55 protein-coding genes and 2 riboswitches (1 of these 57 running past the window's edge) are annotated in these 55,917 nt (G+C 72.5%); of the genes, 35 read left to right on the top strand and 20 right to left on the bottom strand.

Annotated elements, in window-relative coordinates; all coding sequences use genetic code 11:
• The 6 genes from C3492_RS28335 to C3492_RS28310 all read left to right on the top strand — a co-directional run.
• Positions 1-522: the 3' portion of a c-type cytochrome gene (locus C3492_RS28335; RefSeq protein ID WP_103815350.1), read on the top strand. Its footprint begins 291 nt before the window's first position; only the last 522 of its 813 coding nucleotides appear in the window; its start codon lies off the left edge, out of view; its stop codon occupies positions 520-522.
• The gene (locus C3492_RS28330) at positions 519-1,577 is read left to right on the top strand and encodes a ubiquinol-cytochrome c reductase iron-sulfur subunit (protein ID WP_103815348.1); all 1,059 of its coding nucleotides are present in this window, start codon (positions 519-521) and stop codon (positions 1,575-1,577) included. The genes C3492_RS28335 and C3492_RS28330 overlap by 4 nt, the downstream gene beginning before the upstream one ends.
• Positions 1,574-3,211, top strand: coding sequence for a cytochrome bc complex cytochrome b subunit (locus C3492_RS28325; RefSeq protein ID WP_103815346.1), 1,638 nt, complete (start codon positions 1,574-1,576; stop codon positions 3,209-3,211). The genes C3492_RS28330 and C3492_RS28325 overlap by 4 nt, the downstream gene beginning before the upstream one ends.
• Before the next feature lie 121 nt (positions 3,212-3,332).
• Entirely contained in the window at positions 3,333-4,397 is a 1,065-nt protein-coding gene (gene trpD, locus C3492_RS28320; protein ID WP_103815344.1) for an anthranilate phosphoribosyltransferase, read from the top strand.
• Between the two features lie 73 nt (positions 4,398-4,470).
• Positions 4,471-4,588: riboswitch (SAM riboswitch) on the top strand.
• 142 nt (positions 4,589-4,730) lie between these two features.
• Positions 4,731-6,092 (top strand): aminotransferase class V-fold PLP-dependent enzyme, encoded by a 1,362-nt coding sequence (locus C3492_RS28315; protein WP_103815342.1) that lies wholly within the window; start codon positions 4,731-4,733, stop codon positions 6,090-6,092.
• 50 nt (positions 6,093-6,142) lie between these two features.
• A complete protein-coding gene (locus C3492_RS28310; protein ID WP_103815340.1) occupies positions 6,143-8,533 on the top strand; it encodes a serine/threonine-protein kinase in 2,391 nt (796 codons plus the stop codon).
• Positions 8,534-8,548: 15 nt separating this feature from the next.
• On the opposite strand, the gene C3492_RS28305 is transcribed toward C3492_RS28310, so the two are convergent.
• Positions 8,549-8,830, bottom strand: a complete 282-nt coding sequence (locus C3492_RS28305; protein WP_014672228.1) for an Lrp/AsnC family transcriptional regulator — start codon at positions 8,828-8,830, stop codon at positions 8,549-8,551.
• Positions 8,827-9,570 carry a rhomboid family intramembrane serine protease gene (locus tag C3492_RS28300; RefSeq protein ID WP_181140591.1) on the bottom strand — a complete coding sequence of 248 codons (744 nt, stop codon included), beginning with the start codon at positions 9,568-9,570 and terminating at the stop codon, positions 8,827-8,829. Before C3492_RS28300 ends, C3492_RS28305 begins: the two co-directional genes overlap by 4 nt.
• A gap of 152 nt (positions 9,571-9,722) precedes the next feature.
• Here C3492_RS28300 and C3492_RS28295 point away from each other — a divergent pair, with 152 nt between their 5' ends.
• The 5 genes from C3492_RS28295 (at position 9,723) to C3492_RS28275 (ending at position 15,065) form a co-directional block, all read left to right on the top strand.
• The gene (locus C3492_RS28295; protein ID WP_014672226.1) at positions 9,723-9,962 is read left to right on the top strand and encodes a hypothetical protein; all 240 of its coding nucleotides are present in this window, start codon (positions 9,723-9,725) and stop codon (positions 9,960-9,962) included.
• Positions 9,963-10,009: 47 nt separating this feature from the next.
• Positions 10,010-11,353 carry an NYN domain-containing protein gene (locus C3492_RS28290; protein WP_103815338.1) on the top strand — a complete coding sequence of 448 codons (1,344 nt, stop codon included), beginning with the start codon at positions 10,010-10,012 and terminating at the stop codon, positions 11,351-11,353.
• 211 nt (positions 11,354-11,564) lie between these two features.
• Complete coding sequence (locus tag C3492_RS28285) at positions 11,565-12,605, top strand: C40 family peptidase (RefSeq protein ID WP_103815336.1); 1,041 nt, start codon at positions 11,565-11,567, stop codon at positions 12,603-12,605.
• A 237-nt stretch (positions 12,606-12,842) separates the two neighbouring features.
• On the top strand, positions 12,843-13,850 hold the full coding sequence (locus C3492_RS28280) for an NlpC/P60 family protein (protein WP_181140590.1): 1,008 nt from the start codon (positions 12,843-12,845) through the stop codon (positions 13,848-13,850).
• Between the two features lie 27 nt (positions 13,851-13,877).
• Positions 13,878-15,065: a hypothetical protein gene (locus tag C3492_RS28275; protein ID WP_181140589.1), complete on the top strand. Its 1,188-nt coding sequence runs from the start codon at positions 13,878-13,880 to the stop codon at positions 15,063-15,065.
• Positions 15,066-15,155: 90 nt separating this feature from the next.
• Here the strand turns inward: C3492_RS28275 and C3492_RS28270 are convergent, their stop codons facing one another.
• Positions 15,156-16,391 carry a glycosyltransferase family 87 protein gene (locus C3492_RS28270; protein ID WP_103815330.1) on the bottom strand — a complete coding sequence of 412 codons (1,236 nt, stop codon included), beginning with the start codon at positions 16,389-16,391 and terminating at the stop codon, positions 15,156-15,158.
• 145 nt (positions 16,392-16,536) lie between these two features.
• On the opposite strand from C3492_RS28270, the gene C3492_RS28265 reads away from it, so the two are divergent.
• Positions 16,537-17,679, top strand: a complete 1,143-nt coding sequence (locus C3492_RS28265; protein WP_103815328.1) for a glycosyltransferase family 4 protein — start codon at positions 16,537-16,539, stop codon at positions 17,677-17,679.
• Between the two features lie 3 nt (positions 17,680-17,682).
• The gene (locus C3492_RS44805) at positions 17,683-17,889 is read left to right on the top strand and encodes a hypothetical protein (RefSeq protein ID WP_181140588.1); all 207 of its coding nucleotides are present in this window, start codon (positions 17,683-17,685) and stop codon (positions 17,887-17,889) included.
• A gap of 37 nt (positions 17,890-17,926) precedes the next feature.
• Here the strand turns inward: C3492_RS44805 and C3492_RS28255 are convergent, their stop codons facing one another.
• Entirely contained in the window at positions 17,927-19,723 is a 1,797-nt protein-coding gene (locus C3492_RS28255) for a long-chain fatty acid--CoA ligase (RefSeq protein ID WP_103815326.1), read from the bottom strand.
• A 307-nt stretch (positions 19,724-20,030) separates the two neighbouring features.
• Here C3492_RS28255 and C3492_RS28250 point away from each other — a divergent pair, with 307 nt between their 5' ends.
• The 6 genes from C3492_RS28250 (at position 20,031) to C3492_RS28225 (ending at position 25,021) form a co-directional block, all read left to right on the top strand.
• Complete coding sequence (locus C3492_RS28250; protein ID WP_103815324.1) at positions 20,031-20,828, top strand: metallophosphoesterase; 798 nt, start codon at positions 20,031-20,033, stop codon at positions 20,826-20,828.
• 123 nt (positions 20,829-20,951) lie between these two features.
• Positions 20,952-21,395 carry an SRPBCC family protein gene (locus C3492_RS28245; protein ID WP_103815322.1) on the top strand — a complete coding sequence of 148 codons (444 nt, stop codon included), beginning with the start codon at positions 20,952-20,954 and terminating at the stop codon, positions 21,393-21,395.
• Positions 21,396-21,440: 45 nt separating this feature from the next.
• On the top strand, positions 21,441-22,613 hold the full coding sequence (locus C3492_RS28240; RefSeq protein ID WP_103815320.1) for an ArsA family ATPase: 1,173 nt from the start codon (positions 21,441-21,443) through the stop codon (positions 22,611-22,613).
• 55 nt (positions 22,614-22,668) lie between these two features.
• Entirely contained in the window at positions 22,669-23,157 is a 489-nt protein-coding gene (locus C3492_RS28235) for a DUF5304 domain-containing protein (RefSeq protein WP_103815318.1), read from the top strand.
• 67 nt (positions 23,158-23,224) lie between these two features.
• Positions 23,225-24,178, top strand: coding sequence for an ROK family glucokinase (locus tag C3492_RS28230; RefSeq protein WP_103815316.1), 954 nt, complete (start codon positions 23,225-23,227; stop codon positions 24,176-24,178).
• Between the two features lie 99 nt (positions 24,179-24,277).
• Positions 24,278-25,021 carry an endonuclease/exonuclease/phosphatase family protein gene (locus C3492_RS28225; protein WP_103815314.1) on the top strand — a complete coding sequence of 248 codons (744 nt, stop codon included), beginning with the start codon at positions 24,278-24,280 and terminating at the stop codon, positions 25,019-25,021.
• Positions 25,022-25,225: 204 nt separating this feature from the next.
• Here the strand turns inward: C3492_RS28225 and C3492_RS28220 are convergent, their stop codons facing one another.
• Together C3492_RS28220 and C3492_RS28215 are read right to left on the bottom strand one after the other, a co-directional pair.
• A complete protein-coding gene (locus C3492_RS28220; protein WP_103815312.1) occupies positions 25,226-25,846 on the bottom strand; it encodes a hypothetical protein in 621 nt (206 codons plus the stop codon).
• Positions 25,839-26,618 carry a carboxylesterase gene (locus tag C3492_RS28215; RefSeq protein WP_103815310.1) on the bottom strand — a complete coding sequence of 260 codons (780 nt, stop codon included), beginning with the start codon at positions 26,616-26,618 and terminating at the stop codon, positions 25,839-25,841. Before C3492_RS28215 ends, C3492_RS28220 begins: the two co-directional genes overlap by 8 nt.
• A 105-nt stretch (positions 26,619-26,723) precedes the next feature.
• Between C3492_RS28215 and C3492_RS28210 the strand changes: the two genes are divergently transcribed.
• The 4 genes from C3492_RS28210 (at position 26,724) to C3492_RS28195 (ending at position 30,567) form a co-directional block, all read left to right on the top strand.
• Entirely contained in the window at positions 26,724-27,476 is a 753-nt protein-coding gene (locus tag C3492_RS28210; protein ID WP_103815364.1) for a 1-acyl-sn-glycerol-3-phosphate acyltransferase, read from the top strand.
• Positions 27,477-27,512: 36 nt separating this feature from the next.
• Complete coding sequence (gene macS, locus C3492_RS28205; protein ID WP_103815308.1) at positions 27,513-28,748, top strand: MacS family sensor histidine kinase; 1,236 nt, start codon at positions 27,513-27,515, stop codon at positions 28,746-28,748.
• Positions 28,745-29,419 carry a response regulator transcription factor gene (locus C3492_RS28200; protein ID WP_014672207.1) on the top strand — a complete coding sequence of 225 codons (675 nt, stop codon included), beginning with the start codon at positions 28,745-28,747 and terminating at the stop codon, positions 29,417-29,419. Before macS ends, C3492_RS28200 begins: the two co-directional genes overlap by 4 nt.
• Positions 29,420-29,538: 119 nt before the next feature.
• Positions 29,539-30,567 carry a 6-phosphofructokinase gene (locus C3492_RS28195; RefSeq protein ID WP_103815306.1) on the top strand — a complete coding sequence of 343 codons (1,029 nt, stop codon included), beginning with the start codon at positions 29,539-29,541 and terminating at the stop codon, positions 30,565-30,567.
• Between the two features lie 16 nt (positions 30,568-30,583).
• Here C3492_RS28195 and C3492_RS28190 read toward each other — a convergent pair whose 3' ends face one another.
• Both C3492_RS28190 and C3492_RS46970 read right to left on the bottom strand, forming a co-directional pair.
• Positions 30,584-32,440, bottom strand: a complete 1,857-nt coding sequence (locus C3492_RS28190; RefSeq protein WP_103815304.1) for an anthranilate synthase family protein — start codon at positions 32,438-32,440, stop codon at positions 30,584-30,586.
• Positions 32,441-32,541: 101 nt separating this feature from the next.
• Positions 32,542-32,598 (bottom strand): trp operon leader peptide, encoded by a 57-nt coding sequence (locus tag C3492_RS46970; RefSeq protein ID WP_078912442.1) that lies wholly within the window; start codon positions 32,596-32,598, stop codon positions 32,542-32,544.
• 96 nt (positions 32,599-32,694) lie between these two features.
• Between C3492_RS46970 and C3492_RS28180 the strand changes: the two genes are divergently transcribed.
• A complete protein-coding gene (locus C3492_RS28180) occupies positions 32,695-34,047 on the top strand; it encodes a class II 3-deoxy-7-phosphoheptulonate synthase (RefSeq protein ID WP_103815362.1) in 1,353 nt (450 codons plus the stop codon).
• A 167-nt stretch (positions 34,048-34,214) separates the two neighbouring features.
• A complete protein-coding gene (locus tag C3492_RS28175; RefSeq protein ID WP_030641969.1) occupies positions 34,215-34,439 on the top strand; it encodes a bacterioferritin-associated ferredoxin in 225 nt (74 codons plus the stop codon).
• A 19-nt stretch (positions 34,440-34,458) separates the two neighbouring features.
• Here the strand turns inward: C3492_RS28175 and bfr are convergent, their stop codons facing one another.
• Positions 34,459-34,977, bottom strand: a complete 519-nt coding sequence (bfr, locus tag C3492_RS28170) for a bacterioferritin (RefSeq protein WP_103815301.1) — start codon at positions 34,975-34,977, stop codon at positions 34,459-34,461.
• A gap of 171 nt (positions 34,978-35,148) precedes the next feature.
• Here bfr and C3492_RS28165 point away from each other — a divergent pair, with 171 nt between their 5' ends.
• Entirely contained in the window at positions 35,149-35,781 is a 633-nt protein-coding gene (locus tag C3492_RS28165) for a sulfite oxidase-like oxidoreductase (RefSeq protein WP_103815299.1), read from the top strand.
• A 12-nt stretch (positions 35,782-35,793) separates the two neighbouring features.
• Here the strand turns inward: C3492_RS28165 and C3492_RS28160 are convergent, their stop codons facing one another.
• From C3492_RS28160 to thiO, 6 genes are all read right to left on the bottom strand, one after another.
• Entirely contained in the window at positions 35,794-36,312 is a 519-nt protein-coding gene (locus C3492_RS28160; RefSeq protein WP_103815297.1) for a DUF4396 domain-containing protein, read from the bottom strand.
• Positions 36,313-36,385: 73 nt separating this feature from the next.
• Positions 36,386-37,264, bottom strand: a complete 879-nt coding sequence (locus C3492_RS28155; RefSeq protein WP_103815296.1) for a deoxyribonuclease IV — start codon at positions 37,262-37,264, stop codon at positions 36,386-36,388.
• A 57-nt stretch (positions 37,265-37,321) separates the two neighbouring features.
• On the bottom strand, positions 37,322-39,289 hold the full coding sequence (pknB, locus tag C3492_RS28150) for a Stk1 family PASTA domain-containing Ser/Thr kinase (RefSeq protein ID WP_103815294.1): 1,968 nt from the start codon (positions 39,287-39,289) through the stop codon (positions 37,322-37,324).
• 117 nt (positions 39,290-39,406) lie between these two features.
• Complete coding sequence (locus tag C3492_RS28145) at positions 39,407-40,201, bottom strand: thiazole synthase (RefSeq protein ID WP_103815292.1); 795 nt, start codon at positions 40,199-40,201, stop codon at positions 39,407-39,409.
• A 3-nt stretch (positions 40,202-40,204) separates the two neighbouring features.
• On the bottom strand, positions 40,205-40,417 hold the full coding sequence (gene thiS / locus C3492_RS28140) for a sulfur carrier protein ThiS (protein WP_103815290.1): 213 nt from the start codon (positions 40,415-40,417) through the stop codon (positions 40,205-40,207).
• On the bottom strand, positions 40,414-41,610 hold the full coding sequence (gene thiO / locus C3492_RS28135; RefSeq protein ID WP_103815288.1) for a glycine oxidase ThiO: 1,197 nt from the start codon (positions 41,608-41,610) through the stop codon (positions 40,414-40,416). The genes thiS and thiO overlap by 4 nt, the downstream gene beginning before the upstream one ends.
• Positions 41,608-41,719: riboswitch (TPP riboswitch) on the bottom strand. Its footprint overlaps the gene before it by 3 nt.
• 53 nt (positions 41,720-41,772) lie before the next feature.
• Here thiO and C3492_RS28130 point away from each other — a divergent pair.
• From C3492_RS28130 to C3492_RS28105, 6 genes are all read left to right on the top strand, one after another.
• Positions 41,773-42,123, top strand: a complete 351-nt coding sequence (locus C3492_RS28130; protein ID WP_103815286.1) for a hypothetical protein — start codon at positions 41,773-41,775, stop codon at positions 42,121-42,123.
• Between the two features lie 40 nt (positions 42,124-42,163).
• Positions 42,164-43,396 (top strand): NAD(P)/FAD-dependent oxidoreductase, encoded by a 1,233-nt coding sequence (locus C3492_RS28125; RefSeq protein WP_103815284.1) that lies wholly within the window; start codon positions 42,164-42,166, stop codon positions 43,394-43,396.
• A 111-nt stretch (positions 43,397-43,507) separates the two neighbouring features.
• The gene (locus C3492_RS28120) at positions 43,508-43,873 is read left to right on the top strand and encodes an Rv2175c family DNA-binding protein (RefSeq protein WP_058080226.1); all 366 of its coding nucleotides are present in this window, start codon (positions 43,508-43,510) and stop codon (positions 43,871-43,873) included.
• Positions 43,874-43,966: 93 nt separating this feature from the next.
• A complete protein-coding gene (gene thiE / locus C3492_RS28115; protein ID WP_103815282.1) occupies positions 43,967-44,617 on the top strand; it encodes a thiamine phosphate synthase in 651 nt (216 codons plus the stop codon).
• 96 nt (positions 44,618-44,713) lie between these two features.
• Complete coding sequence (gene metF, locus C3492_RS28110) at positions 44,714-45,637, top strand: methylenetetrahydrofolate reductase [NAD(P)H] (RefSeq protein WP_103815280.1); 924 nt, start codon at positions 44,714-44,716, stop codon at positions 45,635-45,637.
• Positions 45,638-45,693: 56 nt separating this feature from the next.
• On the top strand, positions 45,694-46,632 hold the full coding sequence (locus C3492_RS28105) for a hypothetical protein (RefSeq protein ID WP_103815278.1): 939 nt from the start codon (positions 45,694-45,696) through the stop codon (positions 46,630-46,632).
• Between the two features lie 107 nt (positions 46,633-46,739).
• On the opposite strand, the gene C3492_RS28100 is transcribed toward C3492_RS28105, so the two are convergent.
• The 5 genes from C3492_RS28100 to C3492_RS28080 form a co-directional block, all read right to left on the bottom strand.
• Positions 46,740-48,275 (bottom strand): NAD(P)/FAD-dependent oxidoreductase, encoded by a 1,536-nt coding sequence (locus C3492_RS28100; RefSeq protein ID WP_181140587.1) that lies wholly within the window; start codon positions 48,273-48,275, stop codon positions 46,740-46,742.
• 58 nt (positions 48,276-48,333) lie between these two features.
• A complete protein-coding gene (locus C3492_RS28095; protein WP_103815360.1) occupies positions 48,334-48,936 on the bottom strand; it encodes a DUF4126 domain-containing protein in 603 nt (200 codons plus the stop codon).
• Positions 48,937-49,418: 482 nt separating this feature from the next.
• A complete protein-coding gene (locus C3492_RS28090; protein WP_103815274.1) occupies positions 49,419-50,048 on the bottom strand; it encodes a TetR/AcrR family transcriptional regulator in 630 nt (209 codons plus the stop codon).
• Positions 50,049-50,095: 47 nt separating this feature from the next.
• Positions 50,096-52,180 carry a YhgE/Pip domain-containing protein gene (locus C3492_RS28085; protein WP_103815272.1) on the bottom strand — a complete coding sequence of 695 codons (2,085 nt, stop codon included), beginning with the start codon at positions 52,178-52,180 and terminating at the stop codon, positions 50,096-50,098.
• Complete coding sequence (locus C3492_RS28080) at positions 52,152-53,135, bottom strand: ATP-binding cassette domain-containing protein (RefSeq protein WP_103815270.1); 984 nt, start codon at positions 53,133-53,135, stop codon at positions 52,152-52,154. Before C3492_RS28080 ends, C3492_RS28085 begins: the two co-directional genes overlap by 29 nt.
• A 168-nt stretch (positions 53,136-53,303) precedes the next feature.
• On the opposite strand from C3492_RS28080, the gene C3492_RS28075 reads away from it, so the two are divergent.
• From C3492_RS28075 to C3492_RS28065, 3 genes are all read left to right on the top strand, one after another.
• A complete protein-coding gene (locus C3492_RS28075) occupies positions 53,304-53,933 on the top strand; it encodes an SAV_6107 family HEPN domain-containing protein (RefSeq protein WP_103815268.1) in 630 nt (209 codons plus the stop codon).
• Between the two features lie 120 nt (positions 53,934-54,053).
• The gene (locus C3492_RS28070) at positions 54,054-54,881 is read left to right on the top strand and encodes a bifunctional 2-polyprenyl-6-hydroxyphenol methylase/3-demethylubiquinol 3-O-methyltransferase UbiG (protein ID WP_181140586.1); all 828 of its coding nucleotides are present in this window, start codon (positions 54,054-54,056) and stop codon (positions 54,879-54,881) included.
• Positions 54,882-55,196: 315 nt separating this feature from the next.
• On the top strand, positions 55,197-55,580 hold the full coding sequence (locus tag C3492_RS28065) for a DUF3040 domain-containing protein (protein ID WP_103815266.1): 384 nt from the start codon (positions 55,197-55,199) through the stop codon (positions 55,578-55,580).
• Positions 55,581-55,917 lie beyond the last annotated feature (337 nt).

The raw sequence follows: 55,917 nt of genomic DNA, 5'->3' as shown, positions 1-55,917 counted from the left end.
ACCTCGCAGGGCGCCCAGATCCCGCGCAAGAAGAACATCTACTCGCAGGCCCAGATCGACCAGCTCGCCGCGTACGTCGCGTCGCTGGGCGCCGGCCCGACCGTGCCCACGAAGGAGCAGTACGGTCCCGCGGGCGCGGACATCGCCAAGGGTGGCGAGCTGTTCCGCACCAACTGCGCGCAGTGCCACAACTTCACCGGCAAGGGCGGCGCCCTGACCAAGGGCAAGTTCGCGCCGAGCCTGGAGGGTGTCGCTCCGAAGCACATCTACGAGGCCATGCAGACGGGCCCGCAGAACATGCCGTCCTTCCCCGACACCACGCTGTCGGAGAAGAACAAGAAGGACATCATCGCGTACCTCAACGCGGTCAACGGCGACAAGACCGAGAACCCGGGTGGTCTGGAGCTGGGCGGCCTGGGGCCGGTCAGTGAGGGTCTGTTCGGCTGGATCTTCGGCCTCGGCACGCTCATCGTGGTCGCCGTCTGGGTCGCCGCTCGGACCGCAAAGGCCAAGAAGTCATGAGTAGCCAAGACATTCCAGAAGAGAACCTGCCCGCTGAGCAGGACCACGCGCACGGCGCGGTAGGGATCGCGGACGAGGAGAACCCGTTCGCGGACCCGGGGCTGCCGCCGCACGAGCACCGGATCCAGGACATCGACGAGCGGGCCGCCAAGCGGTCCGAGCGCGTGGTGGCCCTGCTGTTCACGGTGTCGATGCTGGCCACCATCGGCTTCATCGTCGCGTACCTGGCCATCCCGACCGACAAGCAGATCTTCGTCTTCCCGATCGGGCACATCAGCGCGATGAACTTCGCGCTCGGTCTGACCCTCGGTGTGGCGCTGTTCTGCATCGGCGTGGGCGCGGTCCACTGGGCCCGCACCCTGATGTCCGACGTGGAGATCGCCGACGACCGTCACCCGATCGAGGCTCCCTCCGACGTCCGGGCGAAGGTCCACGACGACTTCCGCCAGGGCGCCAAGGAGTCGGCGATCGGACGCCGCAAGCTGATCCGCAACACGATGTTCGGCGCGCTGGCCCTGGTGCCGCTCTCCGGTGTCATGCTGCTCGGCGGTCTCGGCCCGGCGCCGGGGACCAAGCTCCGCCACACCATGTGGGCCAAGGGCAAGCGCCTGGTCAACATGAACACGAACCAGCCGCTGCGTCCCGAGGACGTCTCCGTGGGCTCGCTCACCTTCGCCAAGCCGGACGGCCTGGAGGAGCACTCCGAGGAGTTCCAGACGGAGATCGCCAAGGCCGCGCTGATGATCGTCCGGCTCCAGCCGGGCAACATCAAGGACAAGCGCGAGCTGGAGTGGTCGCACGAGGGCATCGTCGCGTACTCGAAGATCTGCACCCACGTCGGCTGCCCGATCTCCCTGTACGAGCAGCAGACGCACCACGTGCTGTGCCCGTGCCACCAGTCCACCTTCGACCTCTCCGACGGTGCCCGAGTGATCTTCGGCCCCGCCGGCCACGCCCTGCCGCAGCTGCGCATCGGTGTGGACAGTGAGGGTTACCTCCAGGCGCTCGGCGACTTCGAGGAGCCCGTCGGTCCTGCATTCTGGGAGCGCGGATGAGTACTTCAGCGAACGAGACCTCCCGCCCCCGCGGGAAGGCACCGGCCGGCGAGCGTCTCGCCGACTGGGCCGACGGCCGGCTCGGGATCTACTCCCTCGCCAAGGCCAACATGCGCAAGATCTTCCCCGACCACTGGTCGTTCATGTTGGGTGAGGTCTGCCTCTACAGCTTCATCATCATCATCCTGACGGGTGTCTACCTGACGCTGTTCTTCCACCCGTCGATGAACGAGGTGGAGTACCACGGCTCGTACGTCCCGCTCCAGGGACAGCTGATGTCCGAGGCGTTCAGCTCGACCCTGCACATCTCCTTCGACGTGCGCGGTGGTCTGCTCATCCGGCAGATCCACCACTGGGGCGCGGTCGTCTTCATCGCCGGCATGTTCGTGCACATGATGCGCGTGTTCTTCACCGGCGCGTTCCGCAAGCCGCGTGAGGTCAACTGGCTGTTCGGCTTCCTGCTGCTCGTCCTGGGCATGTTCACCGGTTTCACCGGTTACTCGCTCCCGGACGACCTGCTCTCCGGCACCGGTGTCCGCTTCATGGAGGGCGCGATCCTGTCCGTGCCGATCGTCGGCACGTACATCTCGTTCTTCCTCTTCGGCGGGGAGTTCCCGGGCGGCGACTTCGTGGCCCGCTTCTACTCGATCCACATCCTGCTGCTGCCGGGCATCATGCTGGGCCTGGTGGTGGGCCACCTGATCCTGGTCTTCTACCACAAGCACACGCAGTTCACGGGTCCCGGCAAGACGAACAAGAACGTCGTCGGCATGCCGCTGCTGCCGGTGTACATGGCGAAGGCAGGCGGCTTCTTCTTCCTGGTCTTCGGTGTGCTCGCGGCCCTCGCGGCCATCGCGCAGATCAACCCGATCTGGGCCATCGGCCCCTACCGTCCGGACCAGGTGTCCACCGGCGCCCAGCCGGACTGGTACATGGGTATGGCCGAGGGTCTGATCCGCGCCATGCCGGGCTGGGAGATCAACTTCTGGGGCCACACGCTGGTCCTGGGCGTGTTCATCCCGCTGGTGCTGTTCGGCGTGATCCTCGGCGCGATCGCGGTGTACCCGTTCATCGAGGCCTGGGTCACCGGCGACAAGCGCGAGCACCACATCCTGGACCGCCCGCGCAACGCCCCGACCCGTACGGCGTTCGGTGTCGCCTGGCTGACCGTGTACTTCGTGATGCTGATCGGTGGTGGCAACGACATCTTCGCCACCCACTTCCACCTGTCGATCAACGCGGTCACCTGGTTCGTCCGGATCGCCTACTTCGTCGCTCCGGTCATCGCGTTCATCGTCACCAAGCGGATCTGCCTGGGCCTCCAGCGCCGCGACCGCGACAAGGTGCTGCACGGCCGCGAGACCGGCATCATCAAGCGGCTGCCGCACGGTGAGTTCATCGAGGTGCACGAGCCGCTCAGCCAGGAGCAGCTGCACACGCTCACCTCGCACGAGCAGTACCAGCCGGCCGAGATCGGTCCGGCGGTCGACGAGAACGGGGTCGAGCGCAAGATCCCGGCCTCGGAGAAGCTGCGGGCGAAGCTGTCCAACGCCTACTTCGGCGAGGACAACCAGATCCCGAAGCCGACCGTCGAGGAGTACAAGGAGATCACGAGCGGCCACGGCCACCACTGATCCCCGCGTCGCCACGCCACGCCGAAGGGCCCCGTCCGGGTTACGGACGGGGCCCTTCGCCGTGCCGCCCGGCTGGATAGGGTGGTGTCGACGTAGCAGGAATCTGTTCAAGGAGCGGCTGATGAGCGCTGTGACCCCCGCTGGAGGCGACACCGCGGCGGGCCGCTCCTGGCCCGCCCTGCTGAACGGTCTGCTGGACGGCCGGGACCTGAGCGCCGACGACACCGCCTGGGCGATGGACCTGATCATGCGCGGGGAGGCGACCGACGCGCAGATCGCGGGCTTCATGGTGGCGCTGCGGGCCAAGGGCGAGACGGTCCAGGAGATCACCGGACTGGTCCGGACGATGTACGCGCACGCGAACGTCATCGAGGTGCCCGGCCCGGCCGTCGACATCGTCGGCACCGGCGGCGACGGTGCCAAGACGGTGAACATCTCCACCATGTCCTCGATCGTCGTCGCGGGCGCGGGGGCGAAGGTCGTCAAGCACGGCAACCGCGCCGCGTCCTCCGCCTCCGGCTCCTCCGACGTCCTGGAGAAGCTGGGCATCAACCTCAACCTGACCCCGCAGCGGGTGGCCGAGGTGGCCGAGGAGGCCGGCATCACCATCTGCTTCGCGGTGCGGTTCCACCCGTCCCTGCGTCATGTCGCCCCCGCGCGCGGCCAGTTGGGCATCCGGACCACCTTCAACGTGCTGGGCCCGCTGACCAACCCCGCGCAGGTGCGGTCGCAGGCCGTCGGTGTCGCGGATCCCCGCATGGCGCCGATCGTCGCCGGTGTCCTCGCCGAGCGCGGCAACTCCGCGCTGGTCTTCCGGGGCGACGACGGCCTGGACGAGCTGACCGTCACCGCCACCTCCCGCGTGTGGGTGGTCCGGGACGGCAAGGTCACGGAGGAGGTCTTCGACCCGCGGGAGGTGGGCATCGAGCTCGTCCCCGTGGACGCCCTGCGCGGTGCCGACGCCTCCTACAACGCCGAGGTCGCCCGCCGGCTGCTGGACGGCGAGAGGGGGGCCGTACGGGACGCCGTCCTGCTGAACTCGGCGGCGGCGCTGGTGGCCCTGGAGCCGACGGACGCGCCGCTCACCGAGCAGATCCGCGCGGGCATGGCGCGGGCCGCGGAGTCGATCGACTCGGGCGCGGCCAAGCGCACCCTGGACCGCTGGGTGGCCGTCAGCAACGCCTGACGCGCCCGGGAGTCGTCCCGCGATCCGGACACGGGTTGCGGGACGACGATCACTTCAGTACGTTCCTGTACCAGGTCATGAGTGACAGTCATGAGGCCCCGGCCGACTGTCCGGCAACCCTCCGTCCGTGGCGGGGTGCCCCGGGTGAAGACCAGGTCGTACGGCAGCAAGGCCTACGGCAAGCGCGGACCCCTCGCATACCAGGGGTCCTGGTCGTCCGAGGGAGTCTTCCGTGAGCAAGCGAATGCGTTAGGGCCGCAGAGCCCCGCCTCCGCACACCCCTGCGCAGTCCTGTTCTGCGTTTCTCCGCATTCCTGTCACGGGAGTTCCGTCATGTCTGTCTCCACCGCTGCCGCCGACCACTCTGTTTGCACCCCTCTGCCCGTTCTGGGGCGAGATGTCACCGTCCCGCTGGTCACCGGCGGCGAAGTCAGCTACGCCGCCCTGGACTACGCGGCCAGCGCCCCCGCCCTCCAGCGCGTCTGGGACGACGTCGCCGCGTACGCCCCGTACTACGGCAGTGTGCACCGCGGCGCCGGCTACCTCTCCCAGCTCTCCACCGACCTGTTCGAGAACGCCCGCAGGACGGTCGCCGACTTCCTCGGCTGCCGCCCGGCCGACCAGGTGGTCTTCACCCGTTCGACCACCGACTCCCTCAACCTGCTGGCCCGGGCGATCCCGGCCGACTGCCAGGTCTACGTCTTCGAGACCGAGCACCACGCCTCGCTGCTGCCCTGGCAGGACGCGCGAGTCACCTACCTCGACGCCCCGCGCACCCCGCGGCAGGCCGTGGAGACCCTGGAGCGGGCCCTGGCCGACCGGGACCCCTACGGCCCGGCCCTGGTCTGCGTCACCGGCGCCTCCAACGTCACCGGCGAGCTGTGGCCGGTGCGCGAACTGGCCGCCGCCGCGCACGCCCACGGCGCCCGCATCGTCCTGGACGCCGCCCAGCTCGCTCCGCACCACCCGGTGGACCTCCGTGACCTGGACGTGGACTGGGTCGCCTTCTCCGGCCACAAGCTGTACGCCCCCTTCGGCTCCGGCGTCCTGGCCGGCCGCGCCGACTGGCTCCAGCAGGCCGAGCCGTACCTCGCGGGCGGCGGCGCCAGCCGCAAGGTCACCCGGCGCCAGGACGGCGGCGTGGCCGTCGAGTGGCACGAGACCGCGGCCCGGCACGAGGCCGGCTCCCCGAACGTCATCGGCGCCTACGCCATCGCCTCCGCCTGCAAGGCCCTCACCGAGGCCGGCTGGGACACTCTCGTCGCCCGCGAACAGCACCTGATCGCCAAGGTCCGCGAGGGCCTGGCCGAGGTGCCCGAGGTGCGCGTGCTGTCCCTCTTCGGCGACGACGCCCCGAGGGTCGGCGTCATCTCCTTCGTCGTCGAGGGCTGGAACAGCTCGCACTTCGCCGCCGCGCTCTCCGCCGAGTACGGCATCGGCGTCCGCGACGGCCTCTTCTGCGCCCACCCCCTGGTGCGCACCCTGCTCGGCAGCGACCCGCAGACCCAGGGCGAGTGCGGCGCCCCCGAGGCGGCCCCGGGCGAGAAGTCCCTCAACGCCATCCGCGTCAGCTTCGGCGCGGGCACGCCGGACGAGCACGTGGAGCGCTTCGTCAACGCCGTCAGTGAACTGGTGGCGCAGGGCGCGAAGTGGCAGTACCGCACGGAGGACGGCCGCTGCGTGCCGGCGGTCTGACGGCGCTATAACCTCCCCTTGACACCACGTCGGACAGGGGGAGCCCGTCAGTGCAGCCGTTGCGCGCCACAGACCCGCGCCACATCGGCCCGTACGCCGCCACGCACAGGCTGGGCGCGGGCGGCATGGGCGAGGTCTACCTCGCCGAGTCCCGCACCGGACTGCGGCTCGCGGTGAAGGTCGTACGGGCCGAGCACGCCGAGGACCGCACCTTCCGCGCCCGCTTCCGCCACGAGGTCCGCGCCGCCCAGACCGTCGGCGGCGCGGACACGTACACCGCGCGGGTCGTGGACGCCGACACCGAGGCCGAACGGCCCTGGATGGCGACGGAGTTCGTGTCCGGACCGAACCTGCGGGACGCCGTGCTCGACCACGGAGCGCTGCCGCGCCCCGCGGTCCGGATCCTCGCGGCCGCGCTCGGCGAGGCGCTCACGGCCATCCACGCCAGGGGGCTGGTCCACCGGGACCTGAAGCCGTCGAACATCCTGCTGGGTCCGGACGGGCCCCGGGTCATCGACTTCGGGATCGTCCGGGCGCTGGAGGCCACCTCGCTGACCCGCACCGGCGCGGTGGTCGGCTCGGTCGGCTACGTCTCGCCGGAGCAGATCCGCAACGGCGGCCAGGTCGGCCCGCCCAGCGACGTCTTCTCGCTCGGCGCGGTCCTCGCGTACGCGGCGGCCGGCCGGGAGCCGTTCGGCGAGGGCCAGGACTCGGTGGTCCTGCTGCGCATCCTCACCCGCGACTTCGACCTGTCCGGCGTGCCGGAGGACATCCGCCCGCTGGTGACGGCCTGTCTGCGCGAGGACCCGCTGGAGCGTCCGGAGCCGGCGGAGGTGGTGGCGAGCGCCGGGTTCGCCCCGGACACCCTGCGCGCCGCCGTCCGCCCGGGCTGGTACGGCCCCGCGACCCGGCCCCGCCCCACCCAGGACGACCGCCCCAGCGGCGTGGAGTACCTGACCCCGCACCCCACCACCACCGACTCGGCCGGCCGTGCCACCCCGCTCGGCTCGGTGCCTCCCGCGGCCCCGGAGGACTCCGCCATCCCTGGCACCCGCGGCGACTCAGCAGCGGAAGCCGCCCCGCAGGGCTCGCCGACCGCTGCGGCCGGGAACGGCTCCGCCGGCCCTGCCACTCACGGCGACGCGGTCCGGACGGCCGCTCCCACCGGCTCGGCGGCGGGGTCCCTCACCGACTCGACCGGACCGGCCACCCCCACCGACTCGACCAGGACGGCCACCCCCACCGGCTCGGACACCGTCATCGGCTCCAGCGCCCCCAGCCGTCGCTCGGGTGCCGTGGCTCCCGGGCGGCGGCGGCTTCTGCAGGTTCTCGCCGGGGGAGCCGTCGCCGTGGCCGGGCTGGGGGTCGGCGGCCGGCTGTGGGGGTACGGCTTCGGTACCGAGAGCAGTGGCGGCAGCGACCGCTCACCAACCCCGTCCGCCGACCGCACGAACGGGGCGCCGGCGGTGCTGCGCTGGCAGTACGACCTCGGCGGCATCGGCGGCCTGGACGGGGCCTGCTGCGCGCTCTCCCCGGACGGTTCCGTCGTCTACGCGGGCACCTCCGGAGGCGTGCTGCACGCCATCTCCCGGGACGGCTCCAAGCGCTGGAAGGTCCGGCTCGGCGACGACGTCTCCACGCCCGTGGCCACCCGGGACGCCGTGTACTGCGTGGTGGGCCTGCACTCCGAGGACTCGCGCCGGCTGGCCGCGGTGAGTCCGTCCGGCAGCACGCTGTGGACCCGCACCCTCGGTGACCAGCGGTACGACGTCCCCGTCCTGACCGGCCAGGACGTCCTCGTCTGCGTCGGCGGCACGAGCACGGGCGGGCTGCGCTGCTACGCCTCCGACGGCAGCGAGAAGTGGACCGCCAAGACCCTGGCCGGCCCCACCGGCACCCCGCTCGTCTCGGGCGGGACCGTCTTCACGGGCAGCTACGGCGACGTCCTGCTGGCGCTGGACGCGCGGGACGGCTCGCGGAAGTGGCAGGTGTCCGGGGGTACCGACGCCACCGCGCTCGTTCTCGCGGGCACCACGCTGTTCACGGACTCCGCCGCCGAGCTCCAGGGCTTCCGCGTCACGGACGGCCGGCGGCTGTGGCGCAAGGAGGACGACGGAGGCGTCCTGACCGGGGGCAGCCGTACGCTGGCCGTCGGCACCGAACAGGGGGGCGTGTACGCCGTCCGGGCGGCCGACGGCTCCCGTGCCTGGACGTACGGCTTCGAGGGCGGCTCGGCCCATCCCCGCGCGGTGGTGGCCGGCGACACCGTGTACGCGCATGCGGGCGAGAAGGTCTGCGCGCTGGACCTCAACGGGCAGAAGCGCTGGAACGCGGTCCTGGGCCGGGACGCGGGCGACGACCAGCACACCCCGGTCGCGCGCGGCGGCCGGCTCTACGTGCCCTCGGGCAGCGGGATCGCCGCGGTGGACGTGAGCGCGTAGCCTCCCCGGTCGTCCCTAGTTGTCGAGGCCGATCGCGAACGCGGCTTCCAGGTCGTGCTGGGAGTAGGTGCGGAACGCGACGTGCGTGTCCGTGGCCTCCACCCCGGGGATCTTGCTGATCCGCCCCGGAATGATCTCGGCGAGATCCTCGTGCTCCCGCACCCGGACCATCGCGATCAGGTCGTACGTACCGGTGACGGAGAACACCTCGCTCACCGAATCCAGCGAAGCGATCCGCTCCGCGATCTCGGGGATCCGGTCCACGCTGGTCTTGATCAGGACGATCGCGGTGATCACGGCTGTCTCTCTCCCTCGGTGACCGGAGCTGGGGCGGCTTTCACTCTAGTCCCACGGCCGTAACGCACCCACGCGTAGCCGAAGCCCAGCCCGAACCCCACCAGGTGCGCCAGGTACGCCACCCCGGGACCGTCGGAGGCCTGCCCCGCCGCCAGCCATTGCAGGGCCGCCCAGGACGGCAGCACCACCCAGGCCGGGAAGCGCAGCGGCAGGAAGAACAGGAACGGCAGGAGACTGGTCACACGGGCGCGGGGGAAAAGGTAGAGGAACGCTCCGAGGACCGCCGAGACCGCCCCGGAGGCGCCGACCAGCGACTGCTCGGAGGCCGCGTTGGCCGCCGCGTACCCCAGCAGGGCGAGGTAGCCGCAGCCGACGTAGAACAGGGTGAACTCCACCCGGCCCATCCGTTCCTCGGTCATCGCCCCGAAGACGAAGAGGAAGAGCATGTTGCCGAGCAGATGCACCCAGCTGCCGTGCACGAACAGCGCGGTGGCCGGGGTGAGCGCGGCCCCGGCCGGGCCGTCGAACAGCTCGGCCGGGACCACGCCCCAGTGCCGGAAGTACGCCCGCTGCGCGGCGAGCAGCGCGTCCCCGGAGCCGTACCCGGGGACCAGCCCGGAGGCCGGGCCGAGGGCGAAGATCAGACCGCACAGGACGATGAGGCCGTACGTCATCGGTGCCGAGGTGCCCCGGACCGCTCTGAGTGCCCTGCCGACCGCCGTGCTCCAGGTGCTGATCATGACTACAGAGCATGACGTAACGGGACGCTTGCTGACAGACCGCCTCGCCGCCGTGGACGGACGGGCGGCGGGCGCCCGCCAGGCCGTAGGGTTACGGCCACACGCGTCGGGGGACGGCGCGGACCGACACGAGAAGGAAGAGAACAGTCACGATGACGGTTCCCCTGCCGACGGCCACGACACGATGGCGCTGCACCCTGTGCGGCAACCTGACGCGCTTCGACGTGACCCGCTCGTCCAAGGTCGTCGAGTACGTCCACCTCGACCTGGCGGGCGAGCCCACGGTGGAGGAGCGCGAGGTGGTCAGTGAGACCATCGAATCGGTGCGCTGCCGCTGGTGCAACGCGGTGGACCAGGTGGAACTCGTGGACAGGCCGGGCGCCGGCTCCTGAGCGGAGCGGCCCCCGGAGAGGCTTATTCCGGTATTGGGGTGTGACGGATGGTGGAGACCGCAGGCGGGGGGCCGGGCGACGGCACCGCTGAGGTGCTTGACCGTCCGCTGCCCGACGGCGTGCGCAAGCGGGTCGTACAGATCGTGTCGGACGGCTTCGGCGGGCTGACCGTGGCGGAACTACCCGCCCAGCTCAGGCAGTACGCCCGGTTCGCCCCCAATCGCCGGGCGAAGTTCGCCGGGAACGCGATGGCGGCGGCGCTGGAGACCGATGCCCTGTTCCGGCAGCGGATCGGGGAACGGTTCAGAGAGGCGCAGCCGGAACTCGCCGGTGCCCTCGACGCCGGCTCCCCGCCCCCGGCCGCGGACCCGCTCGACGTGGCGGCCGCGGCCTATGTGCTGCGCCCGGCGGGCTGGGTGAAGCTGGTCACCGCGGCCGGCGAGGAGGCCCAGCGCGCGCACGCCGAGCGTGCCGACGAGGAGAACCGGGCCGAGCTGGAGCGGCTGCGCGCGGAGCTGGCGCAGGCCCGCGACCACACCCGCGCGGAGACCGAACGGCTGCGCACGGAGCTCGACTCGGCGAAGAAGGAAGCGGAATCGCTTCACCGCAAGCTGCGCGCCGCCCTCAGTGACGTCAAGCGGGGCGAGGCCGCCCTGCGCAAGGCGCAGGGCGAGATGGACGCCGTACGCGCCGAGGCGCAGGCGCAGGTGTCGGCCGCGGAGAGCGAGTCCCGGCGGCTCAAGGCCCGCCTGGGCGAGGCCGAGGCCGCGCTGGAGGCCACCCGCCGGGCGGCCCGGGAGGGCCGCAGCGTGGAGGACATGCGGGTACGGCTGCTGCTCGACACCCTGCTGGAGGCGACCCAGGGGCTGCGGCGCGAACTGGCCCTGCCGCCGGTGTCCGTGCGCCCGGCCGAGACGGTGGACGCGGTCGAACCGGGCCGGATGACGCCGAAGGACATCGCGGCGCGCGCCCTGTCGGAGAACGATCCGGCCATTCTCGATCAACTGCTCGCCCTGCCGCAGGCGCATCTGGTCGTCGACGGCTACAACGTGACCAAGACCGGCTATCCGCAGATGCCGCTGGAGAAGCAGCGGTTGCGGCTGCTGGGGCAGCTCTCCGCGCTCGCCGCGCAGACCGGGGCCGAGGTGACGTGTGTCTTCGACGGCGCGGAACTGGCCGCGCCGGTGCTGCTCGCGCCGCCGCGCGGGGTGCGGGTGCTGTTCTCCAAGCCGGGCGTCACGGCGGACGAGCTGATCCGCCAGCTGGTGCGCGCGGAGCCGCCGGGCCGTCCGGTGATCGTCGCCTCCACCGACCGCGAGGTGGCCGACGGGGTCGCGAAGGCGGGTGCCCGACCGGTGGCCTCTGCGGTGCTTCTGAAGCGACTGTCCTGAAGGTCCAACGGGCGTAGCGGATGCCCGAATTGGTCGTATCGTCACGCAACGTAGGGTCAACCCGCTCTCACTGCACGTGAGTTGTGTGCAAAGAATGCACTGTGTGACGAGATTTTTTGCTGTGGGATTTGAACTGATCACAACGAGGTCACTAGGGTCTGGGCTCGAACCTCCGAACGGGTGATCACTCACAAGAAGGAGTTCGTCCTCCGTGGCGTCCCACCGTCGACCCAAGCAGCCGAGTCGCACTCGTGTGACCGTGCTGACCACCGCAGCCGCCGCTGCCGTCGCGCTGAGCGCGAACGCCGCCAACGCCGCCCCCAGCGAGAAGCTGAGCAAGGACGAGGTGAAGGCGAAGGTCGACAAGCTCTACGAGCAGGCCGAGCAGGCGACCGAGAAGTACAACGGCGCCAAGGAGAAGCAGCAGAAGCTGCAGAAGGAAATCTCCACCATCCAGGACAACGTCGCCCGTGGCCAGGAGGAGCTCAACAAGCTCCGCGACGGCCTGGGTTCGCTGGCCACCGCCCAGTACCGCTCCGGCGGCATCGACGCCTCGGTCCAGCTCTTCCTGTCGTCCAACCCGGACGACTACCTCGACAAGGCGTCCACGCTCGACCAGTTGAGCAGCCAGCAGGTCGACGCGCTGAAGAAGATCCAGGACAAACAGCGCGAACTCGCCCAGGAGCGGGCGGAGGCCACCGAGAAGCTCAAGGACCTCTCCGCCACCCGCACCGAGCTGGGCAACAAGAAGAAGGAAGTCCAGAGCAAGCTCGCCGAGGCGCAGAAGCTCCTGAACTCCCTGACCGCCAAGGAGAAGGCGCAGCTCGCCGAGGAGCAGCAGCGCGCCAACCGCTCCTCCACCGAGCGCGTGGACCTCGGTGACGCCCCGCCCGCCTCCGGTCGCGCCCAGGCGGCCTTCTCCGCCGCCCAGACCCGGCTCGGCTCGCCCTACGTCTACGGCGCCACCGGCCCCTCCTCCTTCGACTGCTCGGGCCTGACCTCCTGGGCCTACGCCCAGGCCGGCGTCTCCATCCCGCGCACCTCCGAGGCGCAGGCGCAGATCGGCACGAGGATCTACAACCAGAGCGACCTCAAGGTCGGCGACCTGGTCTTCTTCTTCAACGACCTGCACCACGTCGGCCTCTACGCGGGCAACGGCCAGATCCTGCACGCCCCGCGCACCGGCACGGTCGTCCGGTACGAGTCCATGACGACCATCGGTGGCCCGTTCATGTTCGGCGTCCGGGTCTGACACCGGCGACACACGGACACGGTGGCGCCCGAACGGGCGAATCACCGGAACGCGAACTGACTCCACGCCCCGCCGTTGACCTGCGTCAGCGGCGGGGCGTCAGTCTGTGTTGACTCCGAGGTCTTTGGTCCGGGCCCGTCCGCACGGCTACTGTCTGCCGCGTTTCCCCGGCGCCGGGGCCTCCCCGTCCCCAGGCGCCGGGGAAACGGTCTGTGTCCGCCAGCAGTTAGGACTGCCGTGGGGTCCCACCGTCGCCTTGCCCCGTCCGGATTCGACCGGGGTGCCGTCGCCCTGTGCGTGCTGTCGGCCGCCGCCGCGCTGGGCGCCGTACCGGCGCAGGGGGCACCGGGTGCCGGCACCCGGGCCGAGGTGGACCGCCTGTACGAGGAGGCCGAGAAGGCGACCCAGGCCTTCGACAAGGCCGACGAGCACGCCGGCCGGCTGCGCCGGGAGGTCCGGGACGCCCAGGACCACATCGCCCGGCAGCAGCAGCGCGTCAACGACCTGCGGGAGCAGCTCGGTTCGCTGGCCGGCGCCCAGTACCGCTCCGGTGGCATCGACCCGACGGTCGCCCTGCTCTTCTCCGCCGACCCCGACGACTACCTGGACAAGGCGTCCACGCTCGACCGCATCGGCGCCCGGCAGGCCCGCCGGCTGGGGGAGTTGCAGTCGGCGCTGCGCGACCTCGCCCAGGAGCGCGCGGAGGCGGCCGGGAAGCTCGCCGAGCTGGAGAAGAGCCGCAAGGCCGTGGCCGCGCACAAGCGGACCGTGGAGCGGAAGCTGGCCCGGGCCCGGCGGCTGATCAACGCCCTGCCCGCCGCCGACCGCGCGGCCTACGACCGGGCCTCCCGTGACGGCCGCGCCGACCTGCCCGACCTGAGCGGCGTCCCGGCCCCGGACGGCCGCGCCGCGGCGGCCCTGGCCGCCGCCCGCTCCGCCCTCGGCCGGCCCTATGTGTGGGGCGCCAACGGCCCCTCCGGCTTCGACTGTTCCGGCCTGATGCAGTGGGCGTACGGGCACGCCGGGGTCCATCTGCCGCGCACCTCGCAGGAGCAGCGGTTCGCCGGCCGGCAGGTGCCGCTCTCCCAGGCCCGCCCCGGTGACCTGGTCGTCTACCGCTCCGACGCCAGCCATGTGGCGATGTACGCCGGCAACGGCCAGGTCATCCACGCCCCCTATCCCGGTGCTCCGGTGCGCTACGACCCGGTCGGGATGATGCCGGTCTCCTCGGTCACCCGGCCCTGACCGCCCTCCTCGCCGTACGATCGGGAAATGGCTGGTCGCAGGCGGGCGTGGGAGATCGGGGCCGTGGGGCTCGCCCTGCTGCTGCCGCTGACCGGGTGCGGCGGGCGCACGGTGACCGACTCCGCGCGGGCCGAGGTGCAGCGGGTGCTCGACCGGCGCGCGGCGGCCCTGCTCGGCCACGACGAGACGGCGTACGGCGCGACCGGCACCCGCACCGAGTACACCCGGCTGCGCGCCCTCCCGCTGTCCTCCTGGAGCTACCGGGTCACCGCCGTGCGCCGCACCCCCTCGGGCGCCACCGCCGACGCCGACCTGCGCTACCGCGTCGCCGGCTACGACAAGGCCCCGGTCGACGCCCGCCGCACCCTCACCCTGGGCCGCGCCGCCGACGGCCACTGGTACGTCACCGCCGACAAGCCCGCCCGGAAGGCCGGGCAGCAGTTGTGGGACCAGGGCACGGTGACCGCCGTCAGGGGCGCGCACAGTCTGGTGCTCGGCGCCGGGGGGTCCGCCGCCGGCCTGAGGCCGTACGCGCGGCTGGCCGACCGGGCGGTCCCGGCCGTCTCCGGGGCGTGGGGCCGGGACTGGAGCCGCCGGATCGTCGTCCTCGTACCCCCGTCCCTGGAGGGCATGGCGGCGCTGCTCGGCTCGCCCGCCGCCGACTACCGGGGCATCGCGGCCGTCACCACGGGCGAGACGGGCGGCTCCGGCCCGTCGCCGGCGGACCGGGTGCTGGTCAACCCGGAGGCGTACGCCGTGCTCGGGGACGCCGGCAAGCAGGTCGTCCTGACCCACGAGACGACCCATGTCGCCACCCGGGCGGACACCACCGCCGCCACCCCGCTGTGGCTCTCCGAGGGCTACGCCGACTGGATCGGCTATCTGGGCACCGGCCGCACCCCGGCCGAGATCGCGCCGGAGCTGACCCGGGCCGTCCAGGACGGTCAGGTGCCCGACGCGCTGCCCGGCGACGGGGACTTCGCCTTCACCCGCGAGCCGACCCGGCTCGCGCAGGCCTACGAGGGCGGCTGGCTGGCCTGCCGGATGATCGCCGAGCGGTGGGGCGCGGACCGGCTCAGCGCCTTCTACCGGGCCGTCGGCGCCCACGGGAAGCGGGCGGGCGCGGTGGAGGAGGCACTTCGGAAGGTGCTCGGGACGACCCCGGAAGAGTTCACCGCGCGCTGGCGCGACTACGTCACGAACCGGCTCGGCTGAGCACGGCGGCCTGCCCGGCGCGGCCCGCTCGATCAGGGACGGCACCCGGCGGCGGACGGCGGCCCTCCGACTGCCCTTGGGCGCCCGGCGTCAGGAGGACACCGGGGCCCCCGTGGGGCGGGTGGTCTGAGGCGGGAAGGGGGCGGTGGCGCGGGGCGGGGCGGTCGCGCGCCACAGCCGGCGGGCCGCCGTGACCGTGGCCGCGACCAGCAGGCCGTTGCGGACCACCAGGAGCGTGACGCCGTACCAGTCGCTCGTCACCACGTGCGAGAAGCCCAGCGGGAACTCCAGGACCGTCACGAGGGACGCGAGGAGACAGAGCAGCGCGGGCGGTCCCATGCGGCTGGCCCGGTACGACAGGCACACGGCGGCCAGGCCGATCAGCCACACCAGGTACTGCGGGCTGATCACCCGGCTGGTCACCGTGAACAGCAGCACCGCCGTCAGGGCCGCGTCGGCGAGGGTGTGCGGCGCGAACCGGGTCGCGCGCAGCCGCCACAGCAGCAGCCAGCCGAACGCGGCCCCGGTCAGCGCCAGCGCGGCCGTGCTGACCTGGTCGACGTGCGGGCCCAGGAACTCGATCGAGCCGTAGTTCAGCAGCACCTCGCCCCGCCAGCCGAAGTGCCGGGCCACGTGGAAGACCAGGGCGCCCAGCGACTCCACCTCGGTGCCCCGGTCCCGCTGGAAGGTCAGGAACGCGAAGGCGCCCGGCATCGACACCGTGAACAGCAGCGCCAGACCCGCCGCGGTCACCACCGCCGACGCCCACGCCCGCCGCCGTACGGCACCGACCAGCAGCAGCGCCGGCCACACCTTCAGCAGGGCGCCGAAGGCCGTCAGGGCGCCCATCACCCGCGGGTGCCGGGTGCCGGCCAGCAGCGCCGCCACGGCCACCGCGGTCACCATCACGTCGTAGCGGGCGTACACCGTCGGCCCGAGCAGCGGCACGCCCGCCACCCACGCCCAGGCCCCGCGCGGCGACCGGTCCGGCCGTCCGCCCGCGTACCGCAGCAGGGCCAGCACGACGGCGTCGGCGAGGCAGGCCAGCACGAAGAAGGCGTGCGCGTACGACAGGAAGGGCAGGACGCCGGGGGAGAGCACGGGGAGGGCCGCGGCGGGCGGGTACTGCCAGGTCACGTCGTCCAGCGGAAACGTTCCTTGACGCAGGACCTCGTACCAGCCGCGGTAGATCACCGACACGTCCGAGGTGACGTCCGGGCCCGGGAAGGCGAACACCCGGAACACGAACAGCAGCAGCACCGCACGGGTGACGACCCAGGTCGCGAGCAGCCATGCCAGGGACCGCCCGGCACCCTTCGTCTCCACCTGATCCCCCTGCCGTCCGGTTCCGCGTCGACCGCCGTGCCGTTCGCATCGCTGCGAGCGTCCATGATGTCGTGCACACCTGTGCGCATGCCACAGGCTCGGCCGCGCCCGACCGGGAACGCCCCGTTCGGTAGGGTCGGCGGCGATGCACAAGACCCTGATCGTCACCAACGACTTCCCGCCCCGGCCGGGCGGCATCCAGGCCTTCCTGCACAACATGGCCCTGCGCCTGGACCCCGGCCGGCTGGTCGTCTACGCCTCCACCTGGAAGCGCGGCCGGGAGGGCGCCGAGGCCACCGCCGCCTTCGACGCCGAGCAGCCCTTCACCGTCGTACGCGATCGTACGACCATGCTGCTGCCCACACCGGGGGCCACCCGACGGGCGGTCGGGCTGCTCCGCGAGCACGGGTGCGCCTCCGTGTGGTTCGGCGCGGCGGCACCGCTGGGCCTGATGGCGCCGGCGCTGCGGAAGGCCGGCGCCGAACGGCTGGTGGCCACCACCCACGGGCACGAGGCCGGCTGGGCCCAGCTCCCCGCCGCCCGGCAACTGCTGCGCCGGATCGGCGAGTCCACGGACACGATCACCTACCTCGGCGAGTACACCCGCTCCCGGATAGCGACCGCCCTCACGCCCCAGGCGGCCTCGCGGATGGCGCAGCTGCCGCCCGGCGTCGACGAGAAGACCTTCCACCCCGGGTCCGGCGGTGACGAGGTGCGCGCCCGGCTCGGGCTCACCGACCGCCCGGTGGTCGTCTGCGTCTCCCGGCTGGTCCCGCGCAAGGGCCAGGACACCCTGATCCGGGCCATGCCCCGCATCCTGGCCGCCGAGCCGGACACCGTCCTGCTCATCGTCGGCGGCGGACCGTACGAGAAGGACCTGCGCCGCCTCGCCCACGAGACGGGGGTCGCCGGCTCGGTGCGCTTCACGGGCGCCGTGCCCTGGTCCGAGCTGCCCGCGCACTACGGCGCCGGGGACGTCTTCGCCATGCCCTGCCGCACCCGGCGCGGCGGCCTGGACGTGGAGGGCCTCGGCATCGTCTACCTGGAGGCGTCGGCGACCGGCCTGCCGGTCGTCGCGGGCGACTCGGGCGGCGCCCCGGACGCGGTCCTGGACGGCGAGACGGGCTGGGTGGTCCGGGGCGGCTCGGTGGACCAGACCGCCGAACGGATCGTGGCGCTGCTGGCCGACGCCGAACTGCGCCGCCGCATGGGGGAGCGGGGCCGCCGGTGGGTGGAGGAGCGGTGGCGCTGGGACCTGCTGGCCGAGCGGCTGAAGGCGTTGCTCTGAACCGTGCCGGCAGCCTGCCGGCACGGGCTGGGAGCACTGGGCCGGCCCGTACCCCGCGATCAGCAGGAAACCGGGCGGGCGACGTTCTCGTACGGCGCCTTCTCCGGCGGGGTGCGGCTCGGCCGGACCGCCGCCCGGAGCGCCGACCCCCTCACGGCCCTCGCCGAACGCACCATGGCGCGGGTCCTCGCCGAGGACACCGCGCCATGAGGCACCGATCAGCTCACGGGGCGTGGAGCGCCGCCCGTCACTTGGCGTAGATCGCCTCGATCTCGTCCGAGTAGTCCTTCGCCACCACGTTCCGCTTGAGCTTCAGCGACGGGGTGAGGTGGCCCGACTCCTCCGTGAACTGGGAGGGCAGGATGCGGAACTTCCGCACCGATTCCGCCTTCGACACCGCGGCGTTGCCGTCGTCCACGGCCGCCTGGACCGCCGCGAGCAGGTCCGGGTCGTCCTTCAGCGAGGCCGCGGTGGCGCCCGCCGGCTTGCCGTGCTCGGCGCACCAGCGGCCCAGGAACTCCTCGTCGATGGTGACCAGCGCGCCCACGAACGGCCGCCCGTCGCCCACCACCATGCACTCCGCGACCAGCGCGTGCGCCCGGATCCGGTCCTCGATCACCGCCGGGGCCACGTTCTTGCCGCCCGCCGTGACGATGATCTCCTTCTTCCGGCCGGTGATCCTCAGATAGCCGTCCTCGTCGAGGGTGCCGATGTCACCGGTGTGGAACCAGCCGTCGGCCAGCGCCTCCGCCGTCGCGCCGGGGTTGTTCCAGTACTCCTTGAACAGGTGCTCGCCGTGCAGCAGCACCTCGCCGTCGTCCGCGATCCGCACCACCGAGCCGGGCAGCGGCTGCCCGACCGTGCCGATCTTCTGCCGGTCCCACGGGTTGAACGCGGTCGCCGCGCAGGACTCGGTCAGGCCGTAGCCCTCCAGCACCGTGAAGCCGATGCCCCGGAAGAAGTGCCCGAGCCGCTCGCCCAGCGGGGCGCCGCCGGAGATGGCGTACTCGCCCCGCCCGCCCAGGACCGCGCGCAGCTTGCTGTAGACCAGCTTGTCGAAGACCTTGTGCTTGAGCTTCAGACCGAACGACGGGCCCGACGGGCTGTCCAGCGCTTTGCTGTAGGCGATCGCGGTGTCCGCCGCCTTGTCGAAGATCGCGCCCTTGCCGTCCGCCTGCGCCTTGGCCCGCGCCGAGTTGTAGACCTTCTCGAAGACCCGCGGCACGCCGAGGATCAGGGTCGGCCGGAACGCGGCCAGTTCGTCGGTGAGGTTCTTGATGTCCGGGACGCAGCCCAGCTTGATCGGCGCCATCATCGGCGCCACCTGCACCAGCCGCCCGAAGACGTGCGCGAGCGGCAGGAAGAGCAGGACGGAGCACTCACCGGTGCGGAACAGCGGGCGCAGCCGCTCCACGACGTTCCCGCACTCGGCGAAGAAGCTGCGGTGGGTCAGGGCACAGCCCTTGGGGCGCCCGGTCGTGCCGCTGGTGTAGACGATGGTCGCCGGGTCGTCGGCCTTGGCGAGCGAGCTGCGCTCCTCCACCGTCGCGTCCGACACGTCCTGCCCGAGCCGGCCCAGCTCCGCGACGCCCCCGGCCTCGATCTGCCAGACGTGCTTCAGCGCGGGCAGCGACTCGCGCACCGTCTCCACGGCCGCCACGTGGTTGTCGAGCTCCACGATGCAGGCGGTGGCGCCCGAGTCGGACAGGATCCACTGCACCTGCTCCGGCGAGCTGGTCTCGTACACCGGCACGGTGATCGCGCCCGCGCTCCAGATCGCGAAGTCCAGCAGTGTCCACTCGTAGCGCGTCCGCGACATCAGGCCCACCCGGTCGCCCGGCTGCACGCCGGAGGCGATGAGACCCTTGGCGGCGGTGCGCACCTCGGCCAGGAACTCCCGGGCGGTCACGTCCTGCCAGGCACCTCCCACCTTGCGGGCGATCACGGCGACGTCGGGATGCTGCGCGGCGTTTCTGCGGACGATGTCGGTCAGATTCCCGTCCGCGGGGACCTCGTACAAAGCCGGAAGGCTGAACTCGCGCAAGACTGCTGCTCCTCATAGGGCGCCGGCGCCACGACGTTGTGCGATGCGACGGTGCGGTCCAAGGCTCGGGCAAGTGCTCCGGAACAACATGAGGATTCACATGTTGAAATCCTGAGCACGACTGGACTGCCCGGACGTTACCCGCCGGTATGGCGTCTACGACAGGGGGTCCCGGCGAGATGTTCGCTGCGTCACACACCTGGGTGTTCCTTCGCGCACAGTAGTCCACGGCCGAACCGACCGGCGAGTAACCGCAGGCCGGACCGGCACTGTTCACCTGGACCGCACACGCCTACGCTTGATCGCCATGGCATCCCCACGTTCCGGCACCCGGCGCACGCGCGTCCATGTGGTCAGCGACGTGCACGGCAACGCCCGCGACCTGGCCCGGGCCGGCGACGGTGCCGACGCCCTGATCTGCCTCGGCGACCTCGTCCTCTTCCTCGACTACGCCGACCACGCGCGCGGGATCTTCCCCGACCTGTTCGGCAAGGAGAACGCCGACCGCATCGTCGAACTGCGCACCGCCCGCCGCTTCGAGGAGGCCCGCGCCTTCGGCGCCCGGCTGTGGGCCGGGATCGGCGCCGACCGGGCCACGGCCATCGAGAAGGCCGTGCGCAAGCAGTACGCCGAGCTGTTCGCCGCGTTCCCCGCCCCGACGTACGCCACCTACGGAAATGTCGACATGCCGACGCTCTGGCCGGAGTACGCCCGGCCCGGCACCACGGTCCTCGACGGCCAGCGGGTGGAGATCGGCGGGTGGACCTTCGGCTTCGTCGGCGGCGGCCTGCGCACCCCGATGCGGACGCCGTACGAGATCAGCGACGAGGAGTACGCGGCGAAGATCGAGGCCGTCGGCGAGGTCGACGTCCTGTGCACCCACATCCCGCCGGAGGTGCCCGAACTGGTCTACGACACCGTGGCCCGCCGCTTCGAGCGGGGCAGCCGGGCCCTGCTGGACGCCATCCGCCGCACCCGGCCCCGGTACGCCCTGTTCGGGCACGTGCACCAGCCGCTGGTACGCCGGATGCGGATCGGCGCCACCGAGTGCGTGAACGTGGGGCACTTCGCCGGGACCGGCACGCCCTGGGCACTCGAATGGTGAGGCCCGGCGGGCGCGGTGAAGGTGGCGGGCCGACGGCGCGGTAGCCTTCACGCTGCACACACGTGCGCAGCCCGGCGCACACGAACCTCTCCCACCCGGCCCGCATCTGGAGGAGCCACGGCGATGGCGGAACACACCAGTTCGAGCATCACGATCGAGGCCGCTCCGGCCGACGTCATGGCGGTGATCGCCGACTTCGCGCGCTACCCGGACTGGACCGGTGAGGTGAAGGAGGCGGACGTCCTCGCCACGGACGAGCGGGGCCGCGCCGAACAGGTCCGCCTCGTCATGGACGCCGGCGCCATCAAGGACGACCAGACCCTCGCCTACACCTGGACCGGCGAGCACGAGGTCTCCTGGACCCTCGTCAAGTCCCAGATGCTCCGTTCCCTCGACGGCTCCTACCTGCTGAAGCCGGCCGGCGCGGGCGCCACCGAGGTCACCTACCAGCTCACGGTCGACGTCAAGATCCCCATGCTGGGCATGATCAAGCGCAAGGCGGAGAAGGTCATCATCGACCGGGCACTGGCGGGTCTGAAGAAGAGGGTCGAGTCGGGGGAGGAGTAGACGCCTCCCTCCGCCCCCCCGCGCACGGCGGTACCGTTCACCGTCATGCGCACCATCCTGATCACGGGCCCCGGCGGCAGCGGTCGTACGACCGTGGCCGCCGCCACCGCGCTCGAAGCCGCCCGCGAGGGCCATCGCACCCTCCTGCTGAGCGCCGACCGCACGGACACCCCCGGCACCGCCCTGGGCACCGCGACAGGACCGGTCCCCACCGAGGTCACCCCGCGCCTCGGCGCCTGGCGGCCCGACGCCGCCGAACGCTTCCGCCAGGACCTCACCGCCTTCCAGACCCGCGCCGCGAACGTCCTCGACCTCCTCGGCGCAGCCCGCCTGGACGCCGAGGAGGTCACCCCGCTGCCCGGCGCGGAGGAACTGTCCTTCCTGCGCGCGCTGCGGGACGCGGCCCTGTCCGAGCGGTACGACCTCCTCGTCGTCGACCTGCCGCCCCTCCCGCAGGCCCTCGCCCTGCTCGCCCTGCCCGAGGAACTGCGCCGCTACCTGCGCCGCCTCCTGCCGCCCGAACGGCAGGCCGCCCGCGCCCTGCGCCCGGTCCTCGGCCGTCTCGCCGGCGTCCCCATGCCCGCCGACTGGCTCTACGAGACGGCGGCCCGCTGGGACGTCGAACTGGCCGCCGTCGAGGCGGTCCTCACCGACCGGAACACCGCCGTACGCCTGGTCGCCGAGCCCGGCCCGGCCGGCGCCGACGCCGTCCGCACCGCCACCCTCGGCCTCGCCCTGCGCGCCCTGCGCACCGAGTCCCTGATCGCCAACCGCGTCCTGCCCGAGACCGCCCCCGACGGCTGGCTCTCCTCGCTGCTGGCCCAGCAGCGCAAGACGCTCGCCGAGTGGCAGGAGTCGTACGACGTCCACCCCGTCCCGCACCTCGGCCACGACCCGCACGGCCCGGACGACCTCACCGCCCTCGCCGTGCCCGGCGTCAACCCGGCGACCACCCCGGTCGGGTGGCCCGTCACCGACCGGCTCGCCGAGGACGGCGTGCTGGTCTGGCACCTCCCGCTGCCCGGCGCGATACGGGACGAGCTGGACCTCATCCGGCGCGGCGACGAACTCCTGATCACCGCGGGCCCGTTCCGCCGGATCGTTCCCCTGCCCTCCGCCCTGCGCCGGTGCACCGTCGCCGGCGCCGGACTCCGGGACGGCGAGCTGCGCATCCGGTTCGCCCCGGACCCGGATCTGTGGCCCGCCGCCGGACGGTGAACGGGCACGCCCGTTCGGGTAACGTCGTAAAGGCGAACCGTCGTCAGGAGCCGCCATGAGCGAAGAGCGTCCCGCACCCGACCCTTCCCCGGAGGAGCCGGCGAAGGCGACCGACGCCGACGCCTGGGCCACGGCCGCCGCCGAGGACCTCGCCGCCGAGCAGGCCCGCCGTCGCGCCGAGTACGGCCCGCCGCCGGGCTCGGCGGCCGAGGAACTGAAGAAGCTCGTGGACACGGTGGCCGACAAGCTGGCCGGCCTCCAGTCACCGCTCCTCGGTGGCCTCGCCGGACCCGCCGCCCAGCAGGTGGTGCGGCAGGTCGTCCAGCAGGCGAAGGCCGCCGTCGAGCCCGTCATAGACCGCAACCCGGACGTCTTCGACCACCTGGCCGCGGCGGGCGGCGAACTGCTCGCCGCCTACCGCTCCGCCGTCCAGGCCCAGGAGCGCCGCTGGACCACCGGCACGGCCGACCCGGCGCGGGACCGGAAGGACCCGCGCGACCCGGGCGAGGGCACCGGCCCAGGAGAACGCATCGACCTGGACTGAAACCCTCGCACGGCAGGGCCTCGGGTACGGTTGGCCGTAGCGGGGCTCGACCGAAACTGAGGGATTCATGGGACTCACCATCGGCGTCGACATCGGCGGCACGAAGATCGCGGCCGGCGTGGTCGACGAGGAAGGCAACATCCTCTCGACCTTCAAGGTGCCGACCCCCACCACGCCCGAGGCCATCGTGGACGCCATCGCCTCGGCGGTGGAGGGCGCGCGCGCCGGGCACGAGATCGTCGGCGTGGGTATCGGCGCGGCCGGTTACGTCAACCGGCAGCGCTCCACGGTGTACTTCGCGCCGAACATCGACTGGCGCAACGAGCCGCTCAAGGAGAAGGTCGAGGCACGCACCGGCCTCCCGGTCGTGGTCGAGAACGACGCCAACGCCGCCGCCTGGGGCGAGTACAAGTTCGGCGCCGGCAAGGGCCACCGCAACGTCATCTGCATCACGCTCGGCACCGGCCTCGGCGGCGGCATCATCATCGGCAACAAGCTGCGCCGCGGCCACTTCGGCGTGGCCGCCGAGTTCGGCCACATCCGGATGGTGCCGGACGGCCTGCTGTGCGGCTGCGGCTCGCAGGGCTGCTGGGAGCAGTACGCCTCCGGCCGCGCCCTGGTCCGCTACGCCAAGCAGCGCGCCAACGCCACCCCGGAGAACGCCGACCTGCTGCTCTCGCTGGGCGACGGCACCCCGGAGGGAATCGAGGGCAAGCACATCTCCATGGCCGCCCGCCAGGGCGACCCCGTCGCCGTCGACTCCTACCGCGAGCTGGCCCGCTGGGCCGGCGCCGGCCTCGCCGACCTGGCCTCCCTCTTCGACCCGTCCGCCTTCATCGTCGGCGGTGGCCTGTCCGACGAGGGCGAGCTGGTCCTCGACCCCATCCGCAAGTCCTACAAGCGCTGGCTGGTCGGTGGCAACTGGCGCCCGGTCGCCGATGTGATCGCGGCCCAGCTGGGCAACAAGGCGGGCATGGTGGGCGCGGCGGACCTGGCCCGGGAGCCCGACCCGATCATGTAGTGCCCGAAGGGGCGCGGGGAACGGCGCGACGAACCGCAACGATGCCGGCGGTCGCCCACCGTCCTCGCGCCCCGGCCCATGGGGCGTAGATTGATCCACATGGCGCTGCTCCCCAACTCCGCAACAGAGCCCGACGGTTCCGCGGTCATCCGCGTCCTGAGCTACAACATCCGCTCGATGCGCGACGACACGGACGCTCTGGCGAGGATCATCACCGCCTGCGCCCCCGACCTGGTCCTCCTCCAGGAGGCCCCCCGCTTCTTCCGCTGGCGCAAGAAGCTGGCGCGGCTCGCAGCGGCCTCCGGCCAGGTCATCCTCACCGGCGGCGCCACGGCGGCGGGACCGGCGGTCCTGTGCTCCCTGCGCGCCACCGTCGAGCGCACGGAGGACGTCCTCCTGCCGCTCACCCCCGGCCTCCACCGGCGCGGCTTCGCCACGGCGGTGGTGCGCTTCGGCGCCGCCCGCCTCGGCGTGCTCAGCTGCCATCTGTCGCTCCAGCCGGACGAGCGCCACGAGCAGGGCGGCCTGCTCCTCGACCGCCTCGCCGCACTCGGTGTCGAGCACGCCGTCGCGGGCGGCGACCTCAACGAGGGCCCCGACGGCCGTACCTTCCGCCGGCTCGCCGAGACCCTCCAGGACTGCCGTGCGACCGCTCCCTGGGGCGGCGAGTTCACCTCCACGCCCACCGACCCCCGCCGCCGCATCGACGCGGTCTTCGCGACCAAGGGCATCGAGGTGCTGGGCTGCGGGGTGCCCCTGGACCAGCCGGGCGTGCGCGAGGCGGACCTGAGGGCGGCCACGGACCACCTCCCGGTCCTCGCGGCCCTCAGAATCCCGGCGTGAGCCTCGGGTCCCGGCGTGAGCCCTCAGAATCCCGGCGTGAGCCCTCGGGTCCCGGCTTTGGCCGTCGGGTCCGGCGTGAGCGCTCCGGGCCCCGGTGTGAGCTTCGCGTCCCCGCGTGAGCCTCGGGTCCCGGCTTCAGCCCGCTGGTCCCGGCGTGAGCCCGCTGGTCCCGGCCTGAGCCCTCGGATCCCGGCCTGAGCCGGTTCAGACCACCGCGCCGCGCCCGGGGTCGTCGTCCTCCTCGTCGTCCGTCCGCATCCGCGTCACCAGCGTCACGAAGCCGCCGAGGAAGCCGCCGATGCCGAGGGTCGCCAGCCACCAGGTCATGTCCCAGCCGAGCAGCACCGCCAGCAGGAGCAGGACCGGGCCGCCGACCACGCCGAGCCAGGCGAACCTGGCGGTCGTGTCCGTGGTCGGCAGCGGGGGCGGCTCCGGCGGCACGAAGTGGCCCTCGTCGTCCTCGTCGAAGTCGTCGTCGGACGGCTCGGGCGCCGTGTAGTCCCGCGGGCCGATACCGGGCGCGAAGGAGACCGAGCCGCCCAGCGGCCGGGCGGGCTGCCGGTCCGCGGAGTCCTCCGGGTCGCCGCGGGACTCGCCCTCCTGGTCCTTCGCCACGTTCTTCTCCAGCAGCGCGAGATCCTCGACCGGCTTGAAGGGCCGGGCGCCCGGCGGGTCCGGCGGCTCCTCGCCGTACCCGGCGACGATGGCGCGCCAGGCGGCGTCCTCGTCGAACGGCACCTCCTGCCGGTCCGGCTCGCGGGCCTCGTGACCGCCCTGGCCCTCGCGGTCCTCGCGGCCCTCACGGTCGGAGTCGTGCTCAGCCAACTGCGGCCGTCCCTTCCTTGCCGACACTGGGTGCGAGCCGGCCGATGAAGGCGAGGCTCTCCTCGAAGATCCGGTCCGCGTCGTTGTCCAACGTCGCCACGTGGTAGCTGTGTTCCAGCACGATCTCCGTGACGTCGGCGGCCGACACCCGGCTCAGCACCCGCGCCGAGTCGGCCGCCGGGACGACATGGTCCCGGGCGCTGCGCAGCAGCAGCAACGGCTGGGTGACCTGGGGCAGCTCGCCGTCCAGCCGGCGCAGGAACACCCGCAGGGAGTGCGCCGCGTGCAGCGGCACCCGGTCGTAGCCCAGCTCGGCCGCGCCCTCCTTCGCGATGTCGCTGGCGATGCCCTTCGTCGTCCGCACCAGGTGCCGGGCCACCGGCAGGGCGTACGCCGACAGGCCGTGCACCTTGTTGGCCGGGTTGACGACCACCGCGCCCGCGACCCGCTCGCCGTGCCGGGCCGCGAGCCTCAGGGCCAGCGCCCCGCCCATCGACAGACCCGCCACGAACACCCGGGAGCAGCGTTCGGCGAGCAGCCGCAGTTCGCGGTCCACCTGCGCGTACCAGTCCTGCCAGGTGGTGAGCTGCATGTCCTCCCAACGGGTGCCGTGGCCGGGCAGCAGCGGCAGGGAGACGGTCAGGCCGTGGGCCGCGTGGTGCTCCGCCCAGGGGCGCAGCGACTGGGGCGAGCCGGTGAAGCCGTGGCAGAGGAGAACCCCCACCTCACCGCCCTCGTGGCGGTACGGCTCGGCTCCGGGGAGAACTGGCATGTGGTTCACCGTACGCGACCGCACTGACACCGACCAGGGTCGTCGGGCTCATTGACGGTCCTCCGGGTTAAGGTCTCCTCGACGGAAACAGGAGGCACACGGGTGTTGTACGGCGCGATGAAGGTCGCCATCGGGGGGCCGCTGAAGGTCGCCTTCAGGCCATGGGTGGAGGGCCTGGAGAACGTTCCGGCCACGGGCCCGGCGATCCTGGCCAGTAATCACCTGTCCTTCTCGGACTCGTTCTTCCTGCCGGTGGTGCTGGACCGCAAGGTCACCTTCATCGCCAAGGCGGAGTACTTCACCACCCCGGGCGTGAAGGGCCGGCTCACCGCCGCCTTCTTCAAGGGCGTCGGCCAGCTCCCGGTGGACCGCTCCGGGGCGCGTGGCGCCGGTGAGGCGGCGATCAGGAGCGGCATAGAGGTGCTGGAGCGCGGCGAGCTCTTCGGCATCTACCCGGAGGGCACCCGTTCGCCCGACGGGCGGCTGTACCGGGGCAAGCCCGGCGGCCTCGCGCGCGTGGCCCTCGCCACCGGCGCGCCCGTCATCCCCGTGGCCATGATCGACACGGAGAAGATCCAGCCGCCCGGCCAGGTCGTGCCGAAGCTGATGCGGCCCGGCATCCGCATAGGCAAGCCCCTGGACTTCAGCCGGTACCAGGGCATGGAGCACGACCGGTTCGTGCTGCGGGCGCTGACCGACGAGGTCATGTACGAGATCATGAAGCTCTCCGGCCAGGAGTACGTCGACATCTACGCGACCGCCGCCAAGCGGCAGATCGCGGAGGCGGCGAAGGCGGCGAAGGAGGCGGAGAAGGCCGAGAAGGCGGCGAAGGCCGCCAAGGAGCAGGCCGAGCCCTAGACGGGCACAACGGGGAGCCGGGGGGAACCGGGGGACATGCCGAAGCGTGAACGCGTCATGCGCATGTCGGTCGAGCTGCCGCTGTGGCGGGCGCTCGCCGGCTACCGCGTCCTGACCATGCTGTACGCGATCGGCCTGTGCGCCACCGCGTACGACCACTTCAGGCGGCCCTGGGTCGCCGTGGCCTACTACGCCGTCCTGGCCGTGTGGACCCTCGCCACCCTGCCCAAGGTGGCGGGCGCGGCGAGCTGCACCCGGCGCTTCCTGGCCGCCGACCTGACCGTCGCCCTCGTCGGCATCCTGCTCACCCCGGTCGCCGACAGCCACGAGCGGATCGCGGGCGGTGGCCCCACCCTGCCGTCGATATGGACGGCGGGCGCGGTGCTGGCCTTCGCCGTCAAGGGCGGCTGGCGCTGGGCGGCCGTCGCCTCCACGGCCGTGGCCGCCGTCAACCTGGTCGAGCGCGGCCACCCGGCCCGGGACACCGTGCACAACGTGATCCTCGTCTGGGTGGCCTCCATCGCCATCGGCTACGTGGTGGAGGTGGCCCGCGCCTCCGAGCGCACCCTCGCCCGCGCGCTGGAGATCGAGGCCGCCACCCGGGAGCGGGAGCGGCTGGCCCGGGACATCCACGACAGCGTGCTCCAGGTGCTGGCGATGGTGAAGCGCCGGGGCGCGGCCCTCGGCGGCGAGGCGGCCGAACTGGGCCGGCTGGCCGGGGAGCAGGAGGTGGCGCTGCGCACGCTGGTGTCGGGCGGCCTGGTCCCGGTGTCCCGGGTCTCGGAGGACCTGGCGGCCGGCGCCGTGGTCCGCGCGGTGGAGGAGCCGGACGAGGACGACCCGGCCGGCCCGGTCGACCTGCGCTCCCTGCTCGCCCGGTACGCGTGCGCCCGGGTCAGCCTCGCCGAGCCCGGTGCACCGGTGCTGCTGCCGTCGGCCGCGGCCCGCGAGGTGGCCGCCGCGGTCGGGGCCGCCCTGGACAACGTGCGCCTGCACGCGGGGGCCGAGGCCCGGGCCTGGATCCTGGTGGAGGACGAGCCGGACGAGGTCGTCGTCACCGTCCGGGACGACGGCCCCGGCATCCCCGAGGGCCGGCTGGCGCAGGCCGAGGGCGAGGGCCGGCTGGGGGTGGCCCAGTCGATCCGGGGCCGGCTGCGCGACCTCGGCGGCAGCGCCGAGATCGTCTCCGTACCCGGACAGGGCACGGAAGTGGAACTGAAGGTACCGAAGGGCGCCGTGCGGGCGCGGGGGAAGAAGGCGGAGCAGCGATGACACAGCAGGACCCGATCAAGGTCATGGTGGTGGACGACCACCCGATGTGGCGTGACGCGGTCGCCCGTGACCTGGCCGAGTCCGGCTTCGAGGTGGTCGCCACCGCCGGCGACGGCGAGCAGGCGGTCCGCCGCGCCAAGGCCGCCGCCCCCGACGTCCTCGTGCTGGACCTCAACCTGCCGGCCAAGCCCGGCGTCCAGGTGTGCAAGGAACTCGTCGGCCACAACCCGGCGTTGCGCGTCCTCGTCCTCTCGGCGAGCGGCGAGCACGCGGACGTGCTGGAGGCCGTGAAGTCCGGCGCGACCGGCTACCTGCTGAAGTCGGCCTCCACCGAGGAACTGCTCGACGCGGTGCGCCGTACCGCCGTCGGCGACCCGGTGTTCACGCCGGGCCTCGCCGGGCTGGTCCTCGGCGAGTACCGGCGGCTGGCCGCCGAGCCCGCGCCCGCGCCGGACGCCGACGAGCCGGGCGCCCCCCGGCTGACGGACCGGGAGACGGAGGTGCTGCGGCTGGTGGCGAAGGGCCTGAGCTACAAACAGATCGCCGAACGCCTCGTCATCTCCCACCGCACGGTGCAGAACCACGTGCAGAACACCCTCGGCAAGCTCCAGCTGCACAACCGGGTGGAGCTGGTGCGGTACGCGATCGAGCGCGGCCTGGACGAGGAGTAGGACCGGCACGGCCCGCTTCCGGCCGTGCACCGGAATCACCCTTCCCGCCTCTCCCGGTGTGACCTGAATCACCATTAGCGTGACCGGGTGTCAGGGAACCGCTGCGAAGGGACATTTCCATGCGGGTCGGAGTACTGACCGGAGGCGGCGACTGCCCCGGGCTCAACGCCGTCATCCGGGGCATCGTCCGCAAGGGCGTGCAGGAGTACGGCTATGACTTCGTCGGCTTCCGGGACGGCTGGCGGGGTCCCCTGGAAGGCGACACCGTCCGTCTCGACATCCCCGCGGTGCGCGGCATCCTGCCCCGCGGCGGCACCATCCTCGGCTCCTCGCGGACCAACCCCCTCAAGGTCGACGACGGCATCCGCCGGATCAAGGACAACCTGGCCAAGCTGGACGTCCAGGCCCTCATCGTGATCGGTGGCGAGGACACCCTGGGCGTCGCCGCGCGGTTGTCCGGCGAGTACGGGGTGCCCTGCGTCGGAGTGCCGAAGACGATAGACAACGACCTGGCGGCCACCGACTACACCTTCGGCTTCGACACCGCCGTCAACATCGCCACCGAGGCCATCGACCGGCTGCACACCACCGCCGAGTCCCACATGCGGGTCCTCGTGGTGGAGGTGATGGGCCGGCACGCCGGCTGGATCGCCCTCCACTCCGGCCTGGCCGGCGGCGCCAACGTCATCCTCATCCCCGAGCAGCGCTTCGACATCGAGCAGGTCTGCGACTGGGTGACCTCCCGGTTCCGGGCGTCGTACGCGCCGATCGTGGTCGTCGCCGAGGGCGCCGTGCCGAAGGACGGCGACATGGTGCTCAAGGACCGGTCGCGGGACTCCTTCGGGCACGTCCGGCTGTCCGGGGTGGGCGAGTGGCTGGCCAAGGAGATCGAGAGGCGCACCGGGAAGGAGGCCCGTACGACGGTCCTCGGGCACGTCCAGCGCGGCGGCACCCCGAGCGCCTTCGACCGCTGGCTCGCCACCCGCTTCGGTCTGCACGCCATCGACTGCGTCCACGACGGCGACTTCGGCACGATGGTCGCCCTGCGCGCCACCGACATCGTCCGCGTCCCCCTGGCCGAGGCGACGGCCCGGCTGAAGACGGTGGACCCGAAGCTGTACCAGGAGATCGGGGTGTTCTTCGGCTGACGGCGGCGCCCGGCGGCTACACGGTCGTGCGGCGCAGCTGACCGATCAGCTCCCGTACGACCGCCGCGCCGTTCAGGGTCAGCACCGACTCGGGGTGGAACTGCACGCCCGCGAAGCCGGGGCCCCGCAGGGCGTGCACCTCGCCGTTGGCCGCGCGGCTCACCTCGACGCCGTGCGCCGCCAGTTCGCGGGCCGCCTCCTCGTCGCACCGCGCGACGAAGCTGTTGTAGAACCCGACCGTCTCCGGCCGCCCGAACAGGTCGATCTCCGTCTGCGCCCCCTGGTACGGCACCTCCTTGCGGACCAGCTCCAGACCCAGCTCGGCCGCGACCAGCTCATGCCCCAGGCAGACGCCCAGCACCCCGTGCCGGTGCTCGCGGATCACGGTGGCCACCAGCTCGCGCAGGAAGCGCATCTTCGGATCGGCCCCGTCACGCGGGTCACCCGGACCGGGGCCCAGCACCACCGGCCCCCGGTGCGCGAGCACCGCAGCCCGCAGTCCCGGCTCGTCGTACCGCCGTACCGTCACCTCCAGGCCGCCCGAGCGCAGCACGTGCGCCAGCATCGCCGTGAAGGTGTCCTCGCCGTCGACCACCAGCGCGTGGCCGGCCGGCTCCGGCACGCGCTCCTGCATCCGCAGCCAGAACGGCGCGAGCCCGGCCCGGCGCCCGTCCAGCGCGGCCCGCACCCGCGGATCGTCGGCCAGCCGCGCAGGCTCCCGCTCCGCCCGCGGCCGGGACGGCCGTACCCCGAGGGCGGCCAGCACGCCCGCCGCCTTCGCATGGGTCTCGGCGACCTCGCCCGCAGGATCGGAGCCGCGCACCAGCGTCGCCCCCACCGGGACGCGCAGCCGGCCGTCGGCACAGATGTCGGCGGTGCGGATCAGGATGGGGGAGTCGAGGGTCTGCGCGCCCCCGGAGTCCCGCCCGAGCAGGGCGAGCGCCCCGGCGTAGTACCCGCGTCCACCGGCCTCGTGCCGCTCGATCACCCGGCACGCGTTCTGCACCGGCGACCCGGTCACCGTCGCCGCGAACATGGTCTCCCGCAGCACCTCCCGCACGTCCAGCGAGGACTTGCCGCGCAGCTCGTACTCGGTGTGCGCGAGGTGCGCCATCTCCTTCAGCCGCGGGCCGACCACGACCCCGCCCATGTCGCCGACGGTGCACATCATCTTGAGCTCCTCGTCGACGACCATCGACAGCTCCTCGATCTCCTTGCCGTCGGCGAGGAAGCCGAGCAGGTGCTCGGGGGTCGGCCCCTCGGCGGGATAGCGGTACGTCCCGCTGATCGGGTTCATCACGACGGTCCCGCCGCTCATCCGCACGTGCACCTCCGGACTCGCGCCCACCAGCGTCCGGTCCCCGGTGTGCACCACGAACGTCCAGTACGCGCCCCGCTCGCCCTCCAGCAGCCGCCGGAACAGCGCGAGCGCGTCCGCGCGGCCGAAGCCGGGGATCTCGCCCTCGTAGGTGCGCCGGATCACGAAGTTCGCGCCCTCGCCCCGCCCGATCTCCTCGCGCAGCACCCGACCGACGGTCTCCGCGTACTCCTCGTCGCCCACGTCGAAGCCGCCGCCCTCGACCCGTACGTCGTGCGCGGGGAGCTGGGCCAGGGCCTCGTCCAGCGGCAGCGTGTGCGTCTCCTGCGGGGTCAGCACCAGCAGCGGGGTGCCGTCGTCGCGGACGTCGAAGCCGCGCTCGCGGATCTGCCGGAACGGGACCAGGGCGAGACCCTCGTCGGGCAGGTCGGCGAGCCGGTCCCGGCTGGTCACCGGGCCGAGCAGTACCTCCACCAGGTGCTCGTCACGGCCCGGGGTGCGGCGGCGGAGCAGGGCGAAGGGGCGGGGATCGGACAGCAGGTCCATGAGGTCCACGGGTCGGGTTCCTTCTGAGTCGTCTGACGGAGAGGAACGGCCCCGGACACACCGAAGGCCGCCCCTCGGGCGGCCTTCGCGAAGTCTTGCGTACGCGCTAGTCAGTGGGCCGCCGGATGAGCGGTCCACCACCAGTTCTGGGTCGAAAGCGCGAACATGCCGTGCAGCCTATCCCACGTCCGCACTGTGCACACGGTGTCTCATCAAATGAGCACCGACAGGACCCCACGACATCACCCCGTAATGTGGAGCTCGTGACCGTGAACGCTAAGACCAGCCCGAGCGCTGGCAACACCTGGCGAAACCTGCCCGCGGCGCAGCAGCCCGAGTACCCCGACCCCGAGGCTCTGCGCGCAGTGATCGCGGACCTCGAGTCGTATCCGCCGCTCGTCTTCGCGGGCGAGTGCGACCAGCTGCGCGCCCGGATGGCGGCCGTCGCCAAGGGAGAGGCGTTCCTCCTCCAGGGCGGCGACTGCGCCGAGGCCTTCGACGCGGTGTCCGCCGACCACATCCGCAACAAGCTCAAGACGCTGCTCCAGATGGGTGCCGTCCTCACCTACGCGGCCTCCGTGCCCGTGGTCAAGGTCGGCCGGATCGCGGGCCAGTACTCCAAGCCCCGCTCCAAGCCCACCGAGACCCGCGACGGCGTGACGCTCCCGGTGTACCGGGGCGACTCCGTCAACGGCTTCGACTTCACCGAGGCCAGCCGCATCCCGGACCCGGAGCGGCTGAAGCGCATGTACCACGCGTCGGCCTCGACGCTGAACCTGGTGCGCGCCTTCACCACCGGCGGTTACGCCGACCTGCGCCAGGTGCACGCCTGGAACCAGGACTTCGTGCGGACCTCGCCGTCGGGCCAGCGCTACGAGCAGCTCGCGCGCGAGATCGACAGCGCGCTGAACTTCATGCGGGCCTGCGGCACCGACCCGGAGGAGTTCAAGACCGTCGAGTTCTACTCCTCGCACGAGGCGCTGCTGCTGGACTACGAGTCCGCCCTGACCCGGGTCGACTCCCGCACCGGCAAGCTGTACGACGTCTCGGCGCACATGGTGTGGATCGGCGAGCGCACCCGGCAGCTGGACCACGCGCACATCGAGTTCGCCTCGAAGATCCGCAACCCGATCGGCATCAAGCTCGGTCCGACCACGACGGCCGAGGAGGCGCTGCGCTACATCGACCGCCTCGACCCCGAGCGGGAGCCGGGCCGGCTGACCTTCATCGTCCGCATGGGCGCCGGCCAGATCCGCGACAAGCTCCCCGAGCTGGTCGAGAAGGTCACGGCGTCCGGTGCGACGGTGGCCTGGGTGACCGACCCGATGCACGGCAACACGTTCGAGGCGGCCTCCGGGCACAAGACCCGCCGCTTCGACGACGTGCTCGACGAGGTGAAGGGCTTCTTCGAGGTCCACAAGGCGCTGGGCACCCACCCGGGCGGCATCCACGTCGAGCTGACCGGCGACGACGTCACCGAGTGCGTGGGCGGCGGCGACGAGATCTTCGTGGACGACCTGCACCAGCGCTACGAGACGGCCTGCGACCCGCGGCTGAACCGCAGCCAGTCGCTGGACCTGGCGTTCCTGGTGGCCGAGATGTACCGGGACCAGTGACCGGGGACCGGTAGCGACCGTCCTGTGACGCGGAGTCCTGGGGCGCGGATCACATCCGATCCGCGCCCCTGCCACTTTTGCGGCTGCCGGGGGGATGGGTAAGGTTAGGTTTGCCTCACCGGAAATGGGGTGGCAGGAACAGTGACCCCGTCGGGAGGTGAATCCGCGTGTACGTCTGCAGCTGCTTCGGTGTCACCGAGGACCAGGTCAAGCAGCACGCGGAGAACGGCGCCTGCACACCGCGCCAGATAGCCTCGGCCTGCAAGGCGGGCACCGACTGCGGCGGCTGCGTGCGGCGCATCCAGGCGCTGCTCGGCCGTGGTGCCTGCCCCCGCCGGGAACTGATCGACCAGCGCGCCCCGGCCCTCGTACCGCTGGACGACGCCGCGTAGCGTCCGCCCCCGCGAGGGCTCAGTGGGTGGAGAAGCCGTCCGTGCCCGGGCCCGAGGAGTCGGGCTGGCTCTGCTCGATGACGGTCGACAGGTAGAGCGCCTCGCCCAGCTTGTCCACCAGCTCCAGCTGGGTGTCCAGGTAGTCGATGTGGTGCTCCTCGTCGGCCAGGATCGCCTCGAAGACGTTCGCCGACGTGATGTCGTCCTTCTCGCGCATCACCTGGATGCCCCGGCGCAGCCGGTCGATGGCCTCGACCTCGATCTGCCGGTCGGCCTGGAACATCTCGGTCACCGTCTGCCCGACCCGCACATGGAAGAGCCGCTGGTAGTTCGGCAGGCCGTCGAGGAGCAGGATGCGGTCGGTGAGGACCTCGGCGTGCCGCATCTCGTCGAACGACTCCGCGCGCGTGTACCGGGCGAGCTTCGTCCACCCCTTGTGGTCCTGGAGCTTGGCATGCAGGAAGTACTGGTTGATCGCGGTCAGCTCGGCGGTCAGCTGTTCGTTGAGCAGTTCGATGACCTCGGGGTCGCCTTGCATCGCTGTGGACTCCTTCCAGGTGGACCCGGCCGATAGCGCCGCATGATTGCACCGGTGGGGAAGATCGTCCAGTAAGTACGCACTTAGTAAGTACGTCCCGAGTTGATAGTAGTTGCCCGGTTCGGGAGTGGGTGGTCAGGGGCACTGCCCGAGGTCTGTCAGGATGGATACATGGGTCATCCGGTGGAGCGAGAGTCTGGGGCAGCGGCAGGTTCCGAGCTTCCGCCGGGTCAGCGGCTCCAGCGCGGCTGGCCGGTCACGCACTACGGGCCGGTCCCGAAGTTCCGGCCCGAGCGCTGGGAGTTCAGGGTCTTCGGCGCCACCGCCGACGGCGACAAGCACACCTGGGACCACGAGGAGTTCACGGCCCTGCCGTACACGACGGTGGTGGCCGATCTGCACTGCGTGACGAAGTTCAGCATGGTCGGCGCGGAGTGGGGCGGCATCCCGGCCCGCGCGCTCGTGGACCTGGCCCCGCCGGCGCCGGACGTCACCCATGTGATGGTCTGGGCGGAGTACGGCTTCAGCTCGAACCTGCGCCTCGCGGACTTCCTCTCCGACCGCACGATCTTCGCCACCCACAAGGACGGAGAGCTGCTCACCGCCGAGCACGGCTTCCCGGTCCGGCTGATCGTGCCCCACCTGTACGCCTGGAAGGGGCCCAAATGGGTCCGGGGTGTGGAGTACATGACCGCCGACCGCCGCGGCTTCTGGGAGGAGCGCGGCTACCACAACATCGGCGATCCCTGGAAGGAGCAGCGCTACTCCTACCAGGAGGAGCCCGGGGACGGCCCCGAGCTCTGATCCCCGGCCCGCTCAGTGGTGGTACCGGTGCACCACCGCGTGCCCCTTGCCCCGGCCGATCATCCACTTGTTGACCGGGGTGGTCACCATGAAGGCGATCACGAACGAGACCGCGAGCGAGATCCAGAACAGCGCGTCGCCCAGCGTGGCGTCCATCGCCGACGGCCAGACCAGGATCACCCCGTTGTCCATCAGCTCCATCACGACGATGGACAGGGTGTCCGCGGCCAGCGCCACCCGGAAGGCCGTACGGAAGTCCACGCCGGCCCGCAGGACCCCGCGCAGGGTGAGCGAGTAGCCGAAGGCGAAGGCCAGGGCGATCGCCAGCACCATGGTCGGCAGGTTGCCCCAGCCGAAGGCCGTGCCGACGACCATGCCGAGCACCTCGCCGATGGCGCAGCCGGTGAGGCAGTGCAGGGTGGCCTGGACGGCCATGGCCCAGGTGGCGGGGGGCGCGTGGTGGTGTCCCCGGTGGTCCGTGTCGGCGGGCCCGTGGTGCTGTGCGTGTGCCGCGTGCGCCTCGTGCTGCATGACTACCCCCATGTCGGTGACGGCTCCTGCGCCTTGCGGGAACCATATACCCCACGGGGGTATTCCTGAACGGTCAGTCGTCGCGGAGTTTCTTCAGCCGCTCCACGTCCGCCGCGTGCCCCTCCTTGCCGCCGGGCGTCTCGATGACCAGCGGTACGCCCTCGGTCGCGGGGTGGGTCATGAGCGCCCGGAACGCGTCCTCCCCGATGTGGCCGGCGCCGATGTTCTCGTGCCGGTCCTTGTGGGCGCCCACCACGTCCTTGGAGTCGTTGGCGTGGATCAGCTTCAGCCGGCCGGGGCCGACGGTGTCCACCAGCAGGTCCAGGGTCTGGTGCATGCCGTCCGGCCCGGTCAGGTCGTGCCCCGCGGCGAAGATGTGGCACGTGTCCAGGCACACGCCCAGCTTCGGATGCGCGTCCAGCGCCTCGAAGTACGGCCCGAAGTCCCAGGTCCGCGAGCACAGCGAAGCGCCCTGCCCGGCGGTCGACTCCAGCAGCAGGAACGGGTCGTCGTCGTGGGTCAGCTCGTCCAGCAGCGGCAGCAGACGCGCGCGCACCTGCTTCAGGGCGACCTCCCGCGTCCGCCCGCCGGTGGCGCTCCCGGTGTGCACCACGACACCCAGCGCGCCGATCTCCCGCCCGCGCCGCAACGAGTGCCGCAGCGACTCGACCGACCGTTCCACGGTGGCCTCCGTGTGCGAGCCGAAGTTGATCAGGTACGGGGCGTGCACGTACGCCGGGACCGACTCCTCGGCACAGGCCGCGCGGAACGCCTCGTCCTGCCGCGGGTTCCCGGCGGGCGTGGCCCAGCCGCGCGGATTGGCGACGAAGACCTGCACGGTCTCGGCCTTCAGGTCACGGGCGTACGACAGCCCGACGGAGTGCAGACCACCGGCCACGGGCACATGGCCGCCGACGGGGTTGCGTGGGAGGGAGGACTGAACGGGACTCACCCGTTCAGGGTGTCATGTCCGCCCCCACGCCCGGACCGCGCTCCCCGGTGAGACCTGTCACCGGATGGTGATCGTGATCGTCGACCCCTTGGGCGCCTCGTCACCGCCGTCCACCGACTGCTTCTTCACGGTGTCCCCGAACAGCCCGAGCAGCCCGCGGTCCTCCTTCACCTCGAACCCGGCGTCCTCCAGTGCCTGGTGGGCGTCGTCCACGCTGTCCCCGACCACGTCCGGGACCTCGACCATCTCCGGGCCCTTGGACAGCGTCAGCGTCACCGTGTCGCCCTCGGCCGCCTCGCGACCGTCACCCGGGCTCTGCGCGGCGACCTCGCCCTCGTCGTACTCGGAGTTGATCCGCTCCTCGGCCACCTTCACCTTCAGCCCGGCGTCCGTCAGCTCCTGCTTCGCGCTCTCCAGGTCGTCGCCGGTGACGTCCGGCACGTCGATCGGGCTGCCCTTGCTGACGATCAGCGCGATCGCCGAACCCGCGTGCCGCTCGGTGCCCGCCTCCGGCGTCGTACCGATCACCGAGCCCCTGGGGACGTCGTCACTGAACTCCCGGGTGACCATGCCCGGCTCCAGGTCCTCCGCCTTCAGCCGCGCCCGCGCCTTGGCGAGCGACTGGCCCGCCACGTCCGGGACGTCCACCGTCTTCGGTCCCAGCGACACGGTCAGCGTCACGGAGTCGTGGTCCCGGATGCGCGCGCCCGGCGCCGGGTCGGTGCCGATCACCGTGCCGCGCTCGACCGTGTCGCTGTACGCGCGCTTGACCTGCCCGACGTCCAGCCCGGCCGCCTTCAGCCGCTCCTTGGCCTGCGCCTCCGTCTTGGCCAGCAGCGGCGGCACCTTGGTGAACTGGCCGGAGTTGATGTACCAGACCCCGGCGCCCACGCCGAACACCACCAGCACGGCCGCGATCACCGCCAGCACCGCGCGCCGGGGCCGCACCGGGCGCCGACGGGGCGGCAGCGGGGGGCTCTGGAACCGGGCGGTGCGGTCGATGCCGTCCACAGGGGCGTCCGTGCCCTCATCGACGGGCAGCGGACCGGACGGGGGTCCCCCCGCGCGAGCGAAGCCGAGCGTGGGGGAGGTGAGCGCGCGCGGGATCACGCTCGTGCGGTCCTCCGCGTTGTCGTGCTCCGCGGTCAGCGCCTGCGGCGGCAGTGCGTCCAGCTGCTCGTCGGTCAGCGACAGACGGGCCTCGCGCGTCTGGGCGAGCAGGGCCACGGCGTCGTGCGGCCGGATGTCCGGGGTGCGCGCGGTGGCCGACGCGACCAGCTCGTCCAGCGGGTACGGCAGGCCGGGCACGAGCGCCGAGGGCGGCGGAACGTCCTCGTGGAGGTGCTTGTAGAGCACCTGTGCCGGGGAGTCCCCGGAGTGCGGCTTGGCGCCCGTCAGCATCTCGTACAGGACCACACCGCACGCGTACACGTCGACGCGCGGGTCGGTGGCGCCCTGCTCGATCTGCTCCGGCGCGAGATAGGAGACGGTCCCGAGCACGGCGCCCGTCGTGCTGGTCACCGTGTCCACGGAGCGCACCAGCCCGAAGTCGGCGACCTTGACCCGGCCGTCGTCGCCTATCAGCACGTTCTCGGGCTTCATGTCGCGGTGCACGAACCCGGCCCGGTGCGCGGCACCGAGCGCGGCGAGCACCGGCTCCAGGATGTCCAGCGCGGCCCGCGGCTGCAGCGCGCCCCGTTCGCGCAGCACGTCCCGCAGGGTGCAGCCGGCGATGTACTCCATCGCCAGGTAGACGTACGACCCGTCGGTCCCCTGGTCGAAGACCTGCACCACGTTGGGGTGGTCCAGCCGGGCGACGGACTTGGCCTCCCGGATGAACCGCTCGACGAACGCGCCGTCGGCCGCGAGCGTCGGGTGCATCACCTTCAGCGCGAGCACACGGTCCAGGCGGGTGTCCAGGGCCCGGTAGACCGTGGCCATCCCGCCGGCAGCGATCCGCGCGTCGACGCGGTACCGGCCGTCGAGCACCTGCCCGACGAGGGGGTCCTGAAGGGTCGTATCCACGAGAGGCGAGTCTACGAGGGAGCACCGGCAGTTCCCGCGCCGAGACCGCTTTCCACCAGCACTGCAGCCGACCTGTGACGCACCCACGACGTCCCGGCCCGGAACCAGTGCACCGGTTCAGAACGCGGGACGCTCGGGATCCAGCACGGCCAGCCCCTCCGCAGGAGACGACGCCTCGGCGAGGTACCTGCGGGGAATCCGCCCGGCCAGCCGGGCCAGCCGGCCCCCCTCCACGGCGAGCTTCATGGCGGAAGCCATCAGCTCCGGCTCCTGGGCCCGGGTCACCGCGGAGGCGAGCATCACCCCCGCGCACCCCAGCTCCATCGCCAGTGCCGCGTCCGACGCCGTACCGGCGCCCGCGTCCAGAATCACCGGCACACGCGCGTGCTCCACGATGAGCTGGAAGTTGTGCGGGTTGCGGATGCCCAGCCCGGACCCGATCGGCGACCCGAGCGGCATCACCGCGGCGCACCCGACGTCCTGGAGCTTGCGCGCGAGCACCGGATCGTCGTTCGTGTACGGCAGCACCGTGAACCCGTCGTCCACCAGTGTCTCCGCCGCCTCCAGCAGTTCCACGGGATCCGGCAGCAGCGTCCGCTCGTCGGCGATGACCTCCAGCTTCACCAGGTCCGTGCCCAGTGCCTCCCGGGCCAGCCGGGCGGTCAGCACGGCCTCGCCCGCGGTGAAACAGCCGGCCGTGTTCGGCAGCACGCGGATGCCGAGCTTCTCCAGCACCGACAGCACCGAGCCGTGCACGGAGGGGTCCACCCGGCGCATCGCGACCGTGGTCAGTTCCGTACCGGAGGCGACCAGCGCCCGCTCCAGCACGTCCAGGCTGGGCGCTCCGCCCGTGCCCATGATCAGCCGGGAGGAGAAGGTCAGGTCACCGAGGACCAGGGGATCGTCGGCCATGGCTCAGCCTCCCTGCACGGCGGTGAGGACTTCGACCCGGTCGCCGTCGGCGAGCGCGGTCGTCGCCCACTGCGCGCGCGGGACGACGGTCTCGTTGACGGCGGCGGCCACCCCGCGCGGGGCGGCGGTGAGGGTCCGGACGAGGGTGTCGAGAGCGGTGCCCGGGGCGATCTCCCGGCGCTCCCCGTTGACGGAGATCATGACCTGGCTGTTCATGCGGGCTGCTCCAGCTCCTCTATCGTCTCCACGCGCGCGGCGTCTTCCCCGGACGCGGTGCCGAAGCGCCGCGGCGTGAACGGACGCGCCTCCTCCGGAAGCTCACCGGTGACCAGCGCGTGCGCCAGCACGTCCCCGGTGACCGGTGTCAGCAGCACGCCGTTGCGGTAGTGCCCGGTGGCCAGCAGCAGCCCGGCCAGCCCGGACGGGCCGAGCAGCGGCGCGTTGTCCGGGGAGCCGGGGCGCAGCCCGGCCCGGGTCTCGGTCAGCGGCAGCTCGGTGATGCCGGGCACCAGCTCGTGCGCGTCGCGCAGCAGCTCGTACACGCCGCCGGCGGTGACCGTCGTGTCCCAGCCCAGCTCCTCGCTGGTGGCGCCGACGACCAGCTCGCCGTTCTCCCGGGGCACCAGGTAGACCTGGCCGCCCCGCACCACGGCCCGCACGGTCCGGCTCAGGAACGGCGCGTACCGCGGCGGCACGGTCAGCCGCAGCACCTGCCCCTTCACCGGCCGCACCGGAGGCAGCAGCTCGTCCGGCACGCCCGCGAGGCGCCCGCTCAGACTGCCGGCCGCGAGCACCACCCGGTCCGCGCGCAGCGCCGTGCCGTCCGCCGTGGTGACCCCGGTGGCCCGGTCCCGTACCACGTCCAGCCGCTGCGCCCACGCCCGGTGGAACACCACACCGGCCCGCTCGCACGCGGCCACCAGGGCCGCCGCCAGCCGGCGCGGGTCGATCTGGTGGTCGCCGTCGACCCGCAGCCCGCCGCGCACCCCCGGCGCCAGCATCGGCTCCAGGCGCCGGCACTCCCGCCCCGACAGCCACTCCGAGGCGAGGCCCGAGCGCTGCTGGAGCGCGTGCAGCTCGCGCAGGTGGGCACGGTCGTCGGCGTCCAGGGCGACGGCGAGGGTGCCGCAGCGGCGGTAGCCGAGGTCATGGCCGGTCAGTTCGCTCAGCTCGGCCACGAACGCCGGGTAGCGACGGGCAGACTCCAGGTTCAGGGCGAGCAGGGTCTCCTCGCCGTAGTGCAGTTCGGTGACCGCGGCCAGCATCCCGGCCGCGACCCGCGCGGCCCCGCCGCCGGGTTCGGGATCCACCACGGCCGTGGCGAGCCCGCGCTGCGCCGCGCGCCAGGCCGTGACCAGGCCGATGATCCCGCCCCCGATGACGAGGACGTCGGACGTACGTGACGACATGGGCGTCCAGCCCCTCCCTTCGCCGGCATGACCCGGATCAGGTTCGTACGGTCGGAGGCCGCCAGCCTCCCTCTCAGCCCGGTGCGTCCGGGCTCCCGCGAGTGCTTGTACGGTGGCAACCCTAGCCCGCCGCCCTCCTCACCCGTAAGGGAGCCCCGTTCCATGGCCCGGTCGCTCGACGGACTGATCCTCGCCCCCGTGGCGGACCAAGCCCCAGGTCAGGTGGGTACCCGCACACGGTTCGCGTACCACGAGAAGGACGGCGAGATCTGGGCCGAGTACACGGGCGGTGACGTCGTGCGCGGCCATCTGGTCGGCACCCGCGAGGGCGACCGGCTGGACTTCCGGTACGTGCAGCTCAAGACCGACGGGACGACCTCGTCGGGCCACTGCGTGTCGACGGTCGTCGAGCTGCCGGACGGGCGGGTGCGCCTGGACGAGACCTGGGAGTGGGAGTCCCAGGCCGGCTCCGGCACGAGCGTGGTGGAGCAGGTCACCGAGCCCGCCGTCTGACTGACGGATCGTCAATGCGTCGATTGTCTATGGTGATCGGGTGAGCGAGCAGACAGGGAAAGAGGGCACGGCGGCGGCGCGGCGCGTGGTCGTCGTCGGCGCGGGCATGGCCGGGGTGCAGACCGCGGTCGCCCTGCGGGAGCAGGGTTTCCGGGGCGACGTGACCATCATCGGCGCCGAGCCGCACCAGCCGTACGACCGGCCGCCGCTGTCGAAGGCGGTGCTGCTCGGCAAGGCCGAGGACTCCGCCTTCGAGGTGGACTTCGAGGCCCTCGGGGTCGAGCTGCGGCTCGGCTGCGAGGTGTACGGCGTGCGCCCCGCCGACCACGAGCTGGACACTGAGACGGGCCCGGTGCCGTACGACGTCCTGGTCCTCGCCACCGGCGCCGAACCGGTCCGGCTGCCCGGCACCGAGGGCGTGCCCGGCGTGCATCTGCTGCGCACCCTGGACGACGCCGAACGGCTGCGCCCCGTGCTCGCCCGGCAGCACGACATCGTGGTCGTGGGCGCCGGCTGGATCGGCGCCGAGTTCGCCACCGCCGCCCGGGAGGCCGGCTGTGCGGTGACCGTCGTGGAGGCCGCCGCCCATCCGCTCGCCGGCGCCCTGCCCGCCGAGGTCGCCGCGCCCATGGCCGCCTGGTACGCCGAGGCGGGCGCGGAACTGCTCACCCACGCGCGCGTGGAGCGCGTCGAGCCCGGCGAGGTGGTGCTCGCCGACGGCACCCGGCTGCCCGCGGGTGCCGTCGTCGTCGGCATCGGTGCCCGACCCGCCACCGGCTGGCTGGCCGGCTCCGGCATCGAGCTGGGCGCGCACGGCGAGGTCCTCACCGACGACCGCCTGAGCACCTCCGTGCCCGGTGTGTACGCCGTCGGCGACTGCGCCTCCTTCCCGTCGGCGCGCTACGGCGAGCGGCTCCTCGTCCACCACTGGGACAACGCCCTGCAGGGTCCGCGCACGGTCGCCGCGAACATCCTCGGCGAGACCCCGGCGGTCTACGATCCGGTGCCGTACTTCTGGTCCGAGCAGTTCGGCCGCTTCGTCCAGTACGCCGGTCACCACGCCGGGGCCGACCGCCTGGTTCGGCGCGGCGACCCGGCGGGCCCGTCCTGGACGGTCTGCTGGCTCCGCGAGGACCGTCTGGTGGCCCTGCTGGCCGTCGGCCGCCCCCGCGACCTTGCCCAGGGCCGCCGCCTGATCGAGGCGGGCCGGCGGATGGACCCCGAGGCACTGACCGACCCGGCGCGGCCCCTGAAGAACGCCACGGCCGACTAGGCTCTGTCGTCCGGATCAGGCCGGCTACGAGGAGCGGTGCCACCGAGCCCACCCTCCCGCCTGGACCTGCCTGACTTCCGACTGTCAGTGGGGGATGGCAGGCTAGGAAACGTGACCGAGATTGACGCAAAGATCGATGCTCTCGTCCCCGCCTGGCTCACCCTGCCCGACATCGCCGACATGCTCGGTGTCGAGGTGACGCGTGTCCGGCAGCTGGTCAAGGAGGGCCAGCTGATCGCCGTACGCCGCGGTGAGAACAGGGCGCTGCACGTCCCCGCCGCCTTCATCGACGGGGACAAGGTCGTCAAGGGCCTGTCCGGGACCCTGACGCTCCTGCGGGACGACGGCTTCACGGTCGAAGAGATGATCGAGTGGCTCTTCACCCCCGACCCGACCCTGCCCGGCACCCCCGCGCAGGCCCTGAGTGAGAATCGCGGCACGGAGGTGAAGCGCCGCGCCCAGGCGCTCGCCGTCTGAGCCGATCCGCAGCAGGCAGGTGGCGTGCGGGCCGGACGCCCGTACGCCACCGCGCACCACCGCCAGGGACACCGACCACGGGGGGACCCACGCATGTCCGACACCGCCCGCGCCGCGCTCGCCGACGCCCGCCTGTACCTCTGCACGGACGCCCGCAAGCGCCAGGGCGACCTGCCCGAGTTCCTGGACGCGGTCCTGGCCGGCGGTGTCGACGTCGTGCAACTGCGGGACAAGGGCATGGAGGCCGCAGAGGAACTGGAACACCTGGAGGTCTTCGCCGACGCGTGCGCCCGGCACGGCAAGCTGCTCGCGGTCAACGACCGGGCCGACGTCGCCCACGCCGCCCGCGCCGACGTGCTCCACCTCGGCCAGGGCGATCTCCCGGTCCCCGCGGCCCGGGCGATCCTCGGCGACCGGGTGCTGATCGGCCGCTCCACGCACGCCGAGGCGGAGGCCGCCGCTGCCGCCGTCCAGGAGGGCGTGGACTACTTCTGCACCGGTCCCTGCTGGCCCACCCCGACCAAGCCCGGCCGCCACGCCCCCGGCCTGGACCTGGTCCGCTACGCGGCGGGCCTCGGCACCGACCGCCCCTGGTTCGCCATCGGCGGCATCGACCTCGGCAACCTGGACCAGGTGCTGGACGCAGGTGCCCGCCGGGTGGTCGTGGTCCGCGCGATCACCGAGGCGGACGACCCGGGCGCGGCGGCGACGCAGTTCGCGAAGCGGCTGCGGGACGCCCGCTAGAGCCGTTCTGTCCATCTGCTGGACAGGAGAGCGGCAATTCGGGCAAATTCCCGGCATCCGGTTGGGGGACCGCCCACCCCTGGCTAACCTGCCGGTATGGCCCTCGGAACCGCATCCACCAGGACTGATCGCGCACGCACCGTGCGCGACATCCTCGCCACCGGCAAGACGACGTACTCGTTCGAGTTCTCGGCGCCGAAGACCCCGAAGGGCGAGCGGAACCTGTGGAGCGCGCTCCGCCGGGTCGAGGCGGTCGCCCCGGACTTCGTCTCCGTGACCTACGGCGCCGGCGGTTCCACCCGCGCGGGCACGGTCAAGGAGACCCAGCAGATCGTCGCGGACACCACGCTGACCCCGGTCGCCCACCTCACCGCGGTCGACCACTCCATCGCCGAACTGCGCAACATCATCGGCCAGTACGCGGACGCCGGCATCCGCAACATGCTCGCCGTGCGCGGCGACCCGCCCGGCGACCCGATGGGCGAGTGGGTGCCACACCCGCGCGGCCTGACCTACGCGGCCGAACTCGTCCGGCTCATCAAGGAGTCGGGCGACTTCTGCGTCGGCGTCGCCGCGTTCCCGGAGATGCACCCGCGTTCCGCGGACTGGGACACCGATGTCGCCCACTTCGTGGACAAGTGCCGTGCGGGCGCCGACTACGCCATCACACAGATGTTCTTCCAGCCGGAGTCGTATCTGCGCCTGCGCGACCGCGTGGCGGCCGCGGGCTGCGAGACCCCGGTCATCCCGGAAGTCCTGCCCGTCACCAGTGTGAAGATGCTGGAACGGTTGCCGAAGCTCAGCAACGCCCATGTCCCGGACGCCCTGAAAGAGCGGATCCTCACAGCGAAGGACGATCCCGCGGCGGTACGCTCCATCGGTATCGAGTTCGCCACGGAGTTCTGCGCGCGGCTGCTGGCCGAGGGAGTGCCCGGACTGCACTTCATCACGCTCAACAACTCCACGGCGACCCTGGAAATCTACGAGAACCTGGGCCTGCACCACCCCCCGCAGGCCTAGACCGGCCGCACCGCGATACGACACACTGCGTAGCGGTCACTGGGAGAGGGGCGTACATGGGCTGGACGGTCCTCTACATCGCGTTCGGCGGCGTCGCGCTGTGGTTGCTGGGCGAGGTACTGCTGCAGTACAAGGCGCGGCTGCGCTGGCGCCTCCTCGCCTTCGGCGGCTTCCTCGGCGTCGTGGTCGGCGTGCTGATGCCGTCCGTCATCGTGATCGGGCTGGGCGCGATCGCCTTCGCGGTCGGCCAGACCTACGTCACGCTGTCGTTCCGCCGCGGCTTCGCCTCCGGCTGGGCGGTCAAGCGGCCCGGCCCCGAGGCGGCGACCGGCAGCAAGCGGCGCCGCGGCCGGGCGGACCGGCACGCACCGGACCCGCAGGGCGCCGACCCCGAGTTCGCCCCGGCCGCCGACGACGGCGACCCCGAGCACGCCACCGGCCACGGTCCCTACGGCCAGGCGCACGGCGACTACGACGACGACTACGACCGCGACGACGTGTTCACCCCGGCCGCCGCCCGGACGGCCGATCCCACCGCCGCCGAGACCACCGCCGTCTACGAGCCGCAGCCCATCCCCGACGACACCGGCAACTACGGCGTCTACGGCGATCCCGCGCACGCGCACACCGCCCAGCAGGGCGACCAGCAGAGCTACGCCTACGACTACTCCGGCTACGGCCAGCAGGGTTACGACTACGACAGCGCGGCCCAGCAGGGGTACGCCAACTACTCCGACCCGTACATCGGCAGCCAGCCCTACGGCTCCTACGACCAGGGGTACGGCCAGCAGTACGGGCAGCAGCAGGGCTACGCGCAGGACCCGTACGCCACCGGCGGTTACGGCGAGACCCCGGCCGGCGGGGTGTGGGTGCCGCAGCAGCGCACCGACGAGACCTACGGCGGCGAACTCCCGCAGGAACAGCCGTATCCCCACCAGCAGGGCGGACAGCAGCCGCAGTCCGGGGCCGGGTACGACGAGCAGTACCGCTTCTGACCGTCCGGCCCCCGGCTCACAGACAGCCTGGGGGCGACCGGCGGGAGCCCGTTCCCCCGCGGGCGTCCGGCGCGAACCCGCCGTTCACCGGGGCCCGTGGAGCCCGTTCACTGCGAGCCGCGGAAGTCCGGGCCCTCCACGATCAGGCCGGCCACCAGCGCGCCGGACATGCCGGCGTGCGGGAGGCCGCCGCCCGGGTGGGACCAGCCGCCGACGGCGAACAGGCCCGGCAGCGCCGTGGAGTTGGCCGGATGCAGCACGCCCTCCGGCGCGGCCAGCGCGGGCGGCGGCACGGCACCGCCCACGGCTCCCGTCTCCCGCTCGGTGTCCAGCGGTGTGCGGACCTCGCGCCACAGCACCCGCTCGCGCAGCCCCGGCACAGCCCGCTCGGCGGCGGCGACCATCCGGTCCGCGAAGGCGTCGGCGGCACCGGGCGCCGCCCAGTCGTACTCCGTCGCCGACGGCACCGTCGCCGTCAGCACCACGCTCTCGTGCTCCCCGTCGGGGCGCAGGGCCGGGTCGTCCGGCCGGTCGACGACGGTCGTCGGCAGGTCGGGCAGCACGCCGTGCCGGAACAGATCCAGATCGCCTTCGTCGTCGGCCGCGTGCACCACCGTGCGGTGCACCGCGCCGGGCTCCCGTGCCCCGCGCAGCGCCAGGCACACGACCACCCGGCCCGGATACCGGTTCTCCGGCTCCGGTTCGACGCCCTCCGCCCCGTACACCTGCCGGCCCGTCAGGTCGCGCAGCCTCCACGGGCCCTGGGCGACCACGAAGTCCGCGTCGGCCACCGTGCCTCCCCCAGAGCCGAGAGCCTGGGAGGTGCCCCCACCCAGCTCCACCCCGGCCGCGCGGCCGTCCTTCTCCACGATCCCGGTGACCTCGGCGCCGAAGACGAACTCGACCCGCCGTTTCCGGCACCGCTCGTACACCGCGCGCGCCAGCTCGCGGATGCCGCCGCGCACGTACCAGGTGCCGAAGGCGTGCTCCATGTAGGGCAGCACGGCCGCGCTCGCCGGGGCGGTGCCCGGGTCGACGCCGTACGCGAGCGCGTAGCCGTCCAGCAACTGGGCCAGCCGGGCGTCGCGCAGTTCCCGCCTGCCGATCTCGAACAGCTTGACCACGCGACGCCGGCCCAGCAACCGCTTGTACGTGGTGCCCGGATACGGTTCCTTGTCGGCCAGCACCTGCCAGTTGGGCCACAGCGGCTCCTCCAGCAGCGGCCGGCGGGTGCGGTCCCAGGCCTCGCGGGCGCGCACCAGGAAGTCGCCCCAGCGCTCGCCCGCCCCCGCGCCCAGCGCCTCGTCCAGCGCCGCGACGACGCCCGCGCGGGAGGCGTTGGGCAGGGACACCTCCGTGCCGTCCGCGAAGACGTGCCGCGAGGACGGGTCGACCTGCACCAGCTCGACGAGGTCCTCCAGCGGTTCCTTGCCGGTCTTGATGAACAGGTCGCGGTACACGGCGGGCAGTGTCAGCAGTCCCGGGCCCGTGTCGAAGCGGAACCCGTCCCGCTCGAACCGGCGCACCGCGCCGCCGTACGTCTCCGTCCGTTCGTACACCGTCACCCGGTGGCCCGCGACGGCCAGCCGGGCGGCGGCCGCCATCGCGCCCATTCCGGCGCCGATCACCGCAATCCGTGCCATGCCCGTGACTTTATCGACCGCCACTGACACCCCGGTCGCCGGGCGCCTTGGGCGCAGGTCAGGGGGCCCGTGAGGCGAGGCGCCGCTCCTCCCGGCGCTGGGCCCGGCGACGCAGGAAGCGGCGGATGCGCGAGACGAGGAACAGCAGGGTCAGCAGCCCGCCGGCCAGCAGGACGGCCGCGACGACCGCCGCCGCCTCCGGATGGAACACCGCGAAGGTGACGATGCCCCCGACCCCGAGATCCTCGGCGAGGCTCAGCGCGATGTTGCTGAACGGCTCGGGGGAGGTGTTGACCGCCATCCGCGTCCCGGCCTTCACGGTGTGGCTCGCCAGCGCCGTCGAACCGCCGATCAGGCCGGCCGCCACATCGGAGAGCGAGCCGCTCTGCCCGGCGAGCAGCGCCCCGACCCAGGCACCGGCGAGCGGCCGGACCACCGTGTGCACGGAGTCCCACAGCGAGTCGACGTAGGGGATCTTGTCGGCGACGGCCTCGCACAGGAACAGCACACCCGCGACGATCAGCACCTCGGGGCGCTGCAACGTCTGCGGGACGTCGTCGGCGACCCCGGTCGCACCGAAGAGACCGAGCAGCAGCACCACCGCGTAGGCGTTGATGCCGCTGGCCCAGCCGCTCGTGAAGACCAGAGGGAGTACGGACACGGACGCGATCGTAGCCAGGCGGCGGACCACAGGCGTGGGCACGCGCGCGGACGGCTGAGTACGCGTACTCAGACGGCCAGATGAGTACGCGCGCGGATGGGCCGGGACCGGTGCGGACGGGAGAGTGGAGGCACGGCAGAGGGGCGCGGCCCGGCACCGCCGACACGGGGCGGCGGAACGGCGCCCGCCCCCTGGCCGCTCCTTCCGCCGATCCGTCGGCGGAAGCGAGACACGGGGGCCTCGGGGGAAGACCACCACGGGGGTCCGCGACGGGGGAGCCCGTACGGGGAGTACGGGAGGGAAGTACGGGGGAGCAACGGGGGAGCCACCGGGAGGAACGGGGGAGAACGGGGGAATCCCGGTGGCGGCACGGGGAAGGGGGAGGCGCCGGTCCACAGCGGACCGGCGCCTTCCGCGTAACCCTCTCGGGCCGTGTGCGTCTCTCGGGCCCGTGTGCGTCTCTCGGGCCCGCGGGCGCCCGCTCAGACCTTGCCGCTGACCCGCCCCTGGAGCAGCCGGGACAGCGCCGCGTGCACGTCGTCCAGGGAGCGCTCCGGCTGGAACGACTTCCAGTCCAGCGCGGCCACCAGGACCATGCCGACCAGTGCCGCCGCCGTCAGCTGGACGTCGATCTCGTCGCTGAACTCGCCGGCCGCCACACCTTCGCGCAGCACCCCCTCCACCACCGCGACCGCCTCCTGCCGCACCACCATCAGGGTGGACTGCCAGGCCCGGTTGGTGCGCCACAGCTCGGCCACGTACAGCTGGGTGAAGGCCGGGTAGCGGTCGATGAAGACCAGGCCCGCGCGGATCATCGCGTCCAGGGCGTCCACCTTGCCGCGGCCCTCGCGCGCCGCCTGCTCGGCCGCTTCCTTCAGGGAGGCGGTGAGCAGGCCGACGCCGTGCCTGAGCAGCTCCTCGAAGAGAACGGACTTGCTCGCGAAGTTGTAGTAGACCGTGCCCTTCGCGACCCCGGCCCGCTCGGCGATCTCGTCCACCGTGGTCGCGGAGAAGCCCTGCTCGGCGATGAGCGTGACGGCCGCCTCGTAGAGCTTCTGCCGGGTGGCCTCGCGGCGCGTGCTGCCGCCGGCCTTGGCGCTGCTGCTTTCCATGGCCCCGATTCTCACAGGTACGCGCGCGTGCGGGCGCCCGCCCCGGATCACAGGGTCAGCTCCGGGTGCAGCCGGGCCGGCGTCCACACCTGGCGGCGGCGGGCCGCGAGGGCGGTCAGCGCGAGGGCGCCGGCGGTGAACCCGGCGAGCACACCGCACGCCAGCCAGACCGGGCCGAGCCCGCCGCCCGTGATCAGCCGGCGCAGCGCCTCCACGATGTAGCTCATCGGCAGGAACGGGTGGATCGCGTTGAAGAAGCCCGGGCTGGTCTGGACGGGATAGGTGCCGCCCGCCGAGGTGAGCTGGAGCATCAGCAGCGCGAGCACGAGGATCCGGCCGGCCGCGCCGAAGCGGGCGTTCAGCCACTGCACGATCGCCGCGAAGCAGGCCGTGACCAGGAACAGGAAGCCGATCGTGCCGGCCGCCCGCAGCATCTGCAGGCCGACCGCCCAGTGCAGCACGGCCATCAGGGCGGCCACCTGGAGCACGCCCACCGCGGCCACCGGGAGCCAGCCGGCCACCGCGATCCGCCAGGCGGAGGCACCGGCCGCCAGGGCGCGCCGGTTGAGCGGCGGGATCAGCATGTAGGCCACCATCGCGCCGACCCACAGCGACAGCGGGATGAAGTAGGGGGCGAAACCGGTGCCGTAGTTCGGCGCCCTGTGCAGGTCGTGCGAGGCGAGCTGGACCGGGTCGGACATCACGCCGGTGCGCCGGTCGCGGTCCTGCTTGTCGTAGTCCGGGATCTTCTTCGCGCCCGAGTGCAGTCCGCCGGCGAGCTTGCCGGAGCCGTCGGAGAGCTTGTACAGGCCGCCGTTGAGGGTCTCGGCGCCCGACTTCGCGGTGCCGATGCCCTTGTCCAGGGCGACCGCACCCGTGTGGGCGGTGCCCAGTCCGGTGTGCAGCTTCTCGGCACCGGCGGCGACCTGGTGCGCCCCGGTGTTCAGCTTGTCGATCTTCTTGACGGCGTCCTCGACGTCCTCGGACAGGTGCGGCGCGCGCTCGGCGAGGGCGTCGGCCTGCTTCTGGAGGGTGCCCAGGTTGTCCCGCATCGTTTTCAGGTCGCCGTCCTGGTCCGCGATCAGCGTGTTGAGGTCGTCGGCGACGGTGGCCACCTCGGCGGCGGCCGTCCTGGCCCGCTTCAGCTCGGGGCAGGCCGGGTCGGGGAGCGACGCGCTCTCGCAGCGCGCCTTGTAGACCTCGTCCAGGACGGCGGAGGAGGCGTGCGCGGTCTTGGCGGCGCCGGGCGCGAGCTTCACCAGCACGTCCAGGTTGTCCTTGACCGCCTTCGCCGAGTCGGAGACCAGCCGTGCGGTGTCCCCGATCGTCTTCTCGTTGTTCTTCAGGAACGGGCCCGCCTGGGCGTAGACGCCGTCGACCTTGTCGGCGAGCGCCTGGGTGCCGTCGGCCACCTGGCGCGAGCCCTCCTGGAGGTCGCCCGAACCGGTGTCGAGCTTCTTCAGCCCCTTGGCCAGCTTGCCGCTGCCGCCCTTGGCGTCCTTCAGCCCGTCAGCGAGGTCCTTGGAGCCCTTCTCCGCCTTCCCGATCCCGCTGTTCAGCTTGTCGGCGCCCTGCGCGGCCGTGACGGTCTTGTCGTGGATGTCGGAGAAGGACACGAAGATCTTGTCCAGGAAGCTCCGGGAGGCCTTGGTGGACGCGGCCGAGCGCACCTCGTTGAAGACCGTGCGGGAGATCTGGCCGACGATGTAGTTGTTCGCGTCGTTGGTGCGCACCTGGAGGGCGCCGGTCTCCGGGGAGTCGCCGGAACTGGACGCGATCCGGCTACTGAAGTCGGCCGGCATGGTCAGCGACAGGTAGTAGGTGCCGTCCTCGACCCCCGCGCGGGCCTCCTCGTCACTCACCTCGTGCCACTCGAAGGTCCGGCTGTCGCGCAGTCCGTCGACGATGTCGTCACCGGCGGTGATCTTCTTGCCGCCCGCCGTGGCGCCCTTGTCGTCGTTCACCAGGGCCACCGGGATGCGGTCCAGCCGGCCGTACGGGTCCCAGAACGACCACAGGTACAGGGCGCCGTACAGCAGGGGCAGCACGAGCAGCGCGACGAGGGCGGCCCTGGGAAGCTTCCCGCGCCCGAAGCGCCTCAGCTCAAGCGCGGCCAGCCTCGGTGAGCGCATCACCGGCGTCCTCCTTCTGCGGCTCGGAGTCCTTCGGCCCGGAGTCCTTCGGCCCGGAGTCCTTCGGCCCGGAGTCCTCCGGCCCGGCGTTCCTCGGCCCGTTCTTCCTGGGCCCCTTCTTCTTCGGCCCGTTGTTCTTCGGCCCGTTGTTCTTCGGCCCGTTCTTCTTCGGCCCGTTCTTCTTCGGCTCGGTCTTCTGCGGCTCGGTCGGCACGGTGACACAGTCCTCGGGAGCGGTACGGCAGACGGCCACGACCGTCGTGCCCGCGCGCGTGAGCGACCGCAACAGGTCCCAGATCTGGGCGCGTTCGGCGTCCGAGAGCTTCATGTCGACGTCGTCCACCCCGAGCAGCCGGGGCCGGCCGAGCAGGGCCAGCGCGAGGGACAGGCGCAGCTCCTGCGGCCGTTCCAGGTCGCGTACGGCCGTCCGGGAGCCATTCGGGAGCGTCTCCAGGTCGAGTCCGGCGGCGGCCAGGGCCGCGTCGACCCGCAGCCGCGCCTCGTACGCGCGCTGGGCGCGGGGGTGCAGCAGATGGCGCAGGGAGTCGCCGAACCTGCGCTGCAACAGGGCCCGTTCGCGCAGGTGCTCCCCGACGGTGAGGGCCGGCTCCAGGTCGGTCACGCCGGTCACGTTCGCCACCGCGCTGACACGGCGCAGGGCCGCCATCTGACGGGGGAGTTTGAACCCGGCGACGGTGGCCACTCCTTCGGTGGGCTTCATCCGTCCCGTGAGTGCGAGCAGCAGACACGTGCGGCCGGAGCCGGACGGTCCCTCGATCGCGATCAGCGAGCCGGGCTCCGCGTCCAGGGTGACACCGCGGAAGGCCCACCCCCGCGGCCCCCTGATCCCGAGCGCCTCGGCCCTGACGTCGGCGCCGGCCGTGCCGCCCGCGTCGACGGGTCCCCCCGCGTCGACGGGTCCGTCCGTGCCGACCGTTCCGTGTGCGTCGTCCACAAGCCCCCCTGCCAGCGTAGGCCGTAATTGAACTGACTGGTCAGTGCAAAAATACGCCCGAACCTACGATCGAGGCAAAAGCCCAGGTCAGAACGGATTGTCAGTGGCATACCGCACGATGGGCACATACGGCATTCGTGCCGTCACCCAGACGACAGGAGGTTCGTCATGGCCCACTCGTCCGCAGCCGCCGCCCGTCGGCGCCGCGCCACCGGCCCTGCCCCCTCACTGACCGGTCCGGCGAGCGACGTGCACCCCGTGCTCCGCCGGGCCACGGCCCCGCCCGCCGCCCTCGACCTGCTCGCCCAGGCCCGTGCCGGACTGGAGGAGGCCACCGTGCTGGACACGCCGAACGAGCGCTATGCGACGGCCCACCTCGCCGCCCTGCGCACCGCCGCCGCCGTGCTCGCCGCCCGGGGCCGGCCCGAGACCTCCCCGCGCCGCCGGGCCCGGATCCGCAGCGCCTGGGAGGTGCTGCCAGAGATCGCCCCGGAGCTGACCGAGTGGAGCGCCCTGTTCGCCTCCGGCGCCGCGCGCCGCGCCCGCGCCGAGGCGGGCATCCAGGGAGCGGCCGGACAGCGGGACGCCGACGACCTGATACGCGACGTGGAGATGTTCCTCCGCATCGTGGAGCGGATGCTGGTCCTCCAGCCGGTCCTGCCCCAGCCCCGCCAGGACCCCGCCGGTGACCCCGCCGCCGTCGACGGCGGCACCGGTACCGGCGGGGACCGTCCGGGGAGGGGAGGCGGTCCGATGAGGGGGACTGGTCCGGGAGGTGATCTGCCGGACGCGGGCTGACCACGGGACCCCCGCCGGGGGAGGCGCGCAGGGTCGGCGCCGTCGCAGTGACCAGGCACGGCGTGGAGGCAATAGGGTGGACATCGCCTGAAGTCCCGCCCCGCCGAGGAGTCAACTGCCGTGTCGGACCCGATGCGCCCGCCCGTCTCCCACCACCACCCCCAGACGACGTCGCTGCGCTCCGACCCCTCCCGTCCTCGCGCCTCTCTCCGTACGGCCGTGGTCTGGGAGGTGTTGCAGGACGCCCTGGACCGCCGGGTCAAGGCCGCGGGCCGGGACTCGCTGGACGTCCTGGACACCGGAGGCGGCAGCGGCGGGTTCGCCGTGCCCCTCGCAAGCCTCGGCCACCGCGTCACGGTGGTCGACCCCAGCCCCAACGCCCTGTTCGCACTGGAGCGCCGCGCCGCCGAGGCCGGTGTCGCCGACCGGATCAGGGGCGTCCAGGGCGATGCGCACGGTCTGTTCGACGTGGTCGAGCGCGGCGGCTACGACGCCGTCCTGTGCCACGGCGTCCTGGAGTACGTCGACGACCCGGCCGAGGGCATCCGCAACGCGGTCGCCGCGCTGCGCGCCGAGGGCGTCCTCAGCCTGCTCGCGGCCGGTCTCGGCGGTGCCGTGCTCGCTCGTGCCCTGGCCGGCCACTTCACCGAGGCCCGGCAGGCACTCCAGGACCCCGACGGCCGCTGGGGCGCCGGCGACCCGATGCCCCGTCGCTTCACCGCCGAGCAGCTCACCGCGCTGGTGGAGGGCGCGGGTCTGCGGGTCGGCGCGGTGCACGGCGTGCGCGTCTTCGCCGACCTGGTGCCCGGGGTCCTGGTGGACACCGAGCCCGGTGCCCTCGACGCACTGGTGCAGCTGGAGGCCGCGGCGGCCGAACTGCCCGCGTTCCACTCCGTCGCCACCCAACTCCACGTGCTCGGTGAGACCATCGGTGCCCGCGAGGTCTGAGATCACCTCCGGCTCGCAGGCGCATCACCGGGGCCGGGGCGCACACGCGGGACGAGCCGCTGATCAGCGCCTCGGGCGCAGATGGAGTACGCCACAAGCCCCCCGATCGAGGGGTTTGCGCCGTATGATCGAGGTACACCGTCCGGCATGACGGGTCGGCCGCCGGGGAATGGAAGCCTCAGCGAGTCGGACGGCCATGACGGGCTCCGGTTGGCCAATTGGCGTAGAGGGGCGGGTTTCACGGGGGCGATTCCCTGCCTATCCTGAAGGGACCCCCCGGGTCGCCCCCGGCGACTGCACGATGAGGAGGACTCCGTGCCGCTCTCTGAGCACGAGCAGCGAATGCTTGAGCAGATGGAGCGAGCGCTGTACGCCGAAGACCCCAAGTTCGCGTCGGCGCTTGAGGGAAACGGGCTGCGGACGTACACCCGGCGGCGGGTCTACCAGGCGGTCGCAGGCTTCCTCGCGGGTATCGCGCTCCTCATGGCCGGAATGGTCGCGCAGCTGATCTGGGTCAGCGTGGTGGGTTTCCTCGTCATGCTGGGCTGTGCCGTGCTCGCCGTCACCGGCTGGCGCAAGGCACCGAAGCCGGGTGAGCAGCCCCCGGGCACCCCGCGCCGCCAGGCGCGGCCGAAGCGCTCCATGATGGACCGGATCGAGCAGCGCTGGCAGCGCCGCCGGGACGAACAGGGTCACTGACCGCGCCGCGCCTCCCACGGCGCCGGACCCGCAGACATACGTGAGGGGCGGCCACCGACTGGTGGCCGCCCCTGATGCGTACTGAGCCGCCCTCGCGGTGCGCTCGGCCCCGCCGCCGCTCAGCCGCACCGAGACGCGCCCGAAGAGAGCCACGCTGCCCGCGCTTCGTGCGGTCAGCCACGCTGCGTGCGGTCAGCCGTGGGGGGGCGCCGGCGCCGCGTGCGTCGGGCGAGCCGCCGCGGGCCGGGTCAACGAGGGCCGACCAGCGGACCGACACCACCCGAGCACCCAGCGCCGGCGCCCCGTGCGTACAGCCCCGCGTCACCGGCGTCATCCG

The sequence above is a fragment of the Streptomyces sp. Ru62 genome, assembly GCF_002920615.1.
GTDB lineage: Bacteria > Actinomycetota > Actinomycetes > Streptomycetales > Streptomycetaceae > Streptomyces.
This window is presented reverse-complemented; position numbering and strand designations above follow the sequence as displayed.

Coding starts and splice junctions, on each gene's coding strand:
- C3492_RS28330 (WP_103815348.1), top strand. CDS start 519: ATGAGTAGCCAAGACATTCCAGAAGAGAACCTGCCCGCTGAGCAGGAC.
- C3492_RS28325 (WP_103815346.1), top strand. CDS start 1,574: ATGAGTACTTCAGCGAACGAGACCTCCCGCCCCCGCGGGAAGGCACCG.
- trpD (WP_103815344.1), top strand. CDS start 3,333: ATGAGCGCTGTGACCCCCGCTGGAGGCGACACCGCGGCGGGCCGCTCC.
- C3492_RS28315 (WP_103815342.1), top strand. CDS start 4,731: ATGTCTGTCTCCACCGCTGCCGCCGACCACTCTGTTTGCACCCCTCTG.
- C3492_RS28300 (WP_181140591.1), bottom strand. CDS start 9,570: ATGATCAGCACCTGGAGCACGGCGGTCGGCAGGGCACTCAGAGCGGTC.
- C3492_RS28295 (WP_014672226.1), top strand. CDS start 9,723: ATGACGGTTCCCCTGCCGACGGCCACGACACGATGGCGCTGCACCCTG.
- C3492_RS28290 (WP_103815338.1), top strand. CDS start 10,010: ATGGTGGAGACCGCAGGCGGGGGGCCGGGCGACGGCACCGCTGAGGTG.
- C3492_RS28275 (WP_181140589.1), top strand. CDS start 13,878: ATGGCTGGTCGCAGGCGGGCGTGGGAGATCGGGGCCGTGGGGCTCGCC.
- C3492_RS28265 (WP_103815328.1), top strand. CDS start 16,537: ATGCACAAGACCCTGATCGTCACCAACGACTTCCCGCCCCGGCCGGGC.
- C3492_RS28250 (WP_103815324.1), top strand. CDS start 20,031: ATGGCATCCCCACGTTCCGGCACCCGGCGCACGCGCGTCCATGTGGTC.
- C3492_RS28245 (WP_103815322.1), top strand. CDS start 20,952: ATGGCGGAACACACCAGTTCGAGCATCACGATCGAGGCCGCTCCGGCC.
- C3492_RS28240 (WP_103815320.1), top strand. CDS start 21,441: ATGCGCACCATCCTGATCACGGGCCCCGGCGGCAGCGGTCGTACGACC.
- C3492_RS28235 (WP_103815318.1), top strand. CDS start 22,669: ATGAGCGAAGAGCGTCCCGCACCCGACCCTTCCCCGGAGGAGCCGGCG.
- C3492_RS28230 (WP_103815316.1), top strand. CDS start 23,225: ATGGGACTCACCATCGGCGTCGACATCGGCGGCACGAAGATCGCGGCC.
- C3492_RS28225 (WP_103815314.1), top strand. CDS start 24,278: ATGGCGCTGCTCCCCAACTCCGCAACAGAGCCCGACGGTTCCGCGGTC.
- C3492_RS28215 (WP_103815310.1), bottom strand. CDS start 26,618: ATGCCAGTTCTCCCCGGAGCCGAGCCGTACCGCCACGAGGGCGGTGAG.
- macS (WP_103815308.1), top strand. CDS start 27,513: ATGCCGAAGCGTGAACGCGTCATGCGCATGTCGGTCGAGCTGCCGCTG.
- C3492_RS28200 (WP_014672207.1), top strand. CDS start 28,745: ATGACACAGCAGGACCCGATCAAGGTCATGGTGGTGGACGACCACCCG.
- C3492_RS28195 (WP_103815306.1), top strand. CDS start 29,539: ATGCGGGTCGGAGTACTGACCGGAGGCGGCGACTGCCCCGGGCTCAAC.
- bfr (WP_103815301.1), bottom strand. CDS start 34,977: ATGCAAGGCGACCCCGAGGTCATCGAACTGCTCAACGAACAGCTGACC.
- C3492_RS28165 (WP_103815299.1), top strand. CDS start 35,149: ATGGGTCATCCGGTGGAGCGAGAGTCTGGGGCAGCGGCAGGTTCCGAG.
- C3492_RS28160 (WP_103815297.1), bottom strand. CDS start 36,312: ATGCAGCACGAGGCGCACGCGGCACACGCACAGCACCACGGGCCCGCC.
- C3492_RS28145 (WP_103815292.1), bottom strand. CDS start 40,201: ATGGCCGACGATCCCCTGGTCCTCGGTGACCTGACCTTCTCCTCCCGG.
- thiS (WP_103815290.1), bottom strand. CDS start 40,417: ATGAACAGCCAGGTCATGATCTCCGTCAACGGGGAGCGCCGGGAGATC.
- thiO (WP_103815288.1), bottom strand. CDS start 41,610: ATGTCGTCACGTACGTCCGACGTCCTCGTCATCGGGGGCGGGATCATC.
- C3492_RS28130 (WP_103815286.1), top strand. CDS start 41,773: ATGGCCCGGTCGCTCGACGGACTGATCCTCGCCCCCGTGGCGGACCAA.
- thiE (WP_103815282.1), top strand. CDS start 43,967: ATGTCCGACACCGCCCGCGCCGCGCTCGCCGACGCCCGCCTGTACCTC.
- metF (WP_103815280.1), top strand. CDS start 44,714: ATGGCCCTCGGAACCGCATCCACCAGGACTGATCGCGCACGCACCGTG.
- C3492_RS28105 (WP_103815278.1), top strand. CDS start 45,694: ATGGGCTGGACGGTCCTCTACATCGCGTTCGGCGGCGTCGCGCTGTGG.
- C3492_RS28100 (WP_181140587.1), bottom strand. CDS start 48,275: ATGGCACGGATTGCGGTGATCGGCGCCGGAATGGGCGCGATGGCGGCC.
- C3492_RS28090 (WP_103815274.1), bottom strand. CDS start 50,048: ATGGAAAGCAGCAGCGCCAAGGCCGGCGGCAGCACGCGCCGCGAGGCC.
- C3492_RS28085 (WP_103815272.1), bottom strand. CDS start 52,180: ATGCGCTCACCGAGGCTGGCCGCGCTTGAGCTGAGGCGCTTCGGGCGC.
- C3492_RS28075 (WP_103815268.1), top strand. CDS start 53,304: ATGGCCCACTCGTCCGCAGCCGCCGCCCGTCGGCGCCGCGCCACCGGC.